This is a genomic window from Pseudomonas sp. PDM32 (genome assembly GCF_019219225.1).
Taxonomy (GTDB): Bacteria; Pseudomonadota; Gammaproteobacteria; order Pseudomonadales; family Pseudomonadaceae; genus Aquipseudomonas; species Aquipseudomonas laurylsulfatiphila.
The window spans coordinates 226678-284348 of record NZ_JAHUWE010000003.1 but is presented as its reverse complement, the minus strand read 5'-3'; the positions used below and the strand labels follow the sequence as shown (position 1 = coordinate 284348).

General features: G+C 60.5%; 46 protein-coding genes, 3 tRNA genes and 2 riboswitches (2 of these 51 only partly in view). Of the genes, 27 read left to right on the top strand and 22 right to left on the bottom strand.

The features are described 5' to 3' along the window. On the bottom strand, positions 1–325 hold the start of the coding sequence (gene metH, locus KW846_RS07745) for a methionine synthase (protein WP_218481845.1). The gene continues 3386 nt to the left of window position 1, outside the view; only the first 325 of its 3711 coding nucleotides appear in the window; the start codon lies at positions 323–325; its stop codon lies off the left edge, out of view. Positions 326–481: 156 nt separating this feature from the next. Here metH and KW846_RS07740 point away from each other — a divergent pair, with 156 nt between their 5' ends. Both KW846_RS07740 and nfuA read left to right on the top strand, forming a co-directional pair. Next, positions 482–2779 (top strand): fatty acid cis/trans isomerase, encoded by a 2298-nt coding sequence (locus KW846_RS07740; RefSeq protein ID WP_218481844.1) that lies wholly within the window; start codon positions 482–484, stop codon positions 2777–2779. A gap of 199 nt (positions 2780–2978) precedes the next feature. After that, complete coding sequence (nfuA, locus tag KW846_RS07735; protein ID WP_007912592.1) at positions 2979–3563, top strand: Fe-S biogenesis protein NfuA; 585 nt, start codon at positions 2979–2981, stop codon at positions 3561–3563. Between the two features lie 141 nt (positions 3564–3704). Here nfuA and cobM read toward each other — a convergent pair whose 3' ends face one another. The 4 genes from cobM to KW846_RS07715 form a co-directional block, all read right to left on the bottom strand. Continuing rightward, complete coding sequence (cobM, locus tag KW846_RS07730; protein ID WP_218481843.1) at positions 3705–4451, bottom strand: precorrin-4 C(11)-methyltransferase; 747 nt, start codon at positions 4449–4451, stop codon at positions 3705–3707. 84 nt (positions 4452–4535) lie between these two features. Beyond that, positions 4536–4949, bottom strand: coding sequence for a cobalamin biosynthesis protein (locus KW846_RS07725; RefSeq protein ID WP_015094887.1), 414 nt, complete (start codon positions 4947–4949; stop codon positions 4536–4538). After that, positions 4946–5653 (bottom strand): CbtA family protein, encoded by a 708-nt coding sequence (locus KW846_RS07720; protein WP_102702112.1) that lies wholly within the window; start codon positions 5651–5653, stop codon positions 4946–4948. The genes KW846_RS07725 and KW846_RS07720 overlap by 4 nt, the downstream gene beginning before the upstream one ends. An 11-nt stretch (positions 5654–5664) precedes the next feature. Next, positions 5665–5856: a CbtB-domain containing protein gene (locus tag KW846_RS07715; protein WP_217838207.1), complete on the bottom strand. Its 192-nt coding sequence runs from the start codon at positions 5854–5856 to the stop codon at positions 5665–5667. A 121-nt stretch (positions 5857–5977) separates the two neighbouring features. After that, a riboswitch (cobalamin riboswitch) is annotated at positions 5978–6204 on the bottom strand. Positions 6205–6425: 221 nt separating this feature from the next. After that, positions 6426–6639: riboswitch (cobalamin riboswitch) on the top strand. 101 nt (positions 6640–6740) lie between these two features. On the opposite strand from KW846_RS07715, the gene cobW reads away from it, so the two are divergent. The 4 genes from cobW (at position 6741) to KW846_RS07695 (ending at position 13497) form a co-directional block, all read left to right on the top strand. Then, entirely contained in the window at positions 6741–7811 is a 1071-nt protein-coding gene (gene cobW, locus KW846_RS07710) for a cobalamin biosynthesis protein CobW (RefSeq protein ID WP_102702111.1), read from the top strand. A gap of 3 nt (positions 7812–7814) precedes the next feature. Further along, positions 7815–11663 (top strand): cobaltochelatase subunit CobN, encoded by a 3849-nt coding sequence (cobN, locus tag KW846_RS07705; protein ID WP_218481842.1) that lies wholly within the window; start codon positions 7815–7817, stop codon positions 11661–11663. A gap of 161 nt (positions 11664–11824) precedes the next feature. Further along, positions 11825–12832: an ATP-binding protein gene (locus KW846_RS07700; RefSeq protein ID WP_218481841.1), complete on the top strand. Its 1008-nt coding sequence runs from the start codon at positions 11825–11827 to the stop codon at positions 12830–12832. A 119-nt stretch (positions 12833–12951) separates the two neighbouring features. Then, positions 12952–13497 (top strand): VWA domain-containing protein, encoded by a 546-nt coding sequence (locus KW846_RS07695; protein WP_218481840.1) that lies wholly within the window; start codon positions 12952–12954, stop codon positions 13495–13497. Positions 13498–13619: 122 nt separating this feature from the next. On the opposite strand, the gene KW846_RS07690 is transcribed toward KW846_RS07695, so the two are convergent. Next, entirely contained in the window at positions 13620–14843 is a 1224-nt protein-coding gene (locus KW846_RS07690) for an NADH:flavin oxidoreductase/NADH oxidase family protein (RefSeq protein WP_218481839.1), read from the bottom strand. A 76-nt stretch (positions 14844–14919) separates the two neighbouring features. Between KW846_RS07690 and KW846_RS07685 the strand changes: the two genes are divergently transcribed. Then, the gene (locus tag KW846_RS07685; protein ID WP_007974662.1) at positions 14920–15324 is read left to right on the top strand and encodes a MerR family transcriptional regulator; all 405 of its coding nucleotides are present in this window, start codon (positions 14920–14922) and stop codon (positions 15322–15324) included. 47 nt (positions 15325–15371) lie between these two features. On the opposite strand, the gene KW846_RS07680 is transcribed toward KW846_RS07685, so the two are convergent. Next, the gene (locus KW846_RS07680) at positions 15372–16454 is read right to left on the bottom strand and encodes a GGDEF domain-containing protein (protein ID WP_218481838.1); all 1083 of its coding nucleotides are present in this window, start codon (positions 16452–16454) and stop codon (positions 15372–15374) included. Continuing rightward, the gene (locus tag KW846_RS30330; protein WP_371321729.1) at positions 16438–16578 is read right to left on the bottom strand and encodes a hypothetical protein; all 141 of its coding nucleotides are present in this window, start codon (positions 16576–16578) and stop codon (positions 16438–16440) included. The genes KW846_RS07680 and KW846_RS30330 overlap by 17 nt, the downstream gene beginning before the upstream one ends. A 507-nt stretch (positions 16579–17085) precedes the next feature. Here KW846_RS30330 and KW846_RS07670 point away from each other — a divergent pair. The 8 genes from KW846_RS07670 to KW846_RS07635 all read left to right on the top strand — a co-directional run bounded on the left by KW846_RS07670 (position 17086) and on the right by KW846_RS07635 (position 23741). Further along, complete coding sequence (locus KW846_RS07670; protein ID WP_102702099.1) at positions 17086–17934, top strand: transporter substrate-binding domain-containing protein; 849 nt, start codon at positions 17086–17088, stop codon at positions 17932–17934. Positions 17935–17985: 51 nt separating this feature from the next. Further along, positions 17986–18648: an amino acid ABC transporter permease gene (locus KW846_RS07665; protein WP_033047866.1), complete on the top strand. Its 663-nt coding sequence runs from the start codon at positions 17986–17988 to the stop codon at positions 18646–18648. A gap of 9 nt (positions 18649–18657) precedes the next feature. Beyond that, positions 18658–19320 carry an amino acid ABC transporter permease gene (locus KW846_RS07660; RefSeq protein ID WP_218481837.1) on the top strand — a complete coding sequence of 221 codons (663 nt, stop codon included), beginning with the start codon at positions 18658–18660 and terminating at the stop codon, positions 19318–19320. Beyond that, positions 19317–20111, top strand: coding sequence for an amino acid ABC transporter ATP-binding protein (locus KW846_RS07655; protein WP_218481836.1), 795 nt, complete (start codon positions 19317–19319; stop codon positions 20109–20111). Before KW846_RS07660 ends, KW846_RS07655 begins: the two co-directional genes overlap by 4 nt. A 30-nt stretch (positions 20112–20141) precedes the next feature. Beyond that, a complete protein-coding gene (locus KW846_RS07650) occupies positions 20142–20531 on the top strand; it encodes a RidA family protein (RefSeq protein WP_218481835.1) in 390 nt (129 codons plus the stop codon). Positions 20532–20663: 132 nt separating this feature from the next. Then, the gene (locus tag KW846_RS07645; protein ID WP_007974681.1) at positions 20664–21428 is read left to right on the top strand and encodes an IclR family transcriptional regulator; all 765 of its coding nucleotides are present in this window, start codon (positions 20664–20666) and stop codon (positions 21426–21428) included. Positions 21429–21467: 39 nt separating this feature from the next. Continuing rightward, positions 21468–22685, top strand: a complete 1218-nt coding sequence (locus tag KW846_RS07640) for an amino acid deaminase (RefSeq protein WP_218481834.1) — start codon at positions 21468–21470, stop codon at positions 22683–22685. Between the two features lie 120 nt (positions 22686–22805). Further along, positions 22806–23741 (top strand): sugar kinase, encoded by a 936-nt coding sequence (locus tag KW846_RS07635; RefSeq protein ID WP_218481833.1) that lies wholly within the window; start codon positions 22806–22808, stop codon positions 23739–23741. Positions 23742–23864: 123 nt separating this feature from the next. Here KW846_RS07635 and KW846_RS07630 read toward each other — a convergent pair whose 3' ends face one another. The 12 genes from KW846_RS07630 to KW846_RS07575 all read right to left on the bottom strand — a co-directional run bounded on the left by KW846_RS07630 (position 23865) and on the right by KW846_RS07575 (position 40070). After that, on the bottom strand, positions 23865–24140 hold the full coding sequence (locus KW846_RS07630) for a peptidylprolyl isomerase (protein WP_007898282.1): 276 nt from the start codon (positions 24138–24140) through the stop codon (positions 23865–23867). Positions 24141–24206: 66 nt separating this feature from the next. Continuing rightward, positions 24207–26744: a PAS domain-containing protein gene (locus tag KW846_RS07625; RefSeq protein ID WP_218481832.1), complete on the bottom strand. Its 2538-nt coding sequence runs from the start codon at positions 26742–26744 to the stop codon at positions 24207–24209. Positions 26745–26948: 204 nt separating this feature from the next. Continuing rightward, positions 26949–28904: an acetoacetate--CoA ligase gene (locus KW846_RS07620; protein WP_218481831.1), complete on the bottom strand. Its 1956-nt coding sequence runs from the start codon at positions 28902–28904 to the stop codon at positions 26949–26951. Between the two features lie 205 nt (positions 28905–29109). Next, positions 29110–29883, bottom strand: coding sequence for a 3-hydroxybutyrate dehydrogenase (locus KW846_RS07615; RefSeq protein ID WP_218481830.1), 774 nt, complete (start codon positions 29881–29883; stop codon positions 29110–29112). A 7-nt stretch (positions 29884–29890) separates the two neighbouring features. Further along, the gene (locus tag KW846_RS07610; protein WP_007974692.1) at positions 29891–31282 is read right to left on the bottom strand and encodes a GntP family permease; all 1392 of its coding nucleotides are present in this window, start codon (positions 31280–31282) and stop codon (positions 29891–29893) included. A gap of 283 nt (positions 31283–31565) precedes the next feature. Continuing rightward, entirely contained in the window at positions 31566–32981 is a 1416-nt protein-coding gene (locus KW846_RS07605) for a sigma-54-dependent Fis family transcriptional regulator (RefSeq protein ID WP_218481829.1), read from the bottom strand. A gap of 140 nt (positions 32982–33121) precedes the next feature. Further along, a complete protein-coding gene (locus KW846_RS07600; RefSeq protein ID WP_007974696.1) occupies positions 33122–34699 on the bottom strand; it encodes an ABC transporter ATP-binding protein in 1578 nt (525 codons plus the stop codon). A 13-nt stretch (positions 34700–34712) separates the two neighbouring features. Beyond that, the gene (locus KW846_RS07595; protein ID WP_007974697.1) at positions 34713–35735 is read right to left on the bottom strand and encodes an ABC transporter permease; all 1023 of its coding nucleotides are present in this window, start codon (positions 35733–35735) and stop codon (positions 34713–34715) included. Continuing rightward, the gene (locus KW846_RS07590; protein WP_102702664.1) at positions 35735–36796 is read right to left on the bottom strand and encodes a microcin C ABC transporter permease YejB; all 1062 of its coding nucleotides are present in this window, start codon (positions 36794–36796) and stop codon (positions 35735–35737) included. The genes KW846_RS07595 and KW846_RS07590 overlap by 1 nt, the downstream gene beginning before the upstream one ends. Next, positions 36796–38664 carry an extracellular solute-binding protein gene (locus tag KW846_RS07585; RefSeq protein ID WP_218481828.1) on the bottom strand — a complete coding sequence of 623 codons (1869 nt, stop codon included), beginning with the start codon at positions 38662–38664 and terminating at the stop codon, positions 36796–36798. Before KW846_RS07585 ends, KW846_RS07590 begins: the two co-directional genes overlap by 1 nt. A 135-nt stretch (positions 38665–38799) precedes the next feature. Next, positions 38800–39081, bottom strand: a complete 282-nt coding sequence (locus KW846_RS07580) for a peptidylprolyl isomerase (RefSeq protein ID WP_007974703.1) — start codon at positions 39079–39081, stop codon at positions 38800–38802. A 107-nt stretch (positions 39082–39188) separates the two neighbouring features. Beyond that, complete coding sequence (locus tag KW846_RS07575; protein WP_218481827.1) at positions 39189–40070, bottom strand: triacylglycerol lipase; 882 nt, start codon at positions 40068–40070, stop codon at positions 39189–39191. 338 nt (positions 40071–40408) lie between these two features. On the opposite strand from KW846_RS07575, the gene KW846_RS07570 reads away from it, so the two are divergent. Next, entirely contained in the window at positions 40409–41473 is a 1065-nt protein-coding gene (locus KW846_RS07570) for a hypothetical protein (RefSeq protein ID WP_218481826.1), read from the top strand. A 57-nt stretch (positions 41474–41530) separates the two neighbouring features. Here KW846_RS07570 and KW846_RS07565 read toward each other — a convergent pair whose 3' ends face one another. Further along, the gene (locus KW846_RS07565; RefSeq protein WP_218481825.1) at positions 41531–42610 is read right to left on the bottom strand and encodes a 3-deoxy-7-phosphoheptulonate synthase; all 1080 of its coding nucleotides are present in this window, start codon (positions 42608–42610) and stop codon (positions 41531–41533) included. 628 nt (positions 42611–43238) lie between these two features. Here KW846_RS07565 and KW846_RS07560 point away from each other — a divergent pair. The 9 genes from KW846_RS07560 to KW846_RS07520 all read left to right on the top strand — a co-directional run bounded on the left by KW846_RS07560 (position 43239) and on the right by KW846_RS07520 (position 49375). Continuing rightward, a complete protein-coding gene (locus KW846_RS07560) occupies positions 43239–43997 on the top strand; it encodes a carbon-nitrogen hydrolase family protein (protein WP_218481824.1) in 759 nt (252 codons plus the stop codon). Further along, complete coding sequence (locus tag KW846_RS07555) at positions 43997–44431, top strand: N-acetyltransferase (protein ID WP_218481823.1); 435 nt, start codon at positions 43997–43999, stop codon at positions 44429–44431. Before KW846_RS07560 ends, KW846_RS07555 begins: the two co-directional genes overlap by 1 nt. 136 nt (positions 44432–44567) lie before the next feature. Then, positions 44568–45209, top strand: a complete 642-nt coding sequence (gene uvrY / locus KW846_RS07550) for a UvrY/SirA/GacA family response regulator transcription factor (protein WP_008015884.1) — start codon at positions 44568–44570, stop codon at positions 45207–45209. Positions 45210–45211: 2 nt separating this feature from the next. After that, positions 45212–47035, top strand: a complete 1824-nt coding sequence (uvrC, locus tag KW846_RS07545) for an excinuclease ABC subunit UvrC (RefSeq protein WP_103393169.1) — start codon at positions 45212–45214, stop codon at positions 47033–47035. Between the two features lie 32 nt (positions 47036–47067). Beyond that, complete coding sequence (gene pgsA, locus KW846_RS07540; RefSeq protein ID WP_102702169.1) at positions 47068–47628, top strand: CDP-diacylglycerol--glycerol-3-phosphate 3-phosphatidyltransferase; 561 nt, start codon at positions 47068–47070, stop codon at positions 47626–47628. Between the two features lie 63 nt (positions 47629–47691). Next, positions 47692–47767 (top strand) — tRNA-Gly (locus tag KW846_RS07535). Between the two features lie 47 nt (positions 47768–47814). Next, a tRNA-Cys gene (locus tag KW846_RS07530) sits at positions 47815–47888 on the top strand. 195 nt (positions 47889–48083) lie between these two features. Then, positions 48084–48170: transfer RNA gene (locus tag KW846_RS07525), tRNA-Leu, on the top strand. Positions 48171–48676: 506 nt separating this feature from the next. Further along, complete coding sequence (locus tag KW846_RS07520) at positions 48677–49375, top strand: response regulator transcription factor (RefSeq protein ID WP_218481822.1); 699 nt, start codon at positions 48677–48679, stop codon at positions 49373–49375. Here the strand turns inward: KW846_RS07520 and KW846_RS07515 are convergent, their stop codons facing one another. Beyond that, the gene (locus KW846_RS07515; RefSeq protein WP_218481821.1) at positions 49376–50863 is read right to left on the bottom strand and encodes a sensor histidine kinase; all 1488 of its coding nucleotides are present in this window, start codon (positions 50861–50863) and stop codon (positions 49376–49378) included. It lies immediately after the preceding gene. Between the two features lie 73 nt (positions 50864–50936). On the opposite strand from KW846_RS07515, the gene KW846_RS07510 reads away from it, so the two are divergent. Both KW846_RS07510 and KW846_RS07505 read left to right on the top strand, forming a co-directional pair. After that, complete coding sequence (locus KW846_RS07510; RefSeq protein ID WP_218481820.1) at positions 50937–56882, top strand: peroxidase family protein; 5946 nt, start codon at positions 50937–50939, stop codon at positions 56880–56882. A 279-nt stretch (positions 56883–57161) separates the two neighbouring features. Continuing rightward, positions 57162–57671, top strand: the start of a protein-coding gene (locus tag KW846_RS07505; RefSeq protein ID WP_218481819.1) for a phospholipase D family protein. Its footprint extends 1038 nt past the window's final position; 510 of the gene's 1548 nt are visible here — the first part of the coding sequence; its start codon is at positions 57162–57164; its stop codon lies beyond the right edge, outside the window.

Genomic DNA, 57671 nt, shown 5'->3' with positions numbered 1-57671 from the left:
CTACGTTTAATTCATACGCCAGGCCTTGCATGCCGTAGTCGGCCAGGGAGATCTGGGTAGCGTTGAAGGTGTTGGTTTCCAGAATGTCGGCGCCCGCGTCGAGGTAGGCTTTCTCGATGCCGCCAATCACGTCCGGGCGAGTCAGTACCAACAGGTCGTTGTTGCCTTTGACATCGCTCGGCCAGTCAGCGAAGCGTTTGCCACGGTAATCCTGCTCTTCGAGCTTGTAGCTCTGGATCATCGTGCCCATACCGCCATCTAGAATCAGGATGCGCTCTTTGAGGGCGTGCTTGAGAGCTTGAAGGCGAACGCTGCGATCGGACATTTGGACTACTCGGTAAGGCCATGACGAAGGGCCGGGATGATAGCAAACCTGTGCGCTTTTAGAGCATGACTCGGTTTTGCATGAATATCGTTCATGTTGGAAAGGATGGCAGACCGGTAGAATCGCGGCGTTTTTTCAGGATCCGGGACCAGGGACATGTCTTATCGCTTCGTCATCAGCAGTGTGTTGATGCTTTTAAGCTGGGGCGCTGCGGCGCAAAGTCCGGCGAATTCCTCTGCCATTTCCTACAGTCGAGACATTCAACCGATCTTCACTGAAAAGTGCGTGGCCTGCCACGCCTGCAACGACGCCGCCTGTCAGCTCAACCTGGGCAGCGGCGAAGGCGCGGCACGCGGCGCGACGAAAGTCCCGGTTTACGACGGTGACCGCACTAAAGCGGTGGCACCGACGCGGCTGTTTCTGGACGCCTCCGGGAAAGCTGCCTGGCAGCAAAAGGGCTTCTTTTCGGTGCTCGATGCACAGGGCAGCCAGGCCGGGTTGATGGCGCGCATGCTGGAACTGGGCCACAACACCCCCTTGCAACCCAACGCCAGGCTGCCCCAAGACATCGTCCTGGGACTGAACCGGGAGAACATGTGCTCCATGCCCGCGCAGTTCGATGGCTACGCCGCTTCGCACCCGAAGGAAGGCATGCCGCTGGCGGTGACCGGCCTGACCGACCCGCAGTACCAGACGCTGCAACGCTGGCTGGCCGCAGGCGCCCCTATCGATCAACAGGCCCTGGCCCCGAGTGCGCAAGAAGTGCAGCAAGTGATCCAGTGGGAAAACCTGCTCAATTCGCCGGGCGCCCGGCAGAGCCTGGTGGGGCGCTGGCTGTATGAGCACTGGTTCCTCGCCCATCTTTACTTCAAGGAGGGTGAGCCCGGGCATTTCTTCCAGTGGGTGCGTTCGCGCACGCCGACCGGCCAGCCGATTGACCTGATCAATACCCGGCGCCCCAACGATGATCCGGGCTCGGAGTTTTACTACCGCTTGTGGCCGGTGCAGGGCGTGATCGTGCACAAGACCCACATCTCCTATCCCCTGAGTGCGGCGAAGCTGGCGCGGGTCAAATCCCTGTTCTACAGCGGCAACTGGGAGGTCAATGCATTGCCGGGCTACGGGCCGAAGAGCCGGGCCAACCCCTTTACCACCTTCGAAGCGATTCCGGCCCAGGCGCGCTATCAATTCATGCTCGATAACGCCGAGTACTTCGTGCGCACCTTTATCCGTGGGCCAGTGTGTCGTGGGCAGATCGCCACGGATGTGATTCGCGATAACTTCTGGGCGCTGTTCCAGGCACCTGAACACGACCTCTACATCACCGACCCGAACTATCGCGGGCAAGCCACGCCCTTGCTGGCGATGCCGGGGCAGAATGATGATGTCGGCAGCGTCCTGACCCTGTGGCACGACTACCGCGACAAACGCAACGAATACGAGGCCCTGCGCCGCGACAGCTACGCCGACTTGCCCGCACCGAGCTGGTCGACCCTGTGGGCCGGCAACGACAACGCGCTGCTGAGCATCTTTCGCCATTTCGACAGCGCCTCGGTGACCAAGGGCCTGATCGGCGAAGTACCGCAGACGATGTGGCTGTTCGACTATCCGCTGCTGGAGCGCACCTACTATCAACTGGCAGTCAATTTCGATGTGTTCGGCAACGTGTCCCATCAGGCCCAGACGCGCCTGTATTTCGACCTGATCCGTAACGGCGCCGAGCAGAACTTCCTGCGCCTGATGCCCGCCGATTCGCGGGAGGGCTACCTCGACGACTGGTATCAGAACAGTGGCAAATTCAAGATGTGGCTGGACTACGAGTCCATCGACGATGACAAGCCGACGGCGCTGAAGCTTGCTCCGCAGGATCCCAAGCGCGACTTCGCCCAGCAATTGCTGACCCGTTATGGCGACCTCAATGCCAGGCCCGACCCGATCAACCGCTGCGATGGCGCCTACTGTTCGCGGCCGAACATTGATCCTGGCCTGCAAAATGCCGAGCAAGTGTTGAGCCGCCTGACTTCGCGTCCGGCGGCGGGGTTGAAAGTGATTGATCAACTGCCGGAAGCGACCATGCTGCGCATCGAAACCGGCAGCGGCAAGCGAGAGGTCTACAGCCTGTTGCGCAACCGGGCCCACAGCAACGTGGCGTTCCTGCTCGGCGAATCGCTGCGCTATCAGCCGGGGCTCGATACCCTGACGATTTTCCCGGGTGTGCTCAGCAGCTACCCGAACTTCATGTTCAACATCCCGGCCGGGCAAGTGCCGGCGTTTGTGGATGCGATGGAGAACGCCAAGGATAGCGACAGCTTTGAGAAAATCGTCGAACGTTGGGGAATACGGCGCAGTCATCCGCAATTCTGGTTCTATTTCCATGACCTGAGCCGCTACATCCAGGAGACCGATCCGGTGGAAGAGGGCGTGCTGGACATGAATCGCTACGAGAACCTCTGACCAATCACCGAACCCTGGTGTAGGAGCTGCCGCAGGCTGCGATCTTTTGATCTTGTTTTTTAAAATCAAAGTCAAAAGATCGCAGCCTGCGGCAGCTCCTACACAGGGGGATCGTCGGAATCTTTCCCGACAAAAATACTGGGACTTTGTCCGGCGCGCCGATTGGCGTAAACTGCGCCCAAGCCTGCGAGGAGTTTCCATGACCGCTATTACCATTACCGACGCCGCCCACGATTATCTGGCTGATCTGCTCTCCAAGCAGAACACCCCGGGCATCGGCATCCGCGTCTTCATCACCCAGCCTGGCACCCAGTACGCCGAAACCTGCATTGCCTACTGCAAGCCGGGCGAAGAAAAACCCGAAGACACCGCGCTGGGGCTGAAAAGCTTCACCGCCTACATCGACCATTTCAGCGAAGCCTTCCTGGACGATGCCGTTGTCGACTACGCCACCGACCGCATGGGCGGCCAACTGACCATCAAGGCGCCAAACGCCAAAGTACCGATGGTCAACGCCGACAGCCCGGTCAACGAGCGCATCAACTACTATCTGCAAACCGAGATCAACCCGGGGCTGGCCAGCCACGGCGGTCAGGTCAGCCTGATCGATGTGGTCGAAGACGGCATCGCCGTCTTGCAGTTCGGCGGTGGTTGCCAGGGCTGCGGCCAGGCCGACGTGACGCTCAAGGAAGGCATCGAGCGCACCCTGCTCGAGCGTATTCCGGAGCTCAAGGGCGTTCGCGACGTGACCGACCACACGCAGAAAGAAAACGCCTACTACTAAGGTGTTCGCTGCGAAATAAAAAACCTGTGGCGAGGGGGCTTGCCCCCGTTGGGCTGCGAAGCAGCCCCAGCTTTTTTTGGTATTGCGACGGCTACGCCGCCGAACGGGGGCAAGCCCCCTCGCCACAGGGTTAGTGGTGAATCAGGGTCTGTAGAGATGCGCATGCCCCGCGCGATACAGCGACGACTCGCTGAAGTGATCACTGCCCAGCACCCGTCCCACCAGAATCAACGCCGTGCGCCGAAACCCTTTGGCGGCAACCTTTTCGGCAATGTCCTCAAGCGTTCCCGTCACCCAGTCCTGATCCGGCCAGCTCGCGCGGTGAACCACCGCAATCGGACAATCGGCGCCGTAATGCGGCAGCAGTTCCTCAACGATCTTCGCCAGGTGATTGACCCCCAAATGAATCGCCATGGTCGCGCCGTGTTGGGCCAGGCTGGCGAATTCCTCTCCGGGTGGCATGGTGGTCTTGTCGGCGTAGCGAGTCAGGATCACGCTCTGTGAAACGTCCGGCAGCGTCAGTTCTGCACCCAGAAGCGCTGCACAAGCGGCGGTGGCCGTCACGCCCGGAACGATTTCGAACGCAATGCCCAGCTCACGCAGATAGCGAATCTGTTCGCCAATGGCGCCATACAGGCTCGGATCGCCGGAGTGTACCCGGGCCACGTCCTGGCCTTTGGCGTGGGCGGCCTTGAACAGGTCGATGATCTGTTCCAGGTGCAGTTCGGCGCTGTTGACTACCTGCTCCGCACAATGACCTTCCAGTACGGCAGCGGGCACTAGAGAGCCGGCATAAATGATCACCGGGCAACTGCGAATCAGCCGCTGGCCCTTGACGGTAATCAGTTCGGGGTCGCCGGGACCTGCGCCAATGAAGTAGACGGTCATCGTCGGTTCCTGTGGGAATAAAAGGGGCTGAACAGGGCTTCAGATGAAGAATGTTCATGATCGAGGCGGGGATTATCGGGGATTTTATGCCGCGCCAGCCAATGCCAGGGTTGCCTGGGCATATTTTTGTCGGGGAATCAGCAGTTTTGCCGGGGCCTGGGCCAGTTGTTCGGCCAGGGCCAGTGCGGCGCTTTCCGCCACGCCGTAGCAACCGGTGCGTTCAAACGCTATTTGCGATTGATGGCTGAGTTGCGGCTCATAGGGGGCCAGTTGTTCACTGCTGAAATACATCAATTCCAGGCCAAGCTGCTGCGCCAGTTCAATCAGTGCAGGTTCGTCGCGCTTCGAATCGATGCTGGCCAGGGCCTTGATTTCATGGCGGGCAATCTGGTGCGCCTCCAGTGCCTGGTCGAGCAGCGCCAGCAAGGTACTGACGGGGCAGCCCTTTTGGCAGCCCAGGCCGACCACCAGGGTCGGCGCTGTGCTGACGTCCGTCATGCGTGGTATTGGCCATCGCTTTTGCGACGGAACAACCAGGCGCTGATCAGGCCCAGGGCCAGCCAGAACGCCACGTTGGTCAGTTGCGAAGCGATTTTGAATTGGGTTTCCAGTGCCTCCGGAGCGAGCATCGAATGCACTTGCGGCTGCGGTGCGCCAATCACATGGGGAACGGCAAGGATCGCCACGCCGAGGACTTTCATCAGCCAGTGACGGCTGAACACGATCAGCGCGATACCGACGGCAGTGGAGGCGGCGGTACCGATCCACCACAGTTGCCGTTGTGCCAGATCGGCGGCGGCCGTGCCTGGCAGTTCAGGTGGCAGGCCGAGGGTCGGCGCGAGCACGAAGGTCGCATAGCCGGCCAGGCCCCAGAGCAGGCCCTGGGAAGTTTTGGTCGGCGCACGCAAGGTGTACAGGCCGGCCAGCATCAGGGCGAAACCGACGGCCACCACCAGGTTGCCGCCAGTGGTCGACAGCACGCGCTGCCAGCCGTCTTCCGGTTCCCAGGCTTCGGCGTCGTGGGTGTGGGCAGCCATCGCGCCATCGGCGTGTTCATGCATTTCAACGGCAGCCGGTTCGGCTTTTTCGTAGGTTTCGGCCTGAAGAATCAGGGGCGCGACCCAGAAACTTTGCAGCAGGGTCAGCAACAGGGCGGCCAGCAGCCCGGTGAAACCTGCGGTTTGCGCAATACGCTTGATCATGTCAGCAGGTCTCAATGGCACGGGAACGCGGAGCTGTGACGGGTATCGTGGGCGGCATTGTGCACCGCTTCGATGTGCGAGAAACCGGCGAAATACACAAGGCTTGCGCCCAGGATCGACGCGCAGACGGCGGCGGTCAGACGTTGAGTCAGGGTAGAAGTGGTGCTGGCTGTAGTGTGGCCGGTGCTGCTGATGATCGACATGGCGTTTCCCTCTGGTCTGTCAGCGGGGAATCAAGAGCGCATGCAAAAACCTGCACGACCAGGCGCGCAGGGTTTCAAACAGCGCCCGCCCTCCGCGGGTTTGTTGTTTCAGTGATCGTTCTGGTCACTTTATGTTGCGGGCCGGTCTCCGGGCTCACGAGGGGCAAAGGCTTGGGCCTGATCCTGCAAGCATCACCTTCCCATGCCGTAGTGGCACAGTGGATCTGATGCTTCACTCGCTTACCGTTGCGGGGGCAGCACCGGACTGACATGGCTTTAGAGTAAAGCACATGATTCACCGGTTTCCCGTTTCACCCTGTGAAGGGCACCCGTAACAAAGTGCGTAGGAGAGCATGGGCGAGGGTTGGGCGTCAATTGGCAAGGGTTCTCGTTTGAGGACTACACAAAACACTTGTGGCGAGGGGGCTTGCCCCCGCTGGGTTGCGAAGCGACCCCTGGCATTCTCCAGGGGCACCCGACAGGCAGGTCTTGCGACGGCTTCGCCGCCGAACGGGGGCAAGCCCCCTCGCCACAGGGATCGCAAGCATTGACCCGCCCCAATACCATGCGTAGCCTTGCGCTTTCGAGGTTCTTCGGCGTTTGTCGAAGCTAAGAAGGGAACGCGGTCAATGCCGCGGCTGCCCCCGCAACTGTGAACGGTGATGTTCGTTGCCACGCCACTGCAGGCTCAATCCATGAGGCCGGCGGGAAGGCGCAGCGAATGCCAGGCTCAAGGCCGGCACACCGTCAGCCAGGAGACCTGCCTCGACACAGATTCTCAAATTCAACCGGGCGGGGTGATCCGGTGGCGAACTCTTCAGGCACGCGCATCTGCGTTGCCGGTTGTCGTCCCGTATGCCCGCCACCTAGCCATAGGGCATCCGATGAAAACACTGGCCAAACTTCCCGTCACCATCGTCACAGGCTTTCTCGGCTCGGGTAAAACCACGCTGCTGCGGCACATGCTCGACAACGCCCAGGGGCGTCGCATCGCGGTAATCGTCAACGAGTTTGGCGAGCTGGGCATCGACGGCGAAATCCTCAAGCAGTGCTCCATCGGTTGCACCGAAGAAGAAGCCAACGGCCGTGTGTATGAACTGGCCAACGGCTGCCTGTGCTGCACCGTCCAGGAAGAATTTTTCCCGGTGATGCGCGAACTGGTGGCTCGTCGCGGCGATCTCGACCACATCCTCATCGAAACGTCGGGCCTGGCCCTGCCAAAACCTTTGGTCCAGGCTTTCCAGTGGCCGGAAATCCGCAGTGCCTGCACCGTTGACGCGGTGATCACCGTGGTCGACAGCCCGGCCGTGGCCGCCGGCACCTTTGCCGCCTTCCCGGACCAGGTCGATGCCCAGCGCAAACTCGACCCGAACCTGGACCACGAATCGCCATTGCACGAGCTGTTTGCCGACCAACTGGCCAGCGCCGACCTGGTGATTCTCAACAAATCCGACCTGATCAACCCGGCCGACCTGGCCCGCGTGCGCCTGGAAGTCGCCGAAGAATTGCCGCCAGCGGTGAAAATCATCGAAGCCAGCAGCGGTCGCCTGCCGCTGGACGTGCTGATCGGCCTGGGTGCCGGCTCCGAAGAACACATCGACAGCCGTCACAGCCACCACGACCATCATCACGATGGCGACGACGATCATGATGATCACGATCACGACGCCTTCGATTCGATCTCCATCGAACTGCCACAAGCCGACGAAAGCCTGCTGATGGACGCGCTGACCCAACTGGTGGTCCAGCACGGCATCCTGCGGGTCAAGGGATTCGCCGCCGTTCCAAACAAACCGATGCGCCTGCTGATCCAGGGCGTGGGCACGCGTTTCGACAAGCACTTCGACCGCCAGTGGGGTGCCGAAGAGGCGCGCATCACCCGTCTGGTGCTGATCGGCCAGGAACTGGACGCCGCCGTGCTTGAAGCGCAACTGCGCGCTGCGCTCAGCGTGTAACCCATGCACCTGCTCAGGACCCAGCCCGGCGGTTTCGTGTCGGATGACAACATTGCCGACCTTGGACAAACCCCCGCCGAACTGGTGGTCCTGTGCAGCGGCGACTCCAGCCTGGCGCTGCTCGCCGAGGCGGCGCAACAGTTGCCCGAGGATTACCCGAGCCTGCGCCTGGCCAACCCGATGCAGGTGCAGAACCATGCCTCGGTCGATTTGTACGTCGATGAGGTGCTGCGTCACGCCAGGGTGATCCTGATTTCGCTGCACGGCGGCATCGCCTATTGGCGCTACGGCATCGAGCGCCTGGTCGAGCTGTCCCAGCGCGGCGTGCAGGTGATTCTGGTGCCGGGCGACGACCGCCCGGACCCGGAGCTCAGTGACTTGAGTACCGTCGGCGCCGAGGACCGCGACCGGCTCTGGCAATTTCTGCGTCAAGGTGGCATGGGCAACGCCCTGGATTTCTTCCGCTGCCTGGCCAACCGTTGGCTGGCGCGGGATTACACCTGGGGTGAGCCGCAAACCCTGCCGCGCACGGCGATTTACCACCCGCACAAACATTATGCCGCACTGAGCGACTGGCAGGCCGACTGGCACGCCGATCACCCGGTGGCGGCGGTGCTGTTTTACCGTTCGCATCTGCAGGCGGCGAACACTGCTTTCATCGATGTTTTTTGCCAACGCTTGCAGGCTGCGGGGTTGAATCCGTTGCCGATTGCGCTGGCCAGTTTGAAAGAGCCCGGCTGCCTAGGCGCGGTTGAGGACTGGCTGGATGAGGCCGGCGTCTCGGTGATCCTGAACACCACCGGCTTCGCCCAGTCCAGCCCGGAAGCGCCGCACCTGCGGCCGTTTCGCCGCAACATCCCGGTGATCCAGGCGATTTGCGCCCAGGACAACGAACCGGGTTGGCGCGCCAGTGAACAGGGGCTTGGCCCGCGCGATCTGGCGATGCACATTGCCTTGCCGGAGCTGGACGGGCGCATCATCAGCCGCCCGATCAGCTTCAAGGACCTGGCGTGGCGCAGTGAGCGCAGTCAGTCGGATGTGGTCTGCTACCGGCCGCAACCGGAGCGCATGGACTTCGTTGCCGAACTGGCGCGGCGCTGGGTCGAACTGGCGCGGGTGCCCAACGCTGAAAAACGCATCGCCTTGATTCTCGCCAATTACCCGACCCGCGACGGGCGCATCGGCAATGGCGTTGGTCTCGACACCCCGGCTGCCGCGCTTAATATCCTGCGGGCACTGCATGCCGAAGGTTATCCGCTGCCGGCCGAATTGCCGGACAGCGGCACCGCGCTGATCCAGCAGTTGCTGGGCGGCGTCAGCAACGATCTCGATACCCTCGACCTGCGTCCGTGCCAGCAAAGCCTGGGAATGGATGACTATCTGGCGATGTTCAATGCCCTGCCCGAAGCCAATCGCGCGGCGGTGCTCGAACGTTGGGGCGCACCGGAAAACGACCCGATGTGCCGCAGTGGGCGGATGATGATCGCCGGCCTGCGCTTTGGCCTGACCTTCGTCGGCATTCAACCGGCACGGGGTTATCAGATCGACCCGAGCGCGGTGTATCACGACCCGGACCTGGTGCCGCCTCACGGCTACCTGGCGTTTTACTTTTGGCTGCGCCACACCTATGGCGCCCATGGCGTGATCCACGTCGGCAAGCACGGCAATCTCGAATGGCTGCCGGGCAAGGGCGTGGGGCTGTCGGAAAACTGCTGGCCGGATGCGCTGCTCGGGCCGCTGCCGAACATCTATCCGTTCATCGTCAACGACCCGGGCGAGGGCGCCCAGGCCAAGCGGCGCACCCAGGCGGTGATCATCGATCACTTGATGCCACCACTGACCCGCGCCGAAACCTATGGCCCGCTGCGCAACCTCGAACTCTTGGCCGACGAGTATTACGAGGCGCAGTTGCTCGATCCGCGCCGCGCACGCGAGTTGCAGCGCGACATCCTGCAGCTGGTACGCGACTCGCACATCGACCGTGAACTGCAACTGGACGAGCCACTCGACAGCGATGCCGACGCAGCGATCTGGTTGCCGCGGCTCGACACGTACCTGTGCGACTTGAAAGAGTCGCAGATCCGCGACGGCCTGCATGTGTTCGGCGAGTCGCCCACCGGGCGTTTGCGTATCGACACCTTGCTGGCGTTGTTGCGCATTCCACGGGGCGATGGACGAGGAGCGCAATCGAGTCTGCTGCGGGCGCTGGCCAAGGCGTTTGCGTTGGGCTTCGATCCGCTTGATTGTGCATTGGCCGAGCCGTGGATCGGGCCGCGTCCCGAGTCTCTTTTGCTTATCAGTGACGAGATTTGGCGCACAGCGGGCGATACCCGCGAGCGCCTGGAACTGTATGCAGCGCAGTTGATTTCGGACGCGTTGAATAACCCCTGTGGGAGCGGGCTGGCTCGCGAATCGGTTGAACATTCAACATTGATGTCGATTGACCCACCGCTTTCGCGAGCAAGCCCGCTCCCACAAGGGGCAGGCTGGCATGAAGTGCAGGCCATTATCAATGGTTTGCGCGAGGTCATCGCCCCGCGCCTGGACGCCTGCGGCCCAGCGGAAATGCGCGGTCTGCTCGACGCCCTCAGCGGTCGCTTCGTCCCGGCCGGACCCAGCGGTGCGCCGAGTCGCGGCCGCCTGGACGTGCTGCCCACCGGGCGCAACTTTTACTCGGTGGACGTGCGCAATTTGCCGACCACCACCGCGTGGCGCATCGGTTTCCAGTCGGCGAACCTGATTCTGGAGCGGCACCTGCAGGACCACGGCGATCATCTGCGCCAGCTCGGTCTGTCGGTGTGGGGCACCGCGACCATGCGCACCGGCGGCGATGACATCGCCCAGGCCATGGCGTTGATGGGCGTGCGCCCGGTCTGGGCCACCGGCAGTCAGCGGGTCGACGATTTCGAGATTCTGCCGTTGAGTTTGCTCGACCGTCCTCGGGTCGACGTGACCTTGCGCGTGTCCGGTTTCTTCCGCGATGCCTTTGCCAATCTGATCCGCCTGTTTGACGCGGCGGTACAAGCGGTGGCCGACCTGAATGAGCCGGACGACCTCAATCCGTTGGCGGCCAAGGTGCGTGCCGAGCGGGCAGCCTTGTTGCAGGCCGGGCTGGATGAAGACGCTGCGCGACGGCAGGCCGGCTGGCGGATTTTCGGGGCCAAGCCCGGTGCCTACGGCGCCGGCGTGCAGGGCGCCATCGACGGTCGCCTGTGGCAAACCCGCGAGGACCTGGCCGAGGTTTACCTCAACTGGGGCGGCTACGCTTACGGCGGTTCCGACGAAGGCACCGCCGCACGAGAACAGTTCAGCCAGCGCCTGAGCCAGGTACAGGCGGTGCTGCAAAACCAGGATAACCGCGAGCACGATTTGCTCGACTCCAACGATTACTACCAGTTCCAGGGCGGTATGCTCGCGGCGGTGGAAAGCCTGAAAGGCGAGGCTGCGGCCAGTTATCATGGCGATCACAGTCAGCCGGACCTGCCGAAGATTCGCACCTTGAAGGAAGAGCTGAACCGGGTCATCCGCTCCCGGGCGGCCAATCCGAAGTGGCTCGATGGGGTAAAGCGCCACGGCTACAAAGGTGCGTTTGAAATGGCCGCGACTGTCGATAATCTGTTCGCCTTCGATGCCACCACGCAGTTGATCGACGATCACCAGTACGCGTTGCTGACCGACGCCTATTTGCTTGATCCGGACACCCGGGATTTTGTCCGTGAACACAATCCCCATGCCTTGCGCGATATGACTGAACGCATGCTCGAGGCGCAACAACGCGGGATGTGGAAGGAGCCGGGCGCCTACCGCGAGGCACTGGAGAATCTGTTGCTGGATATAGAAGAAGACAGCTGACACGCTTGAACCTGTGGGAGCGAGCCTGCTCGCGATGAGGGAGCGTCAGACGACATTTATGCTGGCTGACACACCGCCTTCGCGAGCAGGCTCGCTCCCACAGGGATGAAGGCAACTGTGATATTTGTGAATTGATCACCGACCATGACCGAGATAGAACAATGACCGAAACCCCGCATTTCCCGCTCTCCGCCGTGGTCGGCGCCGACGATTTGAAGCTGGCCCTGTACCTGACCGCCATCGACCCGAAAATCGGCGGAGTGCTGATCGAAGGCCCACGCGGCATGGCCAAGTCGACCCTGGCCCGTGGTCTGGCGGACCTGCTGGCCAGTGGGCAGTTCGTCACATTGCCCTTGGGCGCCACCGAAGAGCGCCTGGTCGGCACCCTCGATCTTGACGCGGCACTGGGGGAAGGTCGGGCTCAGTTTTCCCCTGGCGTACTGGCCAAGGCTGACGGTGGCGTGCTCTACGTCGACGAGGTCAATCTGTTGCCTGATCATCTCGTTGACCTGCTGCTCGATGTGGCCGCCAGCGGCACCAATCTGGTCGAGCGCGACGGCATTTCCCATCGGCACTCGGCGAAGTTCGTGCTGATTGGCACCATGAATCCGGAAGAGGGTGAGCTGCGCCCCCAATTGCTCGACCGTTTCGGCTTGAACGTCGCCCTCGGTGGCCACACCGCGCCTGCCGAACGAGGTCAGATTATCCGCCGTCGCCTGGATTTCGACAGCGACCCGCAAGGTTTCTGCGGCGAATGGGAATCGGCGCAGGCGTCCCTGCGTGAACGTTGCCAGCACGCACGCAACGCCCTGGCAAGTATTCCCCTCGATGACCAGGCGCTGACCCGGATTACCGAACGCTGCTTTGCCGCTGGCGTCGATGGTTTGCGCGCCGACCTGGTCTGGCTGCGTGCCGCCCGGGCTCACGCCGCCTGGCGCGGGGCGAACGCTATCGCCGAGGAAGATATCGACGCTGTCGCGGAGTTCGCCTTGCGCCATCGTCGTCGCGAGCATTCCGCTGCGGCGCCTCAGCCATCCCGCGCACCGCAACCCTCCGCGCCGCAGCACGCCAACCCGAGCGAAGGGCAAGGCCAGTGGGGCGAACTGCCTACCCAGGCGCTGGCGGTCGGTGCACGACGTGAAGTGCCGACCTGGCCAAAAAAGCCCTAGGCATTCGCCCTCGTTGCGACGCGGGGGCGAATGCCAGACCCCGAGCCGGGCGGCTGGACCACGGCAAGCAGGGCAAGCGTCACGCCGCACGCAATGGCTCGGTCAACTGGCCCGGTACCTTGCTCAATGGCCGGCCGCGTCGACGCGACGACCTGATGTTTCAACTGCGCACCCGTTCGCCCCATGAACTGTGGCTGGTGATAGTCGATGCCTCTGCATCAACCCGCCGTCATCAGGCGTTGAGTGATGCCAAGGGCTTGTTGGCACAGTTGTTCGACGATGCCTATCGCCAGCGAGCACGACTGGCGTTGCTCACGGCCAGCGGTGCGGCACCCAAGTGGCAGGTGCAGGGATTGAAGGCCTCGACGGGGCTGCGCCATTGGCTCGACGGCCTGGGCGCCGGTGGCGGCACGCCGCTGCTGGCGGCATTGGGCGAAGCGGGGCGATGGCTCGCAGCAAGGCAAAAGCGTTTTCCGGCGGAGCAGCAACGGTTGCTGCTGGTGACCGATGGTCGGTTGAAGGACTGGTCGCTGCTGCCTGTGCTGGAGTGTCCGGGGCTGTTGATCGACATCGAGCGCGGACCGATCCGGCTCGGGCGCAGCAGGGTGCTGGCGGCGCAGTTGCAGGCTGAGTATCGGCACATCGACGAGCTGATTCCGGGCTGAGCTCTCCTTTGCCCGGGCTGGCCTCTTCGCGAGCAAGCCCGCTCCCACAGGGGGGAACGCATTCCAAATGTGGGAGCGGGCTTGCTCGCGAAGGCGGTGGGTCAGTCAACATCAATTTTGAATCACTTGCCCATCGCCTGCCGATACTGCCGGGTACGCTTGCCTATGTACAACCGGTCGACAATCAACGCCCATAGCGCCGAGACCTCAGGTCGGGTTTTGCGCCCACGGCTCAAGCGATGCAGCTGGAACTTCACCACCGCCATGCTCGCCAGCGCCGCCAGGGGTTTGCGCTTCCAACGGATCGGCGGCAGTTGCGGGTGGCTGTTCTGGCCTTCACGCCAGTGCTTGACCAGGTGCGGTTCCACGGCCAGCGCAGTGCCGATGCCGGCCATGGCGATGCCACTGTCGAGAACCTGTTCGACGATTGCCAGACGCCGGATCCCGCCGGTCACCATCACTGGCATGCGCGCCACGCTGGCCAGTTCACCGGCCATTTTCAGAAAGTACGCCTCCCGGGCCAGGGTCCGGCCGTCGCGCGCTTCGCCTTGCATGGCCGGTGCTTCGTAGCTGCCGCCGGAGAGTTCCAGCAGGTCGATCGGTTGTTCGTTGAGCCACAGGATCACTTGCCGTGCATCATCGGCATCGAAACCACCGCGCTGGAAATCCGCTGAATTGAGCTTTACCGACACACAAAATTGCGGCGACACCGCCTGGCGAACCGCCTCGACGACCGACAACAGCAGGCGCGCGCGATTCTCCAGCGAACCACCCCAGCGATCAGTGCGTCGATTGGTCAGCGGCGACAGGAACTGGCTGAGCAGGTAGCCATGGGCGGCGTGGATCTGCACACCGGTAAAACCGGCTTTCTCCGCCAGTGCGGCGCTGCTGGCGAAACGTCGGATCACCTCCTGGATATCGTCCTCGCTCATCGGTTTAGGTTCGGCGAACATCTTCGAGAATTGGCCGAGATCCAGCGCAACCGCCGACGGCGCCAGTGCTTGCTGACCGAGGTTGGCCATGGTCTGGCGGCCAGGGTGGTTGAGTTGCATCCAGAAGTGCGCACCGCCGGCCCGCCCGACACGGGCCCACTGGCGGAAGCGTTCCAGGTGTCGCTCGTCCTCCAGTGCGACACCACCGGGGCCGGTCATGGCGCGGCGGTCGATCATCACATTGCCGGTCAGCAACAAACCGGTTTCTCCTTCGGCCCAGGCCTGATACAGGCGAAGCAGCGCCTTATCGGGTACTTGATCGGTGTTGGCGAGGTTCTCTTCCATCGCGGCTTTGGCAATGCGATTGCCGATGGTCTGGCCGTTGGGCAAATTCAAGGTTTGGAAGGGTGACATGCTTGACTCCTCATACTGATGAGTAGAGGCTAAGCTTAAAGTTAACTTTAATGTCAAGCAGGCAAATGAGGTCGCAATGAAAATTGGTGAATTGGCGCAGTTGAGTGGCCTGACCGCATCGCGCATCCGTTTTTACGAGTCTCAGGGCTTGATCCGCCAAGTCGAGCGCTCTGCCAACGGGTATCGGCGTTACTCGCAACAGGCGCTGCAAACCCTGCAACTGATCCAATGCGCACAACAGGCCGGTTTCAGCCTGGAAGAACTCAAGCAGTTACTCCCGGACAATGTGACCGGCGCATTCAAGCACGATGAGCTGATGGCCGGCCTGTATCGCAAGGTCGAGCAAATCGAAGAGATGCAACGGCACCTGGCCCATAGCAAGGCACAGTTGTTGGGGTGGATCGACACCATCCAGGCCAAGCCTGAGGGCATGAGTTGCGATGAAAATGCCGAACGGGTGATGACATCATTCAAGCACTGAGTGGGAGCGAGCCTGTTCGCGAAGGCGGTGTATCAGACGCCAGCCAGTCAAGTCTGGCGATGAAAGGTATACCGATCCTTCCCCGTTTGCTTTGCCTCATACAAGGCTTCATCTGCCTTGACCAGTGCCTGGTTCAGCGTGTCGCCGTCGAGCACCCGGGCCAGGCCGATGCTGATGGTCACCGGGTGTCGAGTGGGTTGTTCGCGCACCTCCCGACACAATTCAGCGGCCAGCGCCTCGACGTCTTCGCGGCGAGCCCCGGCCAGGTAAACCGCGAACTCCTCGCCACCGAGGCGCGCATATTCGTGACGGGTCATCACTGACTTGATGTCCTGGGCGATGCGCTTGAGCACCTCGTCGCCAATGTCATGGCCATGGACGTCGTTGACCTTCTTGAAATTGTCGATATCGACCATCGCCAGGTAGTGGTCGTTCTCCCGCGGCACTTTGTTCAAGTGCTGGTTGGCGCGGGTCATGAACGAGCGGCGATTGGGGATTTCGGTGAGTGTGTCGATGTAGGCCTGGTCCAGCAGCAACTTGGACATGATGAAGTTGTACAGCTTGGCCTTGCGCAGTGTCAGGAAGCTGTAGATGGTCAGGCCGCAGATAAATGCCGAGTAACTGATGGCCATCACCCCCCTCAGTTCCATGTGTTCGAGATCCGTGTTGTAGAAAGGGTTGAGAAACGACCAGGTGACGATTTGCGCGGCAAAGAACGACCAGCGGTTCAGCGGCAATACCGAGGCCGTGAACAGGGTGGTCGAAGCTGCCAGCAACAGCCAGGCGGGTTGGTGATCCTCGGGCAGACCTTCGGTGAGCAGTCGCGTGCCCAATGTCATGGCAAACACAAACAGCAGGTTCAGCGTCTGGAAATGCCGGGCATTGCGGATCAACCGAAGGACGATGACGAAAGTCGAGAAGACGCCGATAAATACCAGCGAAAGCCAGGTGAATGATAGTCCGCCGATGAAACTGAGGATCAGGTCGTAGGCAATCCAGATCGCAATGCTGGCGATGTAGATCAATATGCAAAAGGTGCGTAGCCGATCAAATTCATGCTGGAGGAACTCAGCTTTGAGCTTGGCCGGCGCCGACTTTTTCAGCACTTCGTCTTCAATGGTTTTGTACATCGCCGACCTTGCCGTTGTGCTGGTTGTCGAGAATCACCTTACCGCTGACCGGCAGTTTCCAGTCCTTGCGCAGCGTCTGCTGTCGGGCCAGCAACTGCCCCAATTGCGCCAGCCAATAGCTCATCGATGCGTTGGTAACAGGCCGGGTCCATGCGCAGGCCCGGCACCCGTTTCAAGCCTTGCCCCCGGGCCAGTTACGCAGGACCCGCGCCAGTGGAGCCATCTTGATGGCCTCCGGACGCGTACCGAATACCATCATGACCTTAAAAGACATGAACCCTCCTGGAGCATCGCGAAAGGCTGGCGCACAGGGCCGCCAGCAGCAGTTCATTCCGTCTGGAACTTGAATAAAAGCAGTCGAATCCGGGGTTGTCCAATCTGGTTCCTGGCTGCCTGACTGTGCACAGGGTTGGGGCCCGGGTACCCGCTCCCTGTAGCCAACAGTAGCGTTCCCTATCGGGGCGACGGGTAACGTCTATACCCCGATGAATTGCCATCTTGTTGATTGCGCTCATTTTTCAAATGCACTGGGAAACACGCTACCGGCTGTGGCACACTTTCTGCTGTCTATTCCGTTGTTACATACCTAGTTCCGGTATAGCGGAATAAACATCACCCTGGAGTGCTTGCCATGCATCGCCGACCTTCCTTGTTCAAAGCGTGTGTTTTTCTTTTCGCGGCTTCTGCCGCTGCCATGGGTGTTGCCCAGGCGGCGGACAGCAAGCTCGATAGCGTTCTGGCCCGCGGCAAACTGATTGTGGGCACCGGCAGCACGAATGCGCCGTGGCATTTCCAGGGCGCGGATGGCAAGTTGCAGGGATTCGACATTGATATCGGGCGCATGGTGGCGAAGGGGTTGTTCAACGATCCGAGCAAAGTCGAGTTCGTGGTGCAATCGTCCGACGCGCGTATCCCCAACCTGCTGACCGACAAGGTCGACATGAGCTGCCAGTTCATCACCGTGACCGCCAGCCGCGCCCAGCAAGTGGCGTTTACGCTGCCGTATTACCGCGAAGGTGTCGGCCTGCTGTTGCCGGCGAACAGCAAGTACAAGGAGATCGACGACATGCAGGCCGCCGGTGACAGCGTCACGGTGGCGGTGCTGCAAAACGTCTACGCCGAGGAGCTGGTGCACCAGGCGTTGCCCAAGGCCAAGGTCGACCAGTACGACAGCGTGGACTTGATGTACCAGGCCGTGAACTCCGGCCGGGCCGACGCGGCGGCCACCGATCAGTCTTCGGTGAAGTACCTGATGGTGCAGAACCCTGGCCGTTATCGCAGCCCGGCCTACGCCTGGAGCCCACAGACCTATGCGTGCGCGGTCAAGCGCGGCGATCAGGACTGGCTGAATTTCGTCAACACCACCCTGCATGAAGCCATGACCGGTGTTGAATTCCCGACTTACGCGGCGTCGTTCAAGCAGTGGTTCGGTGTCGACCTGCCGTCGCCAAAGATTGGTTTCCCCGTCGAATTTCAATGATCCCGTGAGAGCGGGGCGGTGATGAATCGCCCCGTTCAGGTACTGCTGACCATGAACTATCAGTTGAACTTTGCCGCCGTTTGGCGCGACTTCGACACCTTGCTGGCGGGGCTCGGCCTGGGCCTTGAACTGGCGCTGGTGTCGATCGCCATCGGCTGCGTGATCGGCCTGATGATGGCGTTTGCCTTGCTGTCCAGGCACCGCGCATTGCGGGTGATGGCGTCGGTGTATGTCACGGTGATTCGTAACACGCCGATCCTGGTGTTGATTCTGTTGATCTACTTTGCGCTGCCAAGCCTGGGCATCCGCCTGGACAAGATCCCTTCGTTCATCATCACCCTGTCGCTGTATGCCGGGGCCTACCTGACCGAAGTGTTCCGCGGCGGTTTGCTGAGCATTCCCAAGGGCCAGCGCGAAGCCGGGTTGGCCATCGGGCTGGGCGAGTGGCAGGTCAAGGCCTACGTCACCGTGCCGGTGATGCTGCGCAATGTGTTGCCAGCCCTGTCGAACAACTTCATTTCGCTGTTCAAGGACACCTCGCTGGCGGCGGCGATTGCCGTGCCGGAGCTGACCTATTACGCGCGCAAGATCAATGTCGAGAGCTACCGGGTGATTGAAACCTGGCTGGTGACCACGGCGCTCTATGTGGCGGCCTGTTACCTGATTGCCATGATGCTGCGTTACCTCGAACAGCGTCTGGCTATTCGCCGATAGGAGCTACCCATGTACGAATCCCCGAGTTGGTTGCATGAGTTGTGGGTGGCGCGGGAAGTGCTGTGGCAAGGCTTTCTGACCAGTGTCCAGGTGTCGGTGCTGGCGATTTTGCTTGGCACGCTGTTGGGTGTCGTCACCGGGCTGGTGCTGACCTACGGCAAATTCTGGATGCGCGCGCCGTTTCGTTTTTATGTCGATGTGATTCGCGGCACACCGGTCTTCGTGCTGGTGCTGGCGTGCTTTTACATGGCCCCGGCGCTGGGCTGGCAGATCAGCGCGTTCCAGGCCGGTGCGCTGGGGTTGACCCTGTTCTGCGGCTCCCACGTCGCCGAGATCGTGCGCGGAGCCTTGCAGGCATTGCCGCGTGGGCAGATGGAGGCGAGCAAGGCCATCGGCCTGACGTTCTACCAGGCGCTGGGTTATGTGTTGTTGCCCCAGGCGTTGCGGCAGATCCTGCCGACCTGGGTCAACTCGTCGACCGAGATCGTCAAGGCTTCGACCCTGTTGTCGGTGATCGGCGTGGCGGAATTGCTGCTCAGCACCCAGCAGATCATCGCCCGGACCTTCATGACCCTGGAGTTTTACCTGTTCGCCGGTTTCCTGTTCTTCGTCATCAACTACGGCATCGAGTTACTCGGCCGGCACATTGAAAAGCGGGTGGCTTTGCCATGACTCAGACTCAGACCAATACTCAAAACGGCCAACCCCTGCTGGACATTCGCGGCCTGCACAAGCGTTACGACCAGCTCGAAGTGCTCAAGGGCGTCGACCTGAGCATGCAGCGCGGCAACGTGGTGACCCTGATCGGCTCCAGCGGCTCGGGCAAGACCACATTGCTGCGTTGCGTGAACATGCTCGAAGAGTTCCAGGGCGGGCAGATCCTGCTCGATGGCGAGTCCATCGGCTATGACGAAGTTAACGGCAAGCGCGTGCGCCACCCGGAAAAAGTCATCGCCCGGCATCGCGCCATGACCGGCATGGCGTTTCAGCAGTTCAACCTGTTCCCGCACCTGACCGCGTTGCAGAACGTCACCCTGGGCCTGCTCAAGGTGAAGAAACTGCACAAGGACGAGGCCGTGGCCCTGGCCGAGAAATGGCTGGAGCGCGTAGGCCTGCTGGAACGGCGCGACCACTTTCCCGGTCAGTTGTCCGGCGGCCAGCAGCAGCGCGTGGCGATTGCCCGGGCGATTGCGATGAACCCGAGCCTGATGCTGTTCGACGAAGTGACTTCGGCCCTCGACCCGGAGCTGGTCGGCGAAGTGCTGAGCGTGATCAAGGGCCTGGCCGAAGACGGCATGACCATGCTGTTGGTGACCCACGAAATGCGCTTTGCCTTCGAGGTCTCGGACAAGATCGTCTTCATGAATCAGGGGCGCATCGAAGAGCAGGGGCCGCCCAAGGACCTGTTCGAGCGCCCGCAATCGCCGCGACTGGCGGAATTTCTCAAAAGCACCCGTTTTTGATCCTTCAATTTTCAATCAGGAGAAACACTCATGAGCATTACTCGTTACGGCACCGGCAGCGCCGCTGCAGGCGGCACGCCTCGCCCTTTCGCCCGCGCCGTTGAAGCCGATGGCTGGCTGCACGTTTCCGGGCAGGTGCCGGCGGTGGACGGCGAGATCATTACGGGCGGCATTGTCGAACAGACCCACCAGACCATGAAGAACCTGATCGCGATTCTCGAAGAGGCAGGCTTCGGCCTGGAAGACGTGGTGCGTGCTGGCGTGTGGCTTGAGGATCCGCGGGATTTCACCAGTTTCAACAAGGTCTTCGCCGAGTACTTCAAACCCGAGCACGCCCCGGCACGGGCCTGTGTGCAGGCGAGCATGATGGTCGACTGCAAGGTCGAGATCGACTGCATCGCATACAAGAAAAAGGCCTGATTCACACCGGCCCTTGTAGGAGCTGCCGAAGGCTGCGATCTTTTGCCGTTTTTTGCACGGGCCCAAAGGCAAGATCAAAAGATCGCAGCCTGCGGCAGCTCCTACAGGGCATCAATGAGTGAGCATACTGACATGACCGAAGACACCATCAAGCGCCGGGCACGCGGTCTGGACCGGGCGTTCGATATCCTCGATTTCCTCAAGGAGATCGGCCAGCCCCTGCGCCCGAACGACATCGCCAACGGCATCGGCAGCCCCAAATCCACGGTCTACGAACTGGTGGCCTCGCTGCTGGAACGACGGATCCTGGAGCCGGTGGGCAAGGACGGTCATGTCTACCTCGGTCGTCAGCTGTACTTTCTCGGCCAGGCCCACCTGCGCCATTTCGACCTGACCCGCGAGGCCGATCACGCCTTGCAGGACATCGTCAGCCAGACCCATGAAACCGCGCAGATGTGCCTGCTCAACGGGCGCAAATACACCGTGGCGCTGATGAAGGAAGGCGAGCGGCATTTCCGCATTTCCTCGGACATCGGCGAAAACGCGCCCATCCCCTGGACCGCTTCCGGGCGCCTGTTGCTGGCGCACCTGAGCGACCAGGAGATCGTCGACCTGATCGACCACGACGACTTCATCCTGCCCGACGGCGAACGCTTGCCCCTGGAGCAGTTCCTCAAGGAAATCCGTCAGGCCGGTATCGATGGATTCTTTTCCTTCGATAGCGTCGCCGACACCTTTACCCATTGCTTCGCCGCGCCGGTCAAAAACCCCGACGGCGTGGCCATCGCGACCCTGTGCATCGTCGCCCCACGGGCCGATGCGAAGAAAAACTACAACGACTACCGCCGGGTGCTGATTGCAAGCGCCAATAGCCTGGCCCGTCGCATCAACGAATAACAGCGGCTGCCTGCAGCCGCGTGAACGAGGAGTTCGACCATGTCTTCTGCCCCCCATACTGCCAACGTGGATAAAGGCACGGCGCCCATCGGTGCCAGCCTGGTGCGTGATGTCAGCCTGCCCGCGCTGGTACTGCACCGCGAGGCGCTGGAACACAACATCCGCTGGATGCAGGCGTTCGTCAGCGACAGCGGCGCGGAACTGGCGCCCCATGGCAAGACCAGCATGACCCCGGCGTTGTTCCGTCGCCAACTGGACGCCGGTGCCTGGGGCATCACCCTGGCCAGCGCCACGCAAACCCGCGCCGCCTATGCCCATGGCGTGCGCCGTGTCCTGATGGCCAACCAGTTGGTCGGCACGCCGAACATGGCATTGATCGCCGACCTGCTGGCCGACCCGACGTTCGACTTCTATTGCATGGTCGATCACCCGGACAACGTCGCCGACCTCGGTGCCTATTTCGCCTCCCGTGGCGTGCGCCTGAACGTGATGATCGAATACGGCGTGGTCGGTGGGCGTTGCGGTTGCCGCAGCGAACAGGAAGTGCTCGATCTGGCCAAGGCCATCGCCGCGCAACCGGCACTGGCCCTGACCGGGATCGAAGGCTACGAAGGGGTGATCCATGGCGATCACGCCGTGACCGGCATCCGTGATTTCGCCGCGTCACTGGTGCGCCTGGCGGTGCAGTTGCAGGACAGCGGCGCCTTCGCCATTGCCAAGCCGATCATCACCGCGTCGGGTTCGGCCTGGTATGACCTGATTGCCGAGTCCTTCGAAGCACAGAACGCCGCCGGACGCTTCCTCAGCGTGCTGCGTCCCGGCAGTTACGTGGCTCACGACCATGGCATCTACAAGGAAGCGCAGTGCTGCGTGCTCGACCGTCGCAGTGATCTGCACGAAGGCCTGCGCCCGGCGCTGGAAGTGTGGGCGCACGTGCAGTCGTTGCCGGAGCCAGGGTTTGCGGTGATTGCCCTGGGCAAGCGCGACGTCGCCTACGATGCCGGTTTGCCGGTGCCGTTGCGGCGCTACAAGGCGGGCGTGGTGCCGGCCAGCGGCGATGACGTGAGTGCCTGCAAAGTCACCGCGGTCATGGACCAGCATGCGTTCATGACCGTGGCGCCGGGGGTTGATCTGCGGGTGGGCGACATCATTTCGTTCGGCACTTCGCACCCGTGCCTGACGTTCGACAAGTGGCGTGTCGGCTGTCTGGTCGATGAGCAACTGAACGTCATCGAGACCATGGAAACCTGTTTCTAAGATTCAGGACCGAGGTGCGGCCTTCGCGAGCAAGCCCGCTCCCACATTTGGAACGCGTTCCCCTGTGGGAGCGGGCTTGCTCGCGAAGAGGCCCTACCAGACAAAAAGAGAAATCCGCGAATGAACACCATCAACACCCTCGGCCCCAACACCCCGCGCATCGCCCTGATCGGCGAGTGCATGATCGAGTTGCAGCATCGTGCCGACGGCAGCCTGCAACAAAGCTTCGGCGGCGACACCTTGAACACGGCGGTGTACCTGTCCCGGGAGCTGGGGACGAGCGGCACCGTGGACTACGTCACCGCCCTGGGCGATGACAGTTTCAGCGACGCGATGTGCCAGAGCTGGGCGGCGGAAAACATCGGCCTCGAGATGGTCCAGCGCCTGCCCGGACGCCTGCCGGGTTTGTATTGCATCCAGACTGACGCCGCCGGTGAGCGACGCTTTCTGTACTGGCGCAATGAAGCGGCGGTACGCGACTGCTTCACCACCCCGGCCGCCGCACCGATCCTCGCGGCGCTGCCGGATTACGATGTGCTGTATTTCAGTGGCATTACCCTGGCGGTACTCGGCGCGCAAGGTCGGGAAAAACTCCTGGAAACCCTGATCGAAGCCCGCCAGCGCGATGCGCGGATCGTGTTCGACAACAACTACCGGCCACGGCTCTGGGCATCGGTCGAGGACGCCCGGGCGGCGTATCGCAGCGTGCTGCCGCAAGTCGACCTGGCGTTGCTGACGGTGGATGACGAACAGGCGCTGTTTGGTTATGCCAATGATGACGCGGTGTTTGCCGCGTATGAGCAGATGGGGACGCCGGAAGTGGTGCTCAAGCGCGGCGCGCAAGCGTGCCTGATTCGTTGTGATGGCGAGTCATTCGAGGTGCCGGCGCAGAAGGTCGAGCGGGTGGTGGACACCACGGCGGCGGGGGATTCGTTCAGTGCGGCGTATCTGGCTTCGCGGCTCAAGGGCGGCAGCCCGGTGGATGCCGCCGAGGCCGGGCATCGGTTGGCGAGCCGGGTGATTCAGCTGCCGGGGGCGCTGATCCCCCGCACCTGAACAAACCCCCTGTAGGAGCTGCCGAAGGCTGCGATCTTTTGATCTTGTTTTTTAGAGATCAAGATCAAAAGATCGCAGCCTGCGGCAGCTCCTACAGGTCATCAATTGGCAATGACGTTGTGGTCAATCCCGGTAAAACACCTGCACCAGGTGATACCCGAACTTGCTCTTGATCGGGCCATGCACCACCCGCAGCGGTTTCTTGAAGATCACCGCATCGATCACGCCGACCATCTGCCCCGGCCGCACTTCGCCGAGGTCGCCGCCGCGCTTGCCCGACGGGCAGGTCGAATACTTCTTGGCCAGCACATCGAACGCTTCACCCTTGGCGATGCGTTGTTTGAGCTGCTCGGCTTCTTCCGAGGTTTTCACCAGGATATGGCGGGCTTGAGCTTTCATGGGGCGGTTACCTTGCAACGATACTGGCTATGTGGGTGGCAGCGGGGGGCGCGATTATGCCTCAACTCAGTCCGGTTGGCCGATCATCGTGCGAATCTTGTTGGCCAGCAGGTCGATGGAAAACGGTTTGGTCACCATGTCCATGCCTTCTTCAAGGAAACCCTGGCGCTCGGCCGCGACCTCCGCGTAACCGGTCATGAACAACACTTTCAGTTCGGGACGATGTTGGCGGGCGATTTCTGCCAGTTGTCGGCCGTTCATGCCCGGCAACCCCACGTCGGTCACCAACAGGTCCACCCGCAGGTCCGACTCCAGCACCGGCAGCGCGTCTTTGGCATCTTCGGCTTCATGGGCGCGGTAACCGAGTTCCTTGAGTAGGTCCAGTACCAGCATGCGCACCGCCGCATCGTCCTCGACCAGCATCACCGTTTCGCCGGCAATCGCCGCCGGCGCCTCGCCAACCAGGGGTGACAAGACTTTTTCCGGCTCGGTCGAATGCAGGCGCGGCAGGTACAAACGCACGCTGGTGCCCCGTCCGGGTAGACTGAACAGACTGACATGGCCCCCCGACTGCTGGGCAAAACCGTAAATCATCGACAAGCCCAGGCCGGTGCCCTGGCCGATGGGCTTGGTGGTGAAGAACGGGTCGAAGGCCTTGGCCAGCACCGAGGGCGTCATGCCGGTGCCGTTGTCGCTGACGGCAATCATCACGTAGTCGCCGGCCTTGACCGGTTCCAGGGTCGTGATGTCGCTGCCGTCGAGGTACACGTTGGCCGTTTCGATCTGCAACTCGCCGCCCCCGGGCATGGCGTCCCGGGCGTTGATCACCAGGTTGAGCAGGGCGTTTTCCAACTGACTGACATCGGTGTTGACCCGCCAGATGTTCTGCGCCAGTTGCAGTTTGAGTTCGATGTGGTCGCCCTTGGTACGACTCAACAGGTCTTCGAGCGAGCGAATCAGGTCGTTGGGGTTCAGCGGCGTGCGATTGAGCGACTGACGCCGGGAGAACGCCAGCAAGCGATGGGTGAGGGCGGCGGCACGGTTGGCCGAGGACACTGCCGCTTCGGTGAACCGGCCGATCTCGCTGGCACGGCCTTCGGCGATGTAGCGCTGCATCAGGTCGAGGCTGCCAATGATGCCGGTGAGCATGTTGTTGAAGTCATGGGCGATGCCGCCGGTAAGCTGGCCGACGGCTTCCATTTTCTGGGCATGGCGCAAGGCATCTTCGGCACGTTCACGCTCGAACATCTCGTTTTGCAGACGCTCGTTGGCCTCGGCCAGTTGTCGGGTGCGGGCGGCCACTCGTTCCTCAAGGGTTTCGTTCAGGTTGCGCAAGGCTTCTTCGGTCATTTTGCGTTCGGTTTCATCGATCACGAAGATATAGAAGCCGTTGACCGCACCATCTGCACCGTGGCGCGGTAGGTAATTCATCAAGGCCTGGCGCAGGCTGCCGTCGCGGTGCGGCGTGCTGATGCTGAAACAGCAGGGCCGGCCGGACAGCGCCTCGGTGATGTACGGGGCGCGTAGCGCGTAGGCTTCTTCGCCGAGCACTTCAAGAATGGTTCGCCCGTATAGCTCTTGCGGCGTCAGCCCGTACCAGTCGAGGTACGCCGCGTTGTTGAGGCGAAAGCGTTCTTCGCGGTCGACGTAGCTGATCAGGACCGGCATGGCGTTGATGATCAGTTGCAGCTCGGTCTGGCTCTGGCGCAGGGCCTGTTCGGTGTGTTTACGCTCGGTCAGGTCCAGGGCGGCGCCGAGGAACCGGATCGGCCGGCCGTGATGGTCCTTGTAGCAGCGACCGCGGGCAAACACCCAGCGCATCTGGCCGTCGGTTTGCAACAGGCGATATTCCTCGGCGTATTCGCTGCCGTGGGTGATGCAGTGCTTAATGCTGCGGGCGATCAGGGCGCGGTCCTGCGGGTGTACGCCGTGCAGGTATTCGCTGATCGGCAACTGGTTGGCCATGGCCGGGTCGACGCCGTGAAGCTGGGCAAAATGCGCATCGGCGATGAAACGGTCCTCACTGATGTCCCAGTCCCAGGTACCCACCGCATCGGTGGCGGCGAGGGCCAGTTGCAGGCGTTCCTCGGTTTCACGCTGGGCCTTGAGGCTGGCCGCCGAGCGTTGTTCGAGTTCGAGGGCGATGCGCCGGCGTTCGTTGGTTTCGATGGCGGTGACCAGGATCCCGGCCACCTCGGCACCTTCGTCGCGGATCGGGCTGTAGGTCAGGTCGAGCCAGAAGTCGGACTCCCGGCCCTCACGTTGCAGGGTAAAGCGCTGCTCGCTGTAGGTACGCACCTGACCTTGCAGGACGGCGCTGTAGATCGGGTCGGTAAATTCTTTCAGCTCTGGCCAGATCAGGTGTGTCGGTTGCCCGAAAGCCTGCGGATGCTTGCTTCCGGCGAGCAGCGCGAAGCCGTCGTTGTAGATCTGTGTCAGTTGCGGGCCCCATAGCAGCAGCATCGGCATCGGTGAGTGAATGACAATGTCCACGGCGGTTCGCAGGCTCTGTGGCCAGGTGCTGGCAGCGCCCAGCGGGCTGTTTGCCCAGTCGATCCGGGCGATCAGGGCCTGGGCATCGCTGGCGGTGGGTATTGCGTTCATCCGGGAGTCCTGCGCCTGAGTCGCTTAAGCTGGCGTCTATTCTTGCACAGGTGATCGATTGTGGAAGATCCGTCATGGTGAACGGTCAAACGACACAGAACCCTGTAGGAGCGAGCTCGCTCGCGATGGACGTCAACGATAACGCGGGTTGGCAGATGCCCCGCGGCGCTCTCGGGTTTATCGCGAGCAGGCTCGCTCCTACAGTCAGTCCTGGAGTTCGGGTCGATCGCGGTACTGCTCCAGCGCTTCGGGATTGGCCAGGGCATCGGTGTTTTTCACCTTCTGCCCATGCACCACATTGCGCACCGCCAGTTCAACCACCTTGCCGCTGATGGTCCGTGGAATGTCGGTGACCGCGACAATCTTCGCCGGTACATGACGCGGCGTGGTATTGGCGCGTATCGTTTGGCGGATCTGCTGCTGCAGCGCCTCGTCCAGCTCCAGCCCGTCGCGCAAGCGTACGAACAGCACCACCCGCACGTCATCCTGCCATTGTTGTCCGATGGCCACGCTGTCGAGCACCTGCGGAATCTTTTCCACCTGACGGTAGATCTCCGCCGTGCCGATGCGCACGCCACCGGGGTTGAGCACGGCATCCGAGCGGCCGTGGATCATCATCCCACCATGGGGCAATTGTTCGGCGTAGTCGCCTTGGGCCCAGACACCGGGGAACAGGCTGAAATAGGACTGGCGCAGCTTTTCGCCATCGGCATCGTTCCACAGGCCAACGGGCATCGCCGGGAAGTGCCGGGTGCAGACCAGTTCGCCTTTTTCTCCGATCACCGGCTGGCCGGCATCGTTCCATACCTCGACGGCCATGCCCAGGCTCTTACCCATGATTTCGCCACGCCGCACTGGCGACACAGGGTTGCCGTTGACGAAGCACGAGACGATGTCGGTGCCGCCGGACATCGAGGCCAGGCACAGGTCAGCCTTGAAGTCGCGATAGACGAAGTCGTAACTCTGCGGCGACAGCGCCGAGCCGGTGCACAGCAACGTCTTGAGGCTGCCCAGGTCATGACTGTCACGGGGCTTGATACCGCTGCTTTCCAGGGTGGCGAGGTATTTCGGGCTGGTGCCGAAGACGCTGATCCCTTCGTCGTCGATCAGGTCGACCAAGCGTTGCGGGTCAGGGTGGAACGGCGAGCCGTCGTACAGCACCACCGCGCTGCCTACCGCGAGGGCCGAGACCAGCCAGTTCCACATCATCCATCCGCAAGTGGTGTAGTAGAACAGGCGTTCACCGGGGCCGAGATCGCAGTGCAGGCCGTGTTCCTTGACGTGTTGCAGGAGTACGCCGCCGGTGCTGTGGATGATGCATTTGGGCACGCCGGTGGTGCCGCTGGAGTAGAGGATATACAGCGGATGGGCGAAGGGCACCGGGACGAAATCCGGTTCGCCGCCGGGTGCGTAGAAATCGTCCCACAGTGTCACGTTGGCCGGGGTGCGGAAGTGTTCGATGTGCGCCTGTGGGCGTGTGTAAGGCACGACGATCAGCTGTTGCAGCGAAGGCAGGCGCTGGAGGATCTCGTTGATTTTGGCGGTCTGGTCGATATCTTTGCCGGCATAGCGGTAGCCGGCGCAGGTCACCAGCACTTTCGGTTCGATCTGGCCGAAACGGTCAACCACCCCTTGGGTGCCGAAGTCCGGTGAAGAACAGGACCAGACAGCGCCCAGGCTGGTGGTGGCGAGCATGGCCACCAGGGTTTGCCAGGTATTGGGCATGCACGCGGCGACCCGATCACCCACACCGACGCCGGCGGCGATCAAGCCGTTTTGAAAGCCGGCGACCTGTTCGGCCAGCTCGGCCCAGGTCAAATGTTCACGCTGACCGTTCTCGCCAACGGCTACCACGGCGATTGCATCATCGCGGCGCTGTAGCAGGTGTTCGGCAAAGTTCAGCGTGGCGCCCGGGAACCACTGGGCGCTGGGCATCTGCGGGCCTTCGAGCAGCACGGCGTCGGGTTGTTCGTGGAAGCGGATGTCGAAGAAATCGACGATGGCCTGCCAGAAGTCGGAGCGTTGCTCGATGGACCATTGGTGCAAGGCCGGGTAGTCGTCAATCTTGAGGTGGTGCCGCTGATTGATGAAGTGCCGGAAGGCCTCCATGCGGGTCTTGCCGATGCGTTTGATGTCGGGTTGCCAGAGGATGTCGGACATGGTTTGCCTCTTCTTGTTCATGCCTTTGCACAAGCTGATGTAGCGCAGGCTTTTGTGACCGGGGCGCTTGTGTGGCGAGGGGGCTTGCCCCCGTTCGGCTGCGTAGCAGTCGCAAAACCAGGCAACCGGATTTGCCAATGATACTTATAGGGCGGCTTCGCCACCCAACGGGGGCAAGCCCCCTCGCCACAGGGTTAGAGGCTGATCACTGCGCCAACCACCCACCATCCACATTCCACGCCGCGCCCCGCACCTGGCTGCCGGCGTCGCTGCACAAAAACAGCACCAGTTCACCCAGTTGCGGCGGTGTCACGAACTCCAGCGATGGCTGCTTTTCAGCGAGCAAATCATGCTGCGCCTGCTGTGGATCAACGCCGTTGGCGGCACGATCGTCGATCTGTTTCTGTACCAGCGGCGTCAGTACCCAGCCTGGGCAGATCGCATTGCAGGTGACCTGGGTGGTCGCGGTTTCCAGGGCAACCACTTTGGTCAAGCCGATCACCCCGTGCTTGGCGGCGACATAGGCGGACTTGCCCACCGAACCGACCAGGCCATGCACCGAGGCAATGTTGATCACCCGGCCCCAACCTTTGGCGCGCATACCCGGCAGGCTCAAACGGGTGCTGTGGAACACCGACGACAGGTTGATCGCGATGATCGAATCCCAGCGCTCCACCGGGAACTCATCCACCGCTGCCACGTGTTGAATGCCGGCATTGTTGACCAGGATGTCGACGCCGCCGAACTCACGCTCGGCGTAGGTGATCATGTCGGCAATCTGTGCCGGGTCGCTGACATCGGCCGGGTGATGGCCGACCTTGCCGCCAAACTGTTCCACCTCGGCGATCACTTGGGAGGCATCGCCGAAGCCGTTGAGGATCAGGTTGGCCCCGGCCTTGGCCAGACTGAGGGCGATCCCCAGGCCGATGCCGCTGGTGGAGCCGGTGACCAGTGCGGTCTTGCCCGAAAGAGTCGTCATGAATACCTCACACAATGCCAGTGGCGTAGAAAGTGCCGATCACCACGAAAACCGCCAGGGTCTTGATCAGCGTAATACAGAAAATGTCTTTGTAAGCTTCACGGTGGGTCAGCCCGGTGACTGCCAGCAGAGTAATTACTGCGCCGTTATGCGGCAGGGTGTCCATGCCGCCGCTGGCCATCGCGGCGACCCGGTGCAGCACTTCCAGCGGAATGTTCGCCGCATGGGCGGCGCTGATGAACTGCTCGGACATGGCCGCCAGCGCAATGCTCATGCCGCCGGAGGCGGAGCCGGTGATGCCGGCCAGCAGGGTCACGGTAATCGCTTCGTTGACCAGTGGATTGGGAATGCTCTTGAGCCAGTCGGCCAACACCAGAAAACCCGGCAGGGACGCGATCACCGCGCCGAAGCCGTATTCCGAGGCGGTGTTCATCGCTGCCAGCAGCGCCCCGCTGACCGCGCTTTTACTACCTTCGGCGAGTTTGCTGCGAATCGCCTGGAAGCCAAACACCAGCACCATGAGGATGCCGACCAGCAAGGCGGCCTGTACCGCCCAGATCGCCGTGAGCTTGGCGATTTCCGTGGTCACCGGCGCGGCCATGCCTGGCAGCGCGAGGCTGTGGGTCTTGCCGTACACCTGCGGAATCCAATGGGTGAACAGCAGGTTCATGATGCCTACCGCCAACAGTGGCGACAGCGCGAGCCATGGGTTGGGCAGCTTGAGGTCGGCGGCGGTTTCCGGCTCGTTGCGCAGGTCGGAGCCATAACCTTCACCGGCGCGCTGTGCCTTGTTGCGCTGGCGCTGGAGAAACAGCATGCCGGCACAGAACACGAAGATCGTGCCGATCACGCCCAGCCACGGCGCCGCCCAGGCCGTGGTGTTGAAGAAGGTGCTGGGGATGATGTTCTGGATTTGTGGCGTGCCGGGCAGGGCGTCCATGGTGAACGAGAACGCGCCCAGGGCAATGGTCGCCGGGATCAGGCGCTTGGGGATGTTGCTCTGGCGGAACATTTCAGCGGCAAACGGGTAGACCGCGAACACCACCACGAACAGCGACACGCCGCCATAGGTGAGCAGGGCGCAGACCAGCACGATCACCAGCATTGCCTGGCGGGTGCCGAGCAGGCGAATCGCAGCGGCGACGATGGAGCGCGAGAAGCCGGACAGTTCGATCAGCTTGCCGAACACTGCGCCGAGCAGGAACACCGGGAAATACAGCTTGATGAAGCCGACCATTTTTTCCATGAACACCCCGGTGAAAGCGGGGGCGACGGCAGAGGGGTCGGTGAGCAGGACAGCGCCGAGGGCGGCAATAGGGGCAAAAAGGATAACGCTATAGCCACGGTAGGCAGCCAGCATCAGCAGCGCGAGGGCTGCCAAGGCAATGATCACACTCATGGTGTGTCTCCTGGGTTGTTATTTTTGTAGGGTGGAACTGGGTAGGGAGGCGTATAGCGAGTTTTGTGCCATATGTTTAAGTTGTTGAAATATAAGGGTTTAAGTTGGTTTTAATATGGGCTCGCGGCGTATTTATCTCTATGTTGAGACTTTGTTGTGCCCTGGAAAGATCGCAGCCTTCGGCAGCTCCTACAGGGGAACGTGGAAAACCCCGTAGGAGCTGCCGAAGGCTGCGATCTTTTGCTCTTTAAAAGACTTTCTACAAAAAGAGATAAATGTCTCTTTAAGGAGACTCGACAATCCCCAGCGCCACCATCTTCTTATACAACGTCGACCGCCCCAGCCCCAATCGTGCCGCCGCCTCAATGACCTTGCCCCCGCATTGCGCAAGGGTCGTTTCGATCAGTTGCCGGTCGAATCGCTCCCGCGCCGCACTGAAGGTTTCGTGGGCAAAGGGCTCCTGGGCCAAGGGCGTCACGCGTTCCACCGGGGTGAACGTACCAATCGCCGCGCGGATGTCCGCCGCCGTCAGGCGCAAGTCATCGCTGAGCAGCGCCGCGCGCTCCAGTACATTGCGCAATTCGCGGATGTTCCCCGGCCAGGCGTGTTGCCCCAGTAATTCCAGTGCTTCGTGGTGCAGTTCATGCTGGCTGCGCAGTTCCTCGAGAATCGCTTCACTGAGCGCCGGCACGTCATCGAGGCGGTCGCGCAGGGGCGGAACCTGGATCGGCAGCACGTTGAGACGGTAGTACAAGTCGGCGCGGAACTCGCCGCGTTTGATCGCCGCCTCCAGGTCAGTCGAGGTCGCGGCGATCACCCGCACATCGCTCTGGATCACTTCATTGGACCCCACCGGCTCGAATTCCTTCTCCTGCAACACCCGCAGCAGTTTGCTTTGCAGGGGCAGCGGCATGTCGCCGATTTCGTCGAGGAACAAGGTGCCGCCCTGGGCGATCTGCAATTTGCCGGCGCGCCCCTTGCGGTCGGCACCGGTAAACGCGCCGGGAGCGGTGCCGAAGAACTCGGCCTCCAGCAGTGATTCGGGAATCGCCGCGCTGTTGATACTGACAAACGCCTTGTGCGCGCGGGGCGAGGCATTGTGGATGGCCTGGGCCAACAACTCCTTGCCGGTGCCGGTTTCGCCGAGCAGCAGAACCGGCGATTCGGTACTCGCACTGCGCCGGGCGCGGCGTTTGACTTCCAGGCTGGCGGCGCTGGTGCCGATGAAATGGGCGAAGTTGTATTTGGTCTGCCGCGCGCGCAGTAGCGAGCGGGTGGAGGCCAGTTCTTCCTGCATGCTCATGTAGCGCTTGAGCATCGGCGACAGGCTGCGCAGTTCGTCGAACAGGGCAAAACCGATGGCGCCGATGACCACGCCGGCGTCATCGTGAATCGGCAGGCGCATGACCACCAGCGGCTCTTTTGGGGTGTCTTGCATGTCCAGCAGAATCGGCCGGCCGGTGCGCACCACTTCACGCAACAGGCTGCCGGGGATCACGCTTTCGCAGGGCTTGCCGATCGCCACTTGCGCCGATGGCAGGCCGAAGCGCCGGGCATAGCGCTCATTCATCCAGACGATGTTGGCATCGCGGTCGACAATCACCGTGCCCTCGCTCGATTGCTCGATGATTTCGAACAATGAACGGATCGCCAGCAGGCGAACGCGCTGGTAGTCCTTGAGGCTTTCGGTGGTGTTCATGGGGGCTGATCCTGATTATGTTTTGCCTGTGCCGGCCTCTTCGCGAGCAAGCCCGCTCCCACAGGGGATTTGTGAACGACACAGATCAACTGTGGGAGCGGGCTTGCTCGCGAAGGCCGCGCCGCGGTCCAACGGCAAGATTATGCCTGCCCCAACAACGCTGCCGCCAACAGCTCTTTGGTGTACGGATGCTGCGGTGAGTCAAACACTTCATGGCTGGCGCCGCGTTCCACCACCTTGCCGTCCTTGATCACGATCATGTCGTGGGCCAGGGCGCGGACCACCGCCAGGTCGTGGCTGATGAACAGGTAGGTCAGGCCGTGCTTTTCCTGGAGCTGGCGGAGCAGGGCGACCACCTGTTTCTGCACCGTGCGGTCCAGCGCCGAAGTCGGCTCGTCGAGCAGGATCAGCGCAGGCTTGAGCACCAGCGCCCGGGCGATGGCGATGCGCTGGCGCTGGCCACCGGAGAATTCGTGGGGATAGCGATGGCGGCTCTGCGGGTCGAGGCCGACTTCGCTCAGTGCGCGGATCACTTCGGCGTTGCACTCTTCAGTGCTCAACTGGCTGTGCACTTCCAGGCCTTCGCTGATGATCTGCGCCACGGACATTCGCGGGCTGAGGCTGCCGAAGGGGTCCTGGAACACCACCTGCATTTTCTTGCGCCACGGCCGTAGCTGTTTTTGCGTCAGGCCATCCAGCGCCTGGCCCTGAAAGCGGATGCTGCCGTCGGAATCGAGCAAACGCAGGATCGCCTGACCGAGTGTGGACTTGCCGGAACCGGATTCACCGACAATGCCCAGGGTCTTGCCGCGCTGAATGTTCAGGCTGATGCCATCGACGGCATGCAGCCAGGTCTTGCGCTGGAACAGGCCGCCACTGACGGGAAACCGCACCTGCAGATCGTTTACTTCCAGTACGTTTTCGCGCTCGTCCCGGGGCAAGGCTTCGCCCTCGGGTTCGGCGTGCAGCAATACGCAGCTGTAAGGGTGCTTCGGTTCGGTGAACAGGGTTTCGCACGGCGCTTGCTCGACGATTTCCCCGGCCTTCATCACGCACACGCGCTGGGCGATGCTGCGCACCAGGTTCAGGTCGTGGCTGATCAGCAGCAGCGACATGCCCAGCCGCTGTTGCAGGGACTTGAGCAGCAGCAGGATCTTGCGCTGCACCGTCACATCCAGTGCGGTGGTCGGTTCGTCGGCAATCAGCAGTTCCGGTTCGCACGCCAGGGCCATGGCAATCATCACCCGCTGACGCTGGCCGCCGGACAGTTGATGGGGATAGGCCTTGAGGCGCTCCTCGGGTTTCTGGATGCCCACCAGGTGCAGCAGTTCAAGGATCCGCGCCTGCGCCGCTTTGCCCGCCAGGCCTTTGTGCACCAACAAGGTTTCGCCGATCTGTTTTTCGATGCTGTGCAGCGGGTTCAGGGACGTCATCGGTTCCTGAAAGATCATCGCAATGCGATTGCCGCGCAGTTGTCGTAACTTGCCGGCATCGGCACCCACCAGTTCCTGGCCGCGATAGCGGATGCTGCCCGTTGTCCGGGTATCGGTTTGCGGCAGCAGTTGCAGGATCGAATGCGCCGTTACCGACTTGCCCGATCCCGATTCGCCCACCAGCGCCAGGCATTCGCCGGGGCGGATGTCCAGGCACAGATTGCGCACCACGGTCTGGCCACTGAAGGCCACGCTGAGGTCACGGATTTCGATCAGGTTGGTCATTGCAGCCGTCCGCTCAAGATCTCGGATCGAAGGCGTCTCGCAACGCCTCGCCGATAAACACCAGTAAAGAAAGAATCAGCGCCAGGGTGAAGAACGCCGTCAGGCCCAGCCACGGCGCTTGCAGGTTCTGCTTGCCCTGGCCGATCAGTTCACCCAGGGAAGCGCTGCCCGCCGGCATGCCGAAGCCGAGGAAGTCCAGCGCCGTCAGGGTGGAAATCGCCCCGGTGAGAATGAACGGCAGGTAGCTCAAGGTCGCGTTCATGGCGTTGGGCAGAATGTGCCGGACGATGACTTTGCGGTCGGTCAGGCCCAGCGCGCGCGCAGCCTTGACGTATTCCAGGTTGCGCCCGCGCAGGAACTCGGCGCGCACCACGTCCACCAAGGCCAGCCATGAAAACAGTGCCATGATTCCCAGCAACCACCAGAAATTCGGCTCGACGAAACCCGACAGGATGATCAGCAGGTACAGCACCGGCAACCCGGACCAGACTTCCAGCAACCGCTGGCCGAGCAAATCCACCCAGCCCCCGTAATAGCCTTGCAGGGCACCGGCCGCGATGCCGATCAGCGCGCTGACAAAGGTCAACATCAAGGCAAACAGGATCGACACCCGGGCACCGAAGATCACCCGGGCCAGAACGTCCCGCGCCTGGTCGTCGGTGCCCAGCCAGTTGACGCTGGTGGGCGGACTGGGAGCGGGTTTGTTCAGGTCATAGTTGGGCGTGTCGTCACTGAATGGAATCGGCGGAAACAGCAACCAGCCACCATCCTTCTTGATCAGCTTCTGCACATAGTCGCTGCGGTAGTCGGCCTGGAACGGCAGTTGCCCGCCGAACTCCTGTTCGGTGTGGCGCTTGAACACCGGGAAGTACCACTGGCCTTGATAGCTGACCATCAGCGGTTTGTCGTTGGCGATCAACTCGCCGCCCAAGGTCATCAGGAACAGGCCGACAAACAGCCAGAGCGACCACCAGCCCCGACGGTTTTTCTTGAAGCGCTCGAAGCGCCGGCGCGCCAGCGGTGAAAGCTTGAGCATCAGGCGTTCCTCGCGGCGAAGTCGATACGCGGGTCGACCAGGGTGTAGCAGAGGTCGCCGACCAGTTTTATCAAAAGGCCAAACAGGGTGAAGATGAACAACGAGCCGAACACCACCGGATAGTCCCGGGATACCGCGGCTTCGTAACTCATGCGGCCCAGGCCGTCGAGGGAGAAGATCACTTCGATCAGCAGGGAACCGGCAAAAAACACACTGATGAACGCCTGGGGAATGCCCGACACCACCAGCAGCATGGCGTTGCGGAACACGTGTCCATAGAGCACCCGTCGCTCACTCAAACCCTTGGCCCGGGCAGTGACCACGTACTGGCGGGTGATTTCATTGAGGAACGAGTTCTTGGTCAGGATGGTCAGCGTGGCGAAACCGCCGATCACCAGCGCGGTGACCGGCAACACCAGATGCCAGAAGTAATCGGCCACTTTGCCAATAGTCGACAGCGATTCGAAGTTGTCCGAGACCAGCCCCCGGACCGGGAACCAGTTCAGTGAAGTGCCGCCGGCAAACACCACGATCAGGAACATCGCAAACAGGAACGCCGGCATGGCATAGCCGATGATGATCGCGGTACTGCTCCAGATATCGAAATGGCTGCCATGGTGCACGGCCTTGCGGATGCCCAGGGGAATCGACACCAGGTAAGTGATCAGTGTCGCCCAGAGTCCGAGGGAAATGGTCACGGGCATTTTCTCGAGGATCAGGTCGGTGACGGTGGCGCCGCGGAAGAAACTCTTGCCGAAGTCCAGGCGCGCGTAGCTGGTGAGCATCAGCCAGAGGCGTTCGTGTGCCGGTTTATCGAAGCCGTACTGTTTTTCAATGTCCTTGATCAGCTGCGGATCAAGCCCGCGACTGGCCCGGGACTTGCCGCTCATGGACTCGCCGGAACCGCCGCCAACCGCGGCACCGCCAATGCCCTGCAAGTGTGCGATGGCCTGTTCGACCGGCCCGCCCGGTGCTGCCTGGACGATGACAAAGTTGACCAGAAGAATGATCACCAACGTCGGAATGATCAGCAGCAGGCGCCGCAGTATGTAAGCCCACATCAGTGCGGCCCTCCGGGTTTGCCACGGCTGATACGCTCGGCCGTCATCTGTTGGTTGGTCAATGGCGTGGTGCTCATCTCCCACCAGCTCTCGATGGCTTCGTCATTGCTCGCTTGCACGTTCGGGATGCCGAAGCGGTTCCACCACACCGTCGAGGTGCCCGGCGGGTAATAGTTGGGAATCCAGTAGTAGTTCCATTGCAGCACCCGGTCCAGGGCATGGGCGTAATGCAGCATGTCAGCCTGGGTGTTGGCGCGGATCAGCCCGGTGATCAGGGTGTCCACTGCAGGGTTCTTCAACACCATGTAGTTGTTGGAGCCTGGGTCGGTGGCCGCCTCGGAACCGAAATAATTCAGCAGTTCGCCTCCCGGAGAGGTGGTGACGGGGTAGCCGGTGACGATCATGTCGTAGTCGCGGCTCATCAGGCGATTGACGTACTGGGACGAGTCGATGCGGCGGATATTGAGGTCGATGCCGATCTGTTTCAGCGTGCGTTTATAGGGCAGCAGCAGACGGTCCATGCCGTTCTGGCTGACCAGGAAGGTGAAGCTCAGCGGCTCGCCTTCGGCATTGACCAGTTGGTCGCCATCGGGTTTCCAGCCGGCCTGTTCGAGCAAGTCCAGGGCCTGCAACTGCTTGTCGCGAATCACGCCGCTGCCATCGGTCTTCGGCGCCTCGAACACTTGGGTGAAGACTTCGTCGGGAATCTGCCCGCGCAGCGGTTCGAGAATCGCCAGCTCCCCGGCATCCGGCAGTTGCCGGGCGGCGAGATCGGTGTTGGAAAAAAAGCTCTGCTGGCGAATGTACATGTCGCGCATCATCTGCCGGTTGCTCCACTCGAAGTCCCACAGCATCACCAGCGCCTGGCGCACGCGACGGTCCTGGAATATGGGCTTTTGCAGATTGAACACGAAACCCTGGGCCGGCTGCGGCGCCTCGGTGGCGAGGTGGGCCTTTTGCAGGCGACCGTCGCTCAGCGCCGGGCTGTCATAGCCGATGGAGTAGCCGGTGGCGGAAAATTCCCGGTTGTAATCATAGGCGCCACCGCGCAGGACCTGGCGCGCCACGTCGGTATCGCCGAAGTACTCGATGCTGAAATGATCGAAGTTGTACAGGCCACGGCTGACCGGCAGGTCCTTGCCCCACCAGTCGGGATTGCGCTCGAAGGTGATGCTGCGCCCGGAATCGATCTTGCCCACTTTATAGGGGCCGCTGCCCAACGGCGCTTCATAGCCGCCGCCACCGGCGAAATCGCGAGTCTTCCACCAGTGTTCGGGAAACACCGGCAGGGTCGCGATATCCAGCGGCAGGGTGCGATTTTCGTTGTTCTTGAAATCGAAGCGGATAGTCAGCGGCGATTCCACTTCGACGCCTTTGACGTCGGCGAACTGGGTGCGGTAACGCAGGCTGCCCTGGGTCATCAGCAGGTCGAAGGTATAGCGCACGTCTTCGGCGGTAATGGCTTTGCCATCGGCAAAACGCGCCTTGGGATTGAGGTAAAAACGCAGTGACAGGCCATCGTCGGAACGCTCCATCTTCTCTGCCACCAGGCCGTACACGGTGTACGGCTCGTCCAGTGAGCGCTGGGCCAGCGGCGAATAGAGCAAGCCGTCGATCTGGGTGACGCCGATGCCTTTGTCGATGTAAGGCAATACGTGGTCGAACTGCCCGATTTCGATCGCAGATCGGCGCATCGTGCCGCCTTTGGGGGCCAGCGGATTGGTGTAGGCGAAATGACTGAAGCCGGCAGGGTATTTTGCCGGTTCGCCGTACACGGTCATTGCCGGTTGCGGTGCCGCATTCACACCCGCGGCACCCGACAGCAGGGCCACGGCCGTGAACAACAAGGTAGGGAAAGCCAGTCGCATTGTCAGCCTTAGAGCCGGGTGGTCGTTAACGACAATTTGTACGCTAGCGGCGCGTCCCTCGCCAGCCGAATTACGCGTGCGAAACACAACGGCCCACCAAAAGGCGGGCCGTTGTGTGAAGAGCTCAAGCGTCGATCAGTCCTGACGGCTGGTCACTTCCAGCAGGTGGTAACCGAACTGGGTCTTGACCGGGCCCTGGACCACGTTGAGCGGTGCGCTGAAGACCACGGTGTCGAATTCCTTGACCATCTGGCCTGGACCGAACGAACCCAGATCACCGCCCTGGCGGCTGGAAGGGCAGGTGGAGTTTGCCTTGGCAACGTCGGCGAAATCGGCGCCAGCCTCGATTTGGGCCTTGAGTTCGTTGCACTTGGCTTCCGAGGCAACAAGGATGTGACGGGCAGTGGCTTTGGCCATGGGAAAATACTCCTTTCAATATTCGGTAAAGTGCGGAGCCTACCGGATTCAGTGAGCTATTTCTCCTCAAAGTTCCGTTCCATTCGCGATCCATGGCAGGTAGCCGCTCAAAGGCCGGCGGCGCTCAAGCGCTCGGCATGGCGTACATACAGTTCGACCGGGTCGACACCTGTGCGCAACTGGCCCGTCGGTTGACCAAGGGTGTCCAGATGATCCAGCGCATAGTCGGAACGGATAACCGTGCCCAGATGCGAACTGAAGCGACCGACCAAACCGTCGTTCTGCCCGGCTTCCGTGACGAAATAACCAGAAAGGACCCGGCAGAAAGCGTTGAGCGGATCGAGCGCATTGAGCCCCTCCTTGAGCACATTCGACTGCACTATGCCGCTCCACGAGTAGTAACGAACACCGTTGACTCGTTCGCGCCCCTTGCCACCCCAGGTGGCAGGCAGTCCTTGCGGGTATTTGTCGTTGAATGCGCCAACGCCTTCGGTGGTCAGGGCATTGAGGGCGGCAATGGCGTTTTGCGGCTGGTACTGGTTGTCGCTCAGGGACGCAAGGAAGTCGGCGAAGAGGGTCACCACCGTCTCGGCCACATGGTCCGGCAGTTGGCCCGGTGTCAATGCCTTGCGCAGGAAATCGGCGAGCTCCGAGCCATGGTTCGGCCCGCTGACGGAAGTCACCGATGCCACTCTGTGTGGCGCAACCGCTGCGGCATAACGTGCGGCCAGTGCACCCTGGCTATGGCCTATGAGGTTGACTTTGTGCGCACCGGTTCCTTCCAGTACCCGCTCGATCTGCATGAGCAATTGGTTGCCGCGTACTTCGTTGTCGTGGATGGCCGACAAGTGGGGAACGAATACCCTTGCTCCGGCGTTCCTCAGCGCCTGCCTGATGTCGTGAAACAGCTCGAACTTGCCGATTCTTTCGAAGCCGAAAAGGCCGTGGATCAGCAGTATGGGATAACGAGTGCTTGCATTCCTTTGCATATTCACACCTTTGCACAGAAGTTCGTCGGGACTGCATGGCGCTTCACTCTAAAACACTCGAGGTTGGCGCGATGTATGAAAAGTCCGCCGGAACTTGCGGAAAGCGGAATAGAGCAAGTGCGAATGCTCAAGATTTGCTGAGGCTTTAGTCGGAATCGCTTGACGATTTTTTACGGCATTCAGGTGGCTCTTGATCAAAGACCTACTACATATGTATCGACTTTCCGAGCGAGGTTGAGTGAGCGGCCGACATCACGGCGGGTAGTCGTGAGGTTAAATGGACGTCATCCAAAGCCGGCCACCCGTTCGGTGTTTATTCCAAGGAATGGAGCGAATGAATGACTGTTTATGAACCCGACACCTTGAATCTAGTACAGCAATCCTTGCCACCGCCCGTACTGGAGGAGGCGGAAAACGGTGTTCTGAACCCCTCTGACCGAAAAGCCGTGATCAGGGTCCGGCCTTACCCAGGCATGACCTGCGGCGACAAATTGCTATTGAGTTGGGCGGGTCTGGATGCCGATGGCCTCGTCTGCAATCATCAGGTGACGCGTTTTGTCAGTGACGACCGGGTCGGCGAGGACATGATCTTTGCTGTGGGTAGTGCTTATATCGAAGCGCTGGACGGTGGTTCACTCGAAATCAGCTATTCGCTCCTGAGCAGTCGTTTTACCGGGGTCGTGCATTCCCATCGTTTACAGCTGAGTGTGGGTGATGTGCAATCTGACCTGTTACCCGCGACGGTCAACGACTCGATGGGTAGGACACTTGATCCGGACCGGGTCAAGGAAGGGGCGATCGTTACAATCAAACCCTATGCGCGCATGACGGCGGGCGACTGGGTGTTGCTGACCTGGGCTGGCGTTTCGGCCGAAGCAAGTTTCAGTGATGCACTCAAAGTCGAGTCCTTTGCAGTGGGGGACGAACTGTCGTTTTGGGTCAGTCCGGAGTGCGTTGCGCTCAATCTGGGTTCCTCGGTTTCCGTCGATTATTGCGTCAAGCAAGCAGGGCATGGTCCTCGTTACTCGGAAGCAACGACTCTGATGATTGGCAAGATGGAGCGGGGACCACTGCCAGCCCCCATGGTGCTGGAAGCCGACGAAGGTTGGGTGGATCTGCTTGATGCGCAGGATGGCGTGACCGTCGTCATCGAAAACCCCAGGGCTGAAAAAGGGGAACTGGTCTGCCTGAGATGCGACGGGGAGAAATTCAATCACTGTGACGAGCGCGAAATCACCAGAGACACCGCGGGCGAGCCGTTGATATTCATCGTTCCCTACCGGTTCTGGAGGGAGCATCGAGATTCTGCGATCCGTGTTTCCTGTTCGGTCGAGCGCCTTGATAACACCTCTCAACAATCCGGGGTGACGCAGGTTCAGGTGCAATCCCTGATGGGACATTGATCGCCATTTGCCCTCCAGTCTTCACATGAAGGCCGGAGGGCGGACCGGTGATGCCGGTTATTGGGCGTTGTCCTGCACTCGCAGCCGATCTGCCGCTTCAAGCAACAGTTGTTCTGTCCCGACCCAACCAAGGCAGCCATCGGTCACTGAAACACCGTATTGCATTGACGCACTCAACGGCTGACAGCCCTCGAACAAATGGCTCTCGATCATCATGCCGATCAGCGAACGATCACCTTGCAGACGCTGTTCAAGTACATCGTTGAACACGGCCGGCTGGCGCAACGGGTCTTTGCCGCTGTTGGCGTGACTGCAATCGACCATGATCCGGGCCGGAATCCTGAGCCGGGCCAAGTCACTGTTCACCCGGGCGATACTGGCGCTGTCGTAGTTCGGCCCGCGATGGCCGCCGCGTAATACCAGGTGAGTGTCCGCATTGCCCGGGGTTTGAATGATCGCCGGATGTCCCTGGCTGTCGACACCGAAATGGCGATGCGGATGGGCGGCGGAACGCATGGCATCACTGGCGACAGCGACACCGCCGTCAGTCCCGTTCTTGAACCCGACAGGCATGCCCAGGCCGCTGGCCATTTCCCGATGGATCTGCGACTCCGTGGTTCGGGCGCCGATTGCCACCCAGCTCAACAGGTCGTCGAAGTAGCCGGCGGCCATCGGCTGCAGCAGTTCAGTGGCGACGGGCAAGCCCAGGCGGAGCATTTCGCGCATCAGCTCGCGGGACAGTGTCAGGCCGGTAGCCATGTCATCGCTGCCATTCAGGTGCGGGTCATAGGCCAGGCCTTTCCAGCCGACCGTGGTACGGGGTTTTTCGACGTAGGCGCGCATCACCAGGAGCATTTTGTCGCTGACTTCGGTGGCGAGGCGGGCAAGGTTGCCGGCGTATTCGAGGGCTGATTCCGGATCGTGGATCGAACATGGGCCTACGATGACCAGCAGACGGGAGTCTTCACCGTTGAGGATCGCGCGAACCGCCTGGCGGTGGCTGGCGACTTGCTGGGTCAGGAGGTTGCCGAGGGGCAATTGCTGTTTGAGTTGCAATGAGCTGGGCAGACGCAGGGTCAGCGCTTCATTGGCAGGGCTCAAGGTGGACAGCGGCAGTGCGGAGACGGACGAGTTCATGTTCAAGGCTTCCTGGGCTGGTGGCGGGTTCGTGCCCGCGCGCTCGGCCCTACTGGGGTGTTCGACAATTGGCCAGACTGGCTGTGTGTGTGTGCTTGCCACCTGTGGGTGACCGATCGGAGGCGGCAGGCTGTCCCGAGCGGAGGGTGGTAAATCGCCAGGCGGTAAAACTGTCGTAACGGTAATAAGTGGCGTAGTTCATGTTCTGAATCCTCTGAATGTCTGGTGTGTCGCTAAAAGTGTTGGAGCTGAAAAAAACAAAACCCCCGGTCGGGAGGCCGGCCGGGGGTTGAGAATTCTCTGGTGGCGACCCGTTTAAAGTGGGCGCCGTGTGGGTATCAGGCGCGCCAGTGGCTAAACCAATACCCAAAATAAAAGCTGACGGGAGCACAGTCGTCGTTCACCCGGGCAGCCGCAACCGAGCGCAAGGCGCTGGCGGTACGAAGCTGTGGGAGGGTGTTGAACATGGTCTGTCTCCGATGGATGGGTCGAGCTTACTAGAGGCCGGTGCGCAGATTCAATCAGAAAATGCTATTGGCCGGCGACAGGGTTTTCTATCGCTTGAGTGGCCTGAGGGTTGTGACAAACTCTGCGTCTGTTTAAAAGTACATCGACACAAGGACGCCTCATGTTACCGCTGACCATCGCCGCAGCCCAATCGATCTCCATCGCCGGAGACCTTGCCGGCAATATCGCCAGGCACCAGCGCTTCATCGCGACAGCCGCGGAGCAGGGCGTGCAGTTGCTGGTGTTTCCTGAGCTGTCGCTGACCGGCTACGAGCGCGGGCTCGCGGCCGAGCTGGCCATTGTGTCGGATGACGCCCTTCTGCAACCGCTGAGAGACGTCGCCCGGGCAGTCGGTGTGACGGCTGTTGTCGGTATGCCGATTAGGCTGTCGGATAACTCGCCGGTCCTGATCGGTGCATTGGTGCTGGGAGCCGATGGTTCGCTTGGGGTCTACAGCAAGCAGCATCTGCATCCAGGGGAAGAAGTGGCGTTTGCACCGGGCGCCGGGGGTGAGCCCCTGACCATCGGGACAGACACGATTGCACTGGCGGTCTGCGCCGACTTTTCCCACGCCAGCCATGCCGCCGCTGCGGCGTGCCAGGGTGCAGGTGTCTACGCCGCAGGCGTGCTGATCTCGGAAAACGGCTACGTCGCGGATACTGCGTTGCTGCAAGGCTATGCCGCGCAGCACGCCATGGTGGTGTTGATGGCCAATCATGGTGGCGCGACAGGTGGCTGGGTGTCGGCAGGACGCAGCGCGATCTGGGCGTCGGACGGTTTGTTGATTGCCGCCGCCACCGGTACTGGCAGCCAGATGGTTGTGGCCCGGCGCAACAGCGAGGGCTGGAGCGGGGAAGTCGTCGCCGTGGAGCTGGCGTGATGGACTGCGCATGGCGTGCGGCCACGCCAGAGGACCTGGCCTTCGCCCGCCATCTGACCTGTAAAAACATGCTGCGTTACTACATTCGGCACGACCTGATGTGGCAGGACGAAGCGTTTGACGTGGCCTGGGCAGGGCGGGACAACCGCTTGCTGACAGGCGGCGATAAGTGGCTGGGTTATGTAAGCTTGAGCCGTGATGCCGGAGCGTTGTACATCCGCGAACTGCAAGTCGTCGAAGCGTTTCGCGGGCAGGGCATTGGTTCCTGGGCAATCGATCAGGTACTGTCAGTCGCGCACCAGGAGCGGCGACCGGCGTTACGCTTGACGGTTTTTGAAGATAACCCGGCGCGGGCGTTGTACGAGCGCAAAGGATTCACCGTGGTGGGTCAGGATGATTGTTTCCTGAGAATGCAGCTTGATATCAATCCATGACATTGCCGCAACGCGTTTGCGACCAGCCTTTCAAGATGAATTGAAACTTTTAATCTGATGCTTTCCGCTAGGTCTGCCAGATGCTTTTTGCTAAGGTGTCTGGCAACCCAATAAGACCATATCGCGAGGTGTCTGCTTGATTAGGGTGCTAGTAGTCGATGACCATGATCTCGTTCGTACAGGCATTACACGAATGCTGGCTGACATCGATGGCCTGCAAGTAGTCGGCCAGGCCGAGTCGGGTGAAGAATCCCTGCTCAAGGCGCGTGAGCTGAAACCCGATGTGGTGTTGATGGACGTCAAGATGCCGGGTATCGGCGGTCTTGAGGCCACTCGCAAATTATTGCGCAGTCATCCGGATATCAAAGTCGTCGCGGTGACCGTGTGTGAAGAGGACCCGTTTCCTACGCGGCTGTTGCAAGCCGGTGCGGCAGGATACCTGACCAAGGGGGCAGGTTTGCCGGAAATGGTCCAGGCCATTCGCCTGGTGTTCGCCGGGCAACGCTACATCAGCCCGCAAATTGCCCAGCAACTGGCGATCAAGTCCTTCCAGCCCACCAACGACTCGCCTTTCGATGCCCTGTCCGAGCGGGAAATCCAGATCGCGCTGATGATCGTCGGCTGCCAGAAAGTACAGATCATTTCCGACAAATTGTGCCTGTCCCCGAAAACCGTGAACACCTACCGTTACCGCATCTTCGAAAAACTTTCGATCAGCAGTGATGTCGAGTTGACGCTGTTGGCGGTGCGTCATGGCATGGTCGACGCCAGCCTCTGAAAATGACCGAAACCTTTGATCCGAGCGCCTTTCTGTCGACCGTTAGCGGTCGCCCCGGCGTGTACCGCATGTTCGACAGCGAAGCGCGGTTGCTTTACGTCGGCAAGGCGAAAAACCTCAAGAATCGCCTGTCGAGTTACTTTCGCAAGACCGGGCTTGCCCCCAAGACCGCCGCACTGGTCGCACGTATCGCCCAGGTTGAAACGACGATCACCGCCAACGAAACCGAAGCCTTGCTGCTCGAGCAGACGCTGATCAAGGAATGGCGCCCGCCCTATAACATCCTGCTGCGCGACGACAAATCCTACCCCTATGTCTTTCTCTCCGACGGAGAGTTTCCGCGCCTGAGCATTCATCGTGGTGCGAAAAAGGCCAAGGGCAAATATTTCGGTCCTTACCCCAGCGCCGGCGCGATCCGCGAAAGCCTGAGCCTGCTGCAAAAGACGTTTTTCGTTCGGCAATGCGAAGACAGCTATTACAAGAACCGCACCCGTCCTTGTCTGCAATATCAGATCAAACGCTGCAAGGCGCCCTGCGTTGGGCTGGTGGAGCCTCAGGTGTACGCCGAAGATGTGCGCCACTCGGTGATGTTTCTTGAGGGGCGCAGCAATGCGCTGACTGACGAGTTATCTGCCGGGATGGAAGAGGCGGCGATCAATCTGGAGTTCGAGCGAGCGGCCGAGCTGCGGGACCAGATTGCGTTGCTGCGTCGGGTCCAGGACCAGCAGAGCATGGAAGGCGGGACCGGGGACGTCGATGTGATCGCCGCGTTCGTCAACCCGGGCGGTGCCTGTGTGCACTTGATCAGCGTGCGGGGCGGGCGGGTGTTGGGCAGCAAGAACTTCTTCCCTCAAGTCGGTATTGAAGAAGACGTTTCTGAAGTCATGGCCGCGTTTCTCGGCCAATACTTCATCAGCAGCCCTGAACGCGACTTGCCCAGCGAGTTGATCGTCAATGTGGTCCACGATGACTTTCCAACACTGATCGCGGCCATCGACGAGTTGCGCGGTCGAGAACTGACCATCAGCCATCGCGTGCGTGGCACGCGAGCACGCTGGCAGCAATTGGCGGTGACCAATGCCGAGCAGGCGCTAAGTGCGCGCCTGGCGAATCGTCAGCACATTACGGCACGCTTCGACGCACTGGCCGAGGTGCTGAAGCTGGATGAGCCTCCACAACGCCTGGAGTGCTACGACATCAGTCATTCCAGTGGCGAGGCGACGGTGGCGTCCTGCGTGGTCTTCGGCCCCGAAGGCCCGATCAAGTCCGACTACCGCCGGTACAACATCGAGGGCGTTACGGCCGGCGATGATTACGCGGCGATGCACCAGGCGTTGACCCGACGCTTCAGCAAACTGAAGGACGGGGAGGGCAAGCTGCCGGATATCCTGCTGGTGGATGGCGGTAAAGGCCAGTTGTCCATGGCTCGCGACGTGCTCGATGAACTCGCCGTACCTGATCTGATCCTGCTCGGCGTGGCAAAAGGCGCGACGCGCAAGGCCGGTTTCGAAACCCTGTACCTGAACGACGCCGCGCACGAGTTCACCTTGCGTGGCGATTCTCCCGCGCTGCATCTGATTCAGCAGATTCGCGACGAAGCCCACAGATTTGCCATTACCGGGCACCGCGCCCGGCGTGGAAAAACCCGTCGGACGTCTACACTGGAAGGCGTCGCTGGCGTCGGTCCGACACGTCGGCGGGATTTGTTGAAACATTTTGGTGGATTGCAGGAGCTGTCTCGTGCAAGCATCGAAGAAATTGCCAAAGCCCCCGGGATCAGTAAAAAGCTCGCAGAGTTGATTTATGCAAATCTGCACAGCGAGTAGAATGCCCCCTCACCTCGTAGCCAGTTGTGCCGATGAATATCCCTAATCTGATTACCGTTCTACGCGTTCTGCTCATTCCGATCTTTATTTTGTTGTTCTACCTGCCTTACCACTGGAGCTTCCTGGCTTCCGCCTCGGTCTTCGCCTTTGCCGCCGCCACCGACTGGCTGGACGGGTACCTGGCCCGCCGCTTGGAACAAAGCACACCGTTCGGGGCTTTTCTCGATCCGGTTGCCGACAAGCTGATGGTCGCGGTTGCACTGGTACTGTTGGTGCAGGAACACGGAAACCTGTGGCTCACGCTGCCGGCTGCCGTGATCATCGGTCGCGAGATTGTCGTCTCGGCCCTGCGCGAATGGATGGCCGAACTGGGCGCGCGTGCCCACGTCGCCGTATCGAACCTTGGCAAATGGAAAACCGCCGCGCAAATGCTCGCGCTGGTGATCCTGCTGGCCAATCCCAAGGATTTCAGTTTCTGGGTCTTACTTGGCTACACCTTGCTGATGGTGTCGGCCGGCCTGACTTTGTGGTCGATGGTCCAGTACCTGCGGGCTGCCTGGCCACATCTGAAGACCGACGTTGAAAAGAAATAAAACTTTTTTGAATCAAAGGGTTGACGGGGCTTCTGGATTCTATAGAATGCGCCACACCAAGACGCGGGAATAGCTCAGTTGGTAGAGCACGACCTTGCCAAGGTCGGGGTCGCGAGTTCGAGTCTCGTTTCCCGCTCCAAGTTTGTACGCATTTGATGTCGCGCTACTAGATATCAAATGTTTTGAGGCCGAGTAGCAAAATGGTTATGCAGCGGATTGCAAATCCGCCTACGCCGGTTCGATTCCGACCTCGGCCTCCACTAATAAACAAGCTCCGTAGATCTATGATTTACGGAGCTTTTTTATTTGCAGTAGCCTGCAAGATTTAGTCTTGAAAAGGGTATTTGCGAACTTGCTTCACCGGGGCGGGATGTATATATTTCCACCTCTGCTGCACAGGCGTCAGAACTGCCAGATCGTTATTTGGCAAAACCTGGACGCTTCACCGCGCTACCGCCCGAATGGCGAAACTGGTAGACGCATGGGACTTAAAATCCCCCGCTCGTAAGGGCGTGCCGGTTCGATTCCGGCTTCGGGCACCATATATATCAAGGGTTTGCGAGCGAAAGCTGAGCAAACCCTTGTTCGTTTCTGGTCCGCAATTATTGACTTGCCCCGCAATTCACTTGGTTCGCGAGACGTTTTCTCCCTTTCGGCTACAGATGTATTGCTCGGTCATTACACGGTCGTATGTCCAGGCTGATCCCTGACCTGCAAAATTTCGAAAAATTTGATTTGTGGAGTTCCTGCCGCACTGAATCCTGAGCGTAGGAGAGCGACTGTTGGTCGGATAAAGATGTATCCGGGTTTTATGAGGCTGTATTTTTTTTGGCGTTTTTAGAGGCTTTTAAAAACAATAGGTTGCGATGTAAATATTTGTATGTTTGTAACGGCGATTATTTGTTGACGATCGATTTTTATCAGACTTAAGTCTGATTTTCGAACACCCGGAGCCTGGGACACACGACGGGTGACCGGTGTGATCCCGGGTTTCCTGCTATTAATCAATGATCTGTCGTTCGAGTGCTAATCCTTTCGGGAGCGCGTCATGAATCCGTTCATTCGTATCTGCATTGTCGACGACCACCCGTTGTTGCGTGAGGGCGTTGCCAACATACTGAAAAGACGGGCGGACCTGCAGGTCGTGGAGCAGGGCGCCAACGCGGATGAGGCCAGGGAAATTGCCCAGAGGGCGCGTCCGGATGTGATGCTGATGGACGTCAATATGCCGGGTGATGTTTTCGCCGCGGTGCGGTTCATTTCCACTGAACTGTCGGATGTGAAGGTACTGATGCTCACGGTTTCAGAGTCCGAAAACGACGCCTTTTTGGCGCTGGAGGCCGGCGCGCTCGGGTATGTGTTGAAAGGTGTCAGCGGGCCGGAACTGGTCTTGGCGATCCGGTTGGTTGCCAAGGGGCAGACGTATATCACCCCTGATTTTGTCAACAAATTGCTGAGTAACTTCAAGACACACGCAGCGGAGATTCACACGTTTGATCTGACCCTGCGCGAGGAGCAGGTTATTTATGAAGTCTCCAAGGGCCTGACCAATAGAGAGGTTGCGTCAAAGTTGTTGATCAGCGAAAAAACCGTCAAGCACTACATGACCTGTGTGATGCAGAAACTGCATGCCCGAAATCGTGTCGAAGCGGTCGCGGCCCTACGGTATTACAGGGAGCGCGAAGCTCTCGGGCGATTTCACATAGGCGTAGGGAAAACATCAGTCGATGCCCGGACCCGCTTCTGACTAAAGTTTGAACTGTGCATTGACCGACGTCCCTGAGTTACAAGAGTCGATACTGAACAACCCGCCCAGCGATTCAACGCGATAACGCAAACCGGCGAGCCCCAATCGGGTTCTGCCGGATGTATCGAGTTGCATGGCGTCCGCCGCCATACCCGGACCACTGTCCCTGACGCTGATGTTTAATACCTGATCAATGTATTGCGCCTGGATGACCTGGCCCTCGCCGTTGGCATGACGGTAAGCATTGTTGAGGGTTTCCTGGACAAAACGGTACAAACAGAGTTTGAGCGGCAGCGGCGTGGCCTCTGGTAGCGGCCCCAGGGCGAGGGTGACCCTGGTGCCGGTGCGTTGCTCATGCCGTTGCGCCACTAGCTGCAACTCTTCCACCAGGCTCAGGTCGTTGATTTCCGGAAGTGCCAGACCTCGTGATAAATCGCGGACCTCCCGCAATGCGTCGGTGGCGGCACCACGAATGGTTTCCAGCGCCTCCTGATCGACAGCCGGACCGTTATCGGCCAACTCGTCGAGCCAGATCAGAATCAAGGTCAATAACTGCGCCGGCCCATCGTGCAGGTCTGCACCAATGCGCCGCAAGTTGAGTTCGTTGATCCGGGAAAACTCCTGGGTCGCCGTCGCCATCTTGCGCTGGAGTGCGGCGTTGCTGATACGCAGGCGAGTTTGCTCCAACAGCCGTAAGCGCAGTGCCACTTGCTGTTGCTCGATAATCTTGTCGCCGCGTCGCACGATGAAAAAAAGCAGCGTCAGCATTGCCAACGTCGCTGCGCCAACGACCATCCATACCTGCTGTCGGACGCGGTTGATTTCACGCTCCAGGCTTTCGGCCCTTTCATAAAACTCGCCCACCGCGATCACTTTCCTGGTGTTGAAATCCCGCAGGGGGGCGTAGATCTCATAGAGCGGCAGGTTGAGCTTGCGCTCGAACTCGTTTTCATCCTGGCTCAGCTCTTCAAGGTCGGTGACCACGTTTCCCTTAAGCGCCTCGGAAATCTCGTCTGTTGGGAAGACGCGATTGGTGATGGCTTTATTCGTGCTGTAGACGACCGTGCCATCCGCTCGCCAGATCTTGATCGAGACAATGTGCTGGTTTAGCGAACTGTTTTCCATGAGGCGGTCCAGGGATTTGACACTTTCCTCCGAGAGGCTTTCGCCCCGCCCCATCTCCTGCACATAGGGCTCCAGAAACGCTTCCATGTAGTGGGCGCCTGCTTCTGCCGCGCTTTGCACCGCAGCACTTTCTATTCGTTGGCTCACCAGTTTGCCGACGAAGAACATGGTCAGCCCCAGGATCACCGCAGCGGCAATGACAAATTGGGCCGAGCGACTCAGCTTGCGCGCCTGGGCCTTTATCCGGGTGCGCCAAGTTCCCTTGCGAGCCACATCGGAACCAGCGGCTGGTCCGACCAAAGTCTCAGTCTCGTCCGCTATGAAAGTCTCGTTTTTTGATTCGACTTTTGCATCTTTTTCCATCGGGTTGGTTCCCTGAACATAGTGATATGTCGGCTGGAAATCCCTGCAACTCAAAGTACGTCTGGAGATTGCCATGTATGAGCTAAAGCGCTTCACCCTGAATCAAAAAGATATTTCGTTTCTTGATCAGCAGGTTTCTTTTCCGACCATTCATGTCGTCGGTTACAACACCGCTGGAGATCCGCTCTACGGCTATCAGGGCTCGGATGGTAGTGTCCATGTGCTCGGTGTGCTGGGAAGTTTCAATCCGCTTGACGTGCCTCTTGGTGAAGCCATCTGGTACAACGGTGCCCGCGACCCGATCGGCTTGCGCAACGTCTCGGGGCACTTCAATAATATGACCCTGGATGGGCAGGCCTGGGGCAGTTTCGGCCAGAACTTCATACGCCTGACCCATTCGGACTACACACACTATGTCCAGCAGAACCTGAGCAATTCCGCATTGACGGGGGCGGGTGTCCCTGTGGGCGCCACGCCCATGATTGACAGTAGTTCACTGTATGGCGATCCGACAGCTTCACTGGTGGACTACACGCCACGGATGATCAGCCAGACCATCGTCAGTGGCGGAGTGACGTTTACCACCGATGCCAACGGGCATATACAGCACACTGCCACGGGCGTTGCGATCGTCACGGATCCGGGAATCCTGGGTACCATTGGCGAAGTCGATACCACGTCGCCGGACTCCGGCCAGTACTACATCCGCAACCAGAATACTGTCGCCGGCGACCCGTCGACCACGGGCTGGTTCACCCTGTTTGGACAGTTCTTTGATCATGGGCTGGACTTCATCAACAAGCCCAATCAAAACGCCACGATCACTATTCCCCTTGCGCCGGACGACCCGCTGTACGGTTCGATCGGTCCGGATGGGCAGCCTGTGTACTCGATCAAGGTACACCGGGCCTCCGTCAGCGAAGTGGACGGGCAGGGACAGGCGCAGTACGTCAACCTCGACTCGCCCTACATCGACCAGAACCAGACTTATGGCTCCAATGACGCGGTGACGCAATTGCTGCGTCAGTGGGTGGCGGATCCAAATCATCCAGGACAGTTCATTGCTGGCGCAGCGCTGTTCGATGGCACCACCTTGAGTGACGACGCGGCCTGGACCCTCAATGGCGTGTTGACCCACCAGACTTTGCCAACCCTGAGCGAACTGCGCGCCCATGTGCAGGCAACCGGCCGTGACGATCTGACCTGGGATGACATCAGCAATTTCCGAGTGCGTGATGCCAATGGTCATGTGTTGGACGCAGACCCCGGCACTCCCGGCGTGCAAGCGGTGTACACCCGTGAGGCGATCCTTCTGGATATGAATCCGCACTTCGATGATTTGCATATCGACCAAGCGAAACTGATGTCTCTGGATGCGCATATCACCAGTATTACCTTCGACGCGAACAACCCCTTCGGGATGGTCATCAATTACGATAATTCCGGACCGAAAAACCTGTTCAGTTTTGTCAATTTTGCCGACTTCTCCATCAGTGCCACTGCGGGCAGTGCCGATTACGCGGTGGCCAACGAACTGCTGCTGCAATCGGTGGGTGACCACTACATTGCCGGTGACGGCAGGGTCAACGAAAACTTTGGCCTGACCGCGATCCATCACGTCTTCCATGAAGACCACAACGTACAACTGATCAATCTGCAAAACGAAGTGCTGGCACAGACTGACGTTAACGTGCGTCACAACTGGCAGGTGCAGGTCAGCAATGGCAGTGGTGGTTTTTATACCGATGCCAACGGCAATTTCACCCAGGCGGATGGCCTGACGGTGTCCTGGGACCAGGACAAGTTGTTCTACGCCGCCAAACTGACCGTGGAAATGGAATACCAGCACGTTGCGATTGACCAGTACGCCCGGCTGATCACCCCGGATTTGCCAGAGTTCGTGACTTATGACTCGGGCATCAACGCCAATATTTCGCTCGAGTACGGCCAGGCAGCGTTCCGTTTCGGTCACTCGCAACTGCGCGAAACCATCGATGCCCTGGAGAAAAATGCCAGTGGCGGTTATGACCTGACCGGTGCGATCACCCACTATGCGCTTGAGCAGGCGTTCCTCAATCCCGGCGGTTTTGCCGAGGTAGGGCCGACGGCCATTGCCTTGGGCATGACCCGGCAGATCAGCAATGAGATCGACGAATTCGTCACCCCGGCCTTGCAACAAGGCCTGCTGGGTCAGCCGCTGGACCTGGCGACCATCAACCTGGCTCGTGGTCGCGACTTGGGCCTGCCTACCCTGAACCAGGCGCGTCAGCAGATTCACGATGCGCTCATCGAGGAAAGGGCGTCACCGGCAGGCGCGCAGCATCACACGAACCTGATCGTGGATGGCTTGACGCCCTATACCAGTTGGAGTGACTTCGCCAACAACATGATTCACCCCGAATCATTGGTGAACTTCATCGCTGCCTATTCATTTGATGGTGACGTGGCCCATGCCCAAGCCATCATCGATGCCGATACCTCGGGTGTTACCACCAACTATGCCGGGGGCAGCGTCACGGCTGAAGAGGCGGCCTACTTCCTTTCCGGTGCGGCAGATGCCAACGGCAATCATGTGGCCGGTTACGACGGCTACAACGCGATTGATCTGTGGATCGGTGGCCTCGCGGAAAAACACGTCTACACCGGGCAACTGGGCACCACCTTCAACGCTATCTTCGAGGATCAGATGGAACGGTTGATGGATGGCGACCGTTTCTATTACCTGTTCCGCCTCGACCTCGGCTTGCCGGCGATGACCAACCTCAACGAACAGGTAGTGACCGAGCAATTCAAGGACATCATTGAACGCACCACCGATGCCCGGCACCTGGCCGGTGATGTATTCGGTTACGCCGACAGCTACATCGAACTGAGCAACACCGACTCCGGCGCCAGTGCGACTGCATACAAGAGCGAACACAAATACGGCACGCTGATTGCGGCGAACCATGTCGGCGTTTACTCAACCGGTGGCACGGGCGGGATTGGCGGTAACGGCTTGCTGGTCAGCCTGACCAATCCGGAAACGCATACCGCTCAAACCTATATCCGTGACTACCGTCCGGACCAGGGCCTGAACCCTGACGGCACTGCGGCAGTGGGCTACAACTCGCACGAAGTATTGTCTGGCACCGACTACAATGACTGGCTCGACGCTGGCGATGGCGACGATACGATCTATGGCGAAGGTGGCGATGACATCCTCGATGGCAAGGCCGGTGCCGACCATATCTATGGCGGTGACGGCAACGATGTGATCTACGGCGGTGATATCGAAGACTTCCTCGATGGCGGTGAAGGGGACGACACCATCTATGCCGGGACCAGCGCAGGTGCCCTCGATGTGGTGATTGGCGGAAACGGTAACGATCACCTCTACGGTGAAGCCGGGATCGACGAGTTGTACGGTGGCGCCGGCAATGACTACATCGATGCCGGCGGCGACACTGATCTGGTGCATGGCGGAGACGGTAACGACGAGATCTACGGTGGCGACGGCCCGGACATTCTGTTCGGTGAGGACGGCGATGACATCATTTCCGGCGGTTCCACGGGTGACCAGGAGTTCGGAGGTGTCGGTGACGACATTCTGTTGCCTGGCCTGGGTGGCGCTCCGGGTCAAGGCGACGGCGATGAAGCCATTGGCGATGTGGGCTTCGATATCGCGGCCTTCAGCGATGTGAACATTGCCCTGGATGCGGCCGCAGACCTTAACAACCAGAACATCGTGGCGGCGCCGGGCACTGCTGTGCTGTTCCAGCCGTTCAACGCCTTGCTGACAGACATTGAGGGTTTGATCGGTTCACGCTTCAGTGATAGCCGCCCAAACACGACGACCCCGGCCAACCATCTGGCGGGCCTGATCGGTAATGCCACGGAAAACTGGTTGATTGGCGGCAGTGGCAATGATGTCTCCCAAGGTAACGGCGGTAATGACGTGATCGTCGGTGACTCGATCAAACTCGCCGATCTGAATCACTTGCTCGCCAGTCAGGGGTTTGCCCAGCACTTTACTGGCCTGCAAGCGACCCGTCCGGACTTCATTCTGGGTGACAACCACGCAGCCCCAGGCACGGCCGACGGCGCAGCCGATGAAGCGCTGTACAGTGGCAATTTTGCCGACTACAGCATCACCAAGTTCACTGACACCCGGCCGGGCGGCGAGTTGATCACGGCGTTCAAAGTGGTGGATTTACGGGTCGGCGCGGCGAATGTCGATGGCACCGATATAGTGACTGGCATTGAAAAACTGCGTTTCGCCGACCGCACCGTCAACCTGAACATCACCAACAGTCTGCCAACCGGCAATGTGGTGCTGTCGGGGTTTGCTACTGCGCCAACCACACCTGGCCGTCCGGTGCCAGCTCAATACCGGCTGACCGCCAATACCTCGACCATACAGGACGCCGACGGCTTGCCTGGGCCAAGTGGGTTCAGCTTCCAATGGCAAGCACTGGTGGGCGCGGCCTGGATCAGTATTGCCGGGGCGAATGCCTCGACCTTTGCGCCCACCTCGGAGCAGTTCGGCCAGCAGCTACGGGTCCTCACCACTTACACCGACAACAACGGCACAGTGGAACAACTGACATCCGACCCTTCGGAAGCGGTAGGGCGCTTCATCGAAGGCACCAACTTCTTCGGCAATACGCTCAATGGCACCAACTATCAGGACATCCTGATGGGCTATTCGGGCAACGACGTCCTTAATGGTGGCCTGGGCTCCGACTTGCTCGACGGCGGCAGCGGTAACGACACGATGCGGGGGAACGCCGGTAACGATATCTACAGGGTGGATGCCAATGGCGATACGGTTCAGGAAAATCTGAGCGAAGGCACCGACACGGTCATGTCCTCGGTCAGCTACACCCTGGGTGCCAACGTCGAGAACCTGACATTGCTGGGGTCGAACAACAGTAACGGCACGGGTAACGGGCTGGACAACGTCATCCACGGCAATACCGGTAACAACCAACTTGGCGGCATGGCCGGCAACGACTCCGTCTTTGGTGAGGCAGGCAACGATACGCTGCTGGCATCGCTGAACGACGGCAACGACCAGTATGACGGCGGCGCGGGTACCGACACCTATGACTTATCGGCCACATCGGCGTCGGCCACGGTCGATTTGCTCCTCGGCACGTCAACCAGCACCCAGACCGGCAACGACTCCCTGACCGGCATCGAGAACGTCACCGGTAGTTCCGGCAATGATCACATCCAGGGCGACGGCGCGAATAACCTGCTGCAGGGCCAGGGCGGTGATGACTGGATGGATGCTGGCAGCGGTGACGACGTGCTGATTGGTGGGCAAGGCATTGACAGCCTGTTTGGTGGCCTTGGCAACGACACCTTCCGGGCGTCGGCCAATGACGGCAATGACAGCTACGACGGTGGTGGCGACACCGATACCTACGACCTGTCAGGGACCTCGGCCAACGCCACGGTCAACTTGTCTGCTGGCCTGGCGAGCAGTTCGCAAACCGGTAGCGACACCTTGAGCGGCATCGAGAATGTTCTCGGCAGCAACGGCACCAACAGCTTGACCGGCAATAACGCCAACAATGCCCTGACCGGGCAAGGCGGCGTCGACACCCTCAGTGGTGGAGATGGCGCAGACACGCTGACAGGCAATGGCAACCGCGACATTTTGACTGGTGGGGCGGGGGCGGACATCTTCAAGTTCAGCGCCATCAATGATTCGGGCACTTCGACCGCAAGCCGCGATGTGATCACCGACTTTGCGCAGGGAGCTGACCACATCGATCTGTCTCAGATCGATGCCCGGACCTCCGGCGCAGGTTCCGCCGGTAATCAGGACTTTGCCTTCCTCGGCGAGTGGAATGGTGTCGGCACTGAGTTCAGTAACCAAGCGCAATTGAAGTACCACTTCGCCAATGTCGGCGGGGTTGATCACACGTATGTGGAGGGCAATGTCAACAACGGTAATGGCGCTGATTTCCAAATCGATCTGGTCGGGCATGTCGCCCTGACAGCGAGCGATTTCGTCGGCGTGGCGTAAGGCTTAAAACCAAAAACGGCGCCCTCCTTTGAAGAGTGGCGTCGTTTTTTTATGGGGGTTCGGCTAGACCAGCTTTTTCCGCCATCAAACAATCTTTGGCGCAATTCGCTACTGCCCGGCTGCATGCGCTGCGGGGAACCGGTAAATTTCGACACGCTGCCTGAAACGGGCTTTACTGGAACAAAGCGTGCGGATTATCGAGGGCTGCGTGTTCTCGGCAGCCGGTACTGGCTGGATGCCGGGTCCACATCTACGCCCGTCGAGGTTGAGGACCAGCCCATGTCCCGGTTCCTCTGCGCCATGTTTTTCGCGTTGCTGCTAGTCGGCTGCGCCACCACGCGCATGCCCCACGACTTCAGCGAGGCGATTCCCGCCAGCGAATCGGCTTTCGGGCGCTCGATCCATATTCAGGCTGCCGCGCATGAGGGGCGCTCGGGTTTTCGTTTGCTGCCCAACAGCAGTGAAGCCTTCCGGGCGCGCGCCGAGTTGATCCGCAATGCGCAGAAATCCGTCGATCTGCAGTACTACATTGTGCATAACGGTCTCAGCACCCGGGCACTGGTCAATGAAATGCTGCTGGCTGCCGATCGCGGCGTACGGATACGTATCCTGCTTGATGACACCGCCACCGACGGCCAGGAAGAAGTCATCGCTACCCTGGCGGTGCACCCGAACATCCATATCCGCGTCTTCAACCCTTTGCATCTGGGGCGCAGCACCGTGGTGACTCGGACCATGGGCCGCTTGCTTGATCTTTCCCAACAACACCGACGCATGCACAACAAACTG

Excerpts from the sequence above, each read along its gene's own strand:
- KW846_RS07740 (WP_218481844.1), top strand. The coding sequence starts at position 482 with ATGTCTTATCGCTTCGTCATCAGCAGTGTGTTGATGCTTTTAAGCTGG.
- nfuA (WP_007912592.1), top strand. The coding sequence starts at position 2,979 with ATGACCGCTATTACCATTACCGACGCCGCCCACGATTATCTGGCTGAT.
- cobM (WP_218481843.1), bottom strand. The coding sequence starts at position 4,451 with ATGACCGTCTACTTCATTGGCGCAGGTCCCGGCGACCCCGAACTGATT.
- KW846_RS07725 (WP_015094887.1), bottom strand. The coding sequence starts at position 4,949 with ATGACGGACGTCAGCACAGCGCCGACCCTGGTGGTCGGCCTGGGCTGC.
- KW846_RS07720 (WP_102702112.1), bottom strand. The coding sequence starts at position 5,653 with ATGATCAAGCGTATTGCGCAAACCGCAGGTTTCACCGGGCTGCTGGCC.
- KW846_RS07715 (WP_217838207.1), bottom strand. The coding sequence starts at position 5,856 with ATGTCGATCATCAGCAGCACCGGCCACACTACAGCCAGCACCACTTCT.
- cobW (WP_102702111.1), top strand. The coding sequence starts at position 6,741 with ATGAAAACACTGGCCAAACTTCCCGTCACCATCGTCACAGGCTTTCTC.
- cobN (WP_218481842.1), top strand. The coding sequence starts at position 7,815 with ATGCACCTGCTCAGGACCCAGCCCGGCGGTTTCGTGTCGGATGACAAC.
- KW846_RS07700 (WP_218481841.1), top strand. The coding sequence starts at position 11,825 with ATGACCGAAACCCCGCATTTCCCGCTCTCCGCCGTGGTCGGCGCCGAC.
- KW846_RS07690 (WP_218481839.1), bottom strand. The coding sequence starts at position 14,843 with ATGTCACCCTTCCAAACCTTGAATTTGCCCAACGGCCAGACCATCGGC.
- KW846_RS07685 (WP_007974662.1), top strand. The coding sequence starts at position 14,920 with ATGAAAATTGGTGAATTGGCGCAGTTGAGTGGCCTGACCGCATCGCGC.
- KW846_RS07680 (WP_218481838.1), bottom strand. The coding sequence starts at position 16,454 with ATGTACAAAACCATTGAAGACGAAGTGCTGAAAAAGTCGGCGCCGGCC.
- KW846_RS30330 (WP_371321729.1), bottom strand. The coding sequence starts at position 16,578 with ATGAGCTATTGGCTGGCGCAATTGGGGCAGTTGCTGGCCCGACAGCAG.
- KW846_RS07670 (WP_102702099.1), top strand. The coding sequence starts at position 17,086 with ATGCATCGCCGACCTTCCTTGTTCAAAGCGTGTGTTTTTCTTTTCGCG.
- KW846_RS07665 (WP_033047866.1), top strand. The coding sequence starts at position 17,986 with ATGAACTATCAGTTGAACTTTGCCGCCGTTTGGCGCGACTTCGACACC.
- KW846_RS07660 (WP_218481837.1), top strand. The coding sequence starts at position 18,658 with ATGTACGAATCCCCGAGTTGGTTGCATGAGTTGTGGGTGGCGCGGGAA.
- KW846_RS07655 (WP_218481836.1), top strand. The coding sequence starts at position 19,317 with ATGACTCAGACTCAGACCAATACTCAAAACGGCCAACCCCTGCTGGAC.
- KW846_RS07650 (WP_218481835.1), top strand. The coding sequence starts at position 20,142 with ATGAGCATTACTCGTTACGGCACCGGCAGCGCCGCTGCAGGCGGCACG.
- KW846_RS07645 (WP_007974681.1), top strand. The coding sequence starts at position 20,664 with ATGACCGAAGACACCATCAAGCGCCGGGCACGCGGTCTGGACCGGGCG.
- KW846_RS07640 (WP_218481834.1), top strand. The coding sequence starts at position 21,468 with ATGTCTTCTGCCCCCCATACTGCCAACGTGGATAAAGGCACGGCGCCC.
- KW846_RS07635 (WP_218481833.1), top strand. The coding sequence starts at position 22,806 with ATGAACACCATCAACACCCTCGGCCCCAACACCCCGCGCATCGCCCTG.
- KW846_RS07630 (WP_007898282.1), bottom strand. The coding sequence starts at position 24,140 with ATGAAAGCTCAAGCCCGCCATATCCTGGTGAAAACCTCGGAAGAAGCC.
- KW846_RS07625 (WP_218481832.1), bottom strand. The coding sequence starts at position 26,744 with ATGAACGCAATACCCACCGCCAGCGATGCCCAGGCCCTGATCGCCCGG.
- KW846_RS07620 (WP_218481831.1), bottom strand. The coding sequence starts at position 28,904 with ATGTCCGACATCCTCTGGCAACCCGACATCAAACGCATCGGCAAGACC.
- KW846_RS07615 (WP_218481830.1), bottom strand. The coding sequence starts at position 29,883 with ATGACGACTCTTTCGGGCAAGACCGCACTGGTCACCGGCTCCACCAGC.
- KW846_RS07610 (WP_007974692.1), bottom strand. The coding sequence starts at position 31,282 with ATGAGTGTGATCATTGCCTTGGCAGCCCTCGCGCTGCTGATGCTGGCT.
- KW846_RS07605 (WP_218481829.1), bottom strand. The coding sequence starts at position 32,981 with ATGAACACCACCGAAAGCCTCAAGGACTACCAGCGCGTTCGCCTGCTG.
- KW846_RS07600 (WP_007974696.1), bottom strand. The coding sequence starts at position 34,699 with ATGACCAACCTGATCGAAATCCGTGACCTCAGCGTGGCCTTCAGTGGC.
- KW846_RS07595 (WP_007974697.1), bottom strand. The coding sequence starts at position 35,735 with ATGCTCAAGCTTTCACCGCTGGCGCGCCGGCGCTTCGAGCGCTTCAAG.
- KW846_RS07590 (WP_102702664.1), bottom strand. The coding sequence starts at position 36,796 with ATGTGGGCTTACATACTGCGGCGCCTGCTGCTGATCATTCCGACGTTG.
- KW846_RS07585 (WP_218481828.1), bottom strand. The coding sequence starts at position 38,664 with ATGCGACTGGCTTTCCCTACCTTGTTGTTCACGGCCGTGGCCCTGCTG.
- KW846_RS07580 (WP_007974703.1), bottom strand. The coding sequence starts at position 39,081 with ATGGCCAAAGCCACTGCCCGTCACATCCTTGTTGCCTCGGAAGCCAAG.
- KW846_RS07575 (WP_218481827.1), bottom strand. The coding sequence starts at position 40,070 with ATGCAAAGGAATGCAAGCACTCGTTATCCCATACTGCTGATCCACGGC.
- KW846_RS07570 (WP_218481826.1), top strand. The coding sequence starts at position 40,409 with ATGACTGTTTATGAACCCGACACCTTGAATCTAGTACAGCAATCCTTG.
- KW846_RS07565 (WP_218481825.1), bottom strand. The coding sequence starts at position 42,610 with ATGAACTCGTCCGTCTCCGCACTGCCGCTGTCCACCTTGAGCCCTGCC.
- KW846_RS07560 (WP_218481824.1), top strand. The coding sequence starts at position 43,239 with ATGTTACCGCTGACCATCGCCGCAGCCCAATCGATCTCCATCGCCGGA.
- KW846_RS07555 (WP_218481823.1), top strand. The coding sequence starts at position 43,997 with ATGGACTGCGCATGGCGTGCGGCCACGCCAGAGGACCTGGCCTTCGCC.
- uvrC (WP_103393169.1), top strand. The coding sequence starts at position 45,212 with ATGACCGAAACCTTTGATCCGAGCGCCTTTCTGTCGACCGTTAGCGGT.
- pgsA (WP_102702169.1), top strand. The coding sequence starts at position 47,068 with ATGAATATCCCTAATCTGATTACCGTTCTACGCGTTCTGCTCATTCCG.
- KW846_RS07520 (WP_218481822.1), top strand. The coding sequence starts at position 48,677 with ATGAATCCGTTCATTCGTATCTGCATTGTCGACGACCACCCGTTGTTG.
- KW846_RS07515 (WP_218481821.1), bottom strand. The coding sequence starts at position 50,863 with ATGGAAAAAGATGCAAAAGTCGAATCAAAAAACGAGACTTTCATAGCG.
- KW846_RS07510 (WP_218481820.1), top strand. The coding sequence starts at position 50,937 with ATGTATGAGCTAAAGCGCTTCACCCTGAATCAAAAAGATATTTCGTTT.